Origin of the sequence: Paenibacillus sp. MZ04-78.2 (genome assembly GCF_024213375.1) — a bacterium.
Taxonomy (GTDB): Bacteria; Bacillota; Bacilli; order Paenibacillales; family NBRC-103111; genus Paenibacillus_G.
In genome coordinates, this window is record NZ_JANAVJ010000005.1 from 57,672 (window position 1) to 115,342 (window position 57,671).

At 53.8% G+C, this 57,671-nt stretch carries 58 protein-coding genes (2 of these 58 cut by a window edge); 57 read left to right on the forward strand and 1 reads right to left on the reverse strand.

Annotated elements, in window-relative coordinates:
* From NLX71_RS05815 to NLX71_RS06065, 51 genes are all read left to right on the forward strand, one after another.
* Positions 1–1,281: the end of a PolC-type DNA polymerase III gene (locus tag NLX71_RS05815; protein ID WP_254362551.1), read on the forward strand. 3,033 nt of this gene lie to the left of the window's left edge; the window shows 1,281 of its 4,314 coding nt (coding positions 3,034–4,314); its start codon lies off the left edge, out of view; the stop codon is at positions 1,279–1,281.
* 230 nt (positions 1,282–1,511) lie between these two features.
* Positions 1,512–1,970 carry a ribosome maturation factor RimP gene (gene rimP / locus NLX71_RS05820; RefSeq protein ID WP_254362552.1) on the forward strand — a complete coding sequence of 153 codons (459 nt, stop codon included), beginning with the start codon at positions 1,512–1,514 and terminating at the stop codon, positions 1,968–1,970.
* Between the two features lie 57 nt (positions 1,971–2,027).
* On the forward strand, positions 2,028–3,125 hold the full coding sequence (gene nusA, locus NLX71_RS05825; RefSeq protein WP_254362553.1) for a transcription termination factor NusA: 1,098 nt from the start codon (positions 2,028–2,030) through the stop codon (positions 3,123–3,125).
* Positions 3,126–3,170: 45 nt separating this feature from the next.
* Positions 3,171–3,485, forward strand: a complete 315-nt coding sequence (rnpM, locus tag NLX71_RS05830) for an RNase P modulator RnpM (protein ID WP_010491249.1) — start codon at positions 3,171–3,173, stop codon at positions 3,483–3,485.
* On the forward strand, positions 3,472–3,819 hold the full coding sequence (locus tag NLX71_RS05835) for a YlxQ family RNA-binding protein (RefSeq protein WP_254362693.1): 348 nt from the start codon (positions 3,472–3,474) through the stop codon (positions 3,817–3,819). The genes rnpM and NLX71_RS05835 overlap by 14 nt, the downstream gene beginning before the upstream one ends.
* Positions 3,797–6,583, forward strand: a complete 2,787-nt coding sequence (infB, locus tag NLX71_RS05840) for a translation initiation factor IF-2 (protein WP_254362554.1) — start codon at positions 3,797–3,799, stop codon at positions 6,581–6,583. The genes NLX71_RS05835 and infB overlap by 23 nt, the downstream gene beginning before the upstream one ends.
* A 6-nt stretch (positions 6,584–6,589) precedes the next feature.
* The gene (rbfA, locus tag NLX71_RS05845; RefSeq protein WP_254362555.1) at positions 6,590–6,946 is read left to right on the forward strand and encodes a 30S ribosome-binding factor RbfA; all 357 of its coding nucleotides are present in this window, start codon (positions 6,590–6,592) and stop codon (positions 6,944–6,946) included.
* Complete coding sequence (locus NLX71_RS05850) at positions 6,943–7,929, forward strand: DHH family phosphoesterase (protein ID WP_254362556.1); 987 nt, start codon at positions 6,943–6,945, stop codon at positions 7,927–7,929. Before rbfA ends, NLX71_RS05850 begins: the two co-directional genes overlap by 4 nt.
* Positions 7,926–8,867: a tRNA pseudouridine(55) synthase TruB gene (truB, locus tag NLX71_RS05855; RefSeq protein ID WP_254362557.1), complete on the forward strand. Its 942-nt coding sequence runs from the start codon at positions 7,926–7,928 to the stop codon at positions 8,865–8,867. The genes NLX71_RS05850 and truB overlap by 4 nt, the downstream gene beginning before the upstream one ends.
* Before the next feature lie 48 nt (positions 8,868–8,915).
* Positions 8,916–9,875: a bifunctional riboflavin kinase/FAD synthetase gene (locus tag NLX71_RS05860; RefSeq protein ID WP_254362558.1), complete on the forward strand. Its 960-nt coding sequence runs from the start codon at positions 8,916–8,918 to the stop codon at positions 9,873–9,875.
* A 173-nt stretch (positions 9,876–10,048) separates the two neighbouring features.
* Positions 10,049–10,318, forward strand: a complete 270-nt coding sequence (rpsO, locus tag NLX71_RS05865; protein WP_010491237.1) for a 30S ribosomal protein S15 — start codon at positions 10,049–10,051, stop codon at positions 10,316–10,318.
* Between the two features lie 353 nt (positions 10,319–10,671).
* Positions 10,672–12,774 (forward strand): polyribonucleotide nucleotidyltransferase, encoded by a 2,103-nt coding sequence (gene pnp, locus NLX71_RS05870; RefSeq protein ID WP_254362559.1) that lies wholly within the window; start codon positions 10,672–10,674, stop codon positions 12,772–12,774.
* A 154-nt stretch (positions 12,775–12,928) separates the two neighbouring features.
* On the forward strand, positions 12,929–13,969 hold the full coding sequence (locus NLX71_RS05875) for a polysaccharide deacetylase family protein (protein ID WP_375377890.1): 1,041 nt from the start codon (positions 12,929–12,931) through the stop codon (positions 13,967–13,969).
* Positions 13,970–14,041: 72 nt separating this feature from the next.
* Positions 14,042–15,292, forward strand: coding sequence for a M16 family metallopeptidase (locus NLX71_RS05880; protein WP_254362560.1), 1,251 nt, complete (start codon positions 14,042–14,044; stop codon positions 15,290–15,292).
* Positions 15,255–15,740, forward strand: a complete 486-nt coding sequence (gene dut, locus NLX71_RS05885; RefSeq protein WP_254362695.1) for a dUTP diphosphatase — start codon at positions 15,255–15,257, stop codon at positions 15,738–15,740. The genes NLX71_RS05880 and dut overlap by 38 nt, the downstream gene beginning before the upstream one ends.
* Positions 15,741–15,924: 184 nt before the next feature.
* Positions 15,925–16,824, forward strand: a complete 900-nt coding sequence (gene dpsA / locus NLX71_RS05890; RefSeq protein WP_254362561.1) for a dipicolinate synthase subunit DpsA — start codon at positions 15,925–15,927, stop codon at positions 16,822–16,824.
* Positions 16,821–17,414, forward strand: coding sequence for a dipicolinate synthase subunit B (locus NLX71_RS05895; protein WP_254362562.1), 594 nt, complete (start codon positions 16,821–16,823; stop codon positions 17,412–17,414). The genes dpsA and NLX71_RS05895 overlap by 4 nt, the downstream gene beginning before the upstream one ends.
* A 44-nt stretch (positions 17,415–17,458) precedes the next feature.
* Entirely contained in the window at positions 17,459–18,499 is a 1,041-nt protein-coding gene (locus NLX71_RS05900) for an aspartate-semialdehyde dehydrogenase (protein ID WP_254362563.1), read from the forward strand.
* Positions 18,500–18,583: 84 nt separating this feature from the next.
* Entirely contained in the window at positions 18,584–19,801 is a 1,218-nt protein-coding gene (gene dapG, locus NLX71_RS05905; protein ID WP_254362564.1) for an aspartate kinase, read from the forward strand.
* Positions 19,802–19,829: 28 nt separating this feature from the next.
* Positions 19,830–20,705 carry a 4-hydroxy-tetrahydrodipicolinate synthase gene (gene dapA / locus NLX71_RS05910; protein WP_254362565.1) on the forward strand — a complete coding sequence of 292 codons (876 nt, stop codon included), beginning with the start codon at positions 19,830–19,832 and terminating at the stop codon, positions 20,703–20,705.
* A 209-nt stretch (positions 20,706–20,914) separates the two neighbouring features.
* Positions 20,915–22,591 (forward strand): ribonuclease J, encoded by a 1,677-nt coding sequence (locus NLX71_RS05915; RefSeq protein ID WP_254362566.1) that lies wholly within the window; start codon positions 20,915–20,917, stop codon positions 22,589–22,591.
* Between the two features lie 200 nt (positions 22,592–22,791).
* Complete coding sequence (locus tag NLX71_RS05920) at positions 22,792–23,544, forward strand: ClpP family protease (protein WP_254362567.1); 753 nt, start codon at positions 22,792–22,794, stop codon at positions 23,542–23,544.
* Positions 23,541–23,777 carry a YlzJ-like family protein gene (locus NLX71_RS05925; protein WP_254362568.1) on the forward strand — a complete coding sequence of 79 codons (237 nt, stop codon included), beginning with the start codon at positions 23,541–23,543 and terminating at the stop codon, positions 23,775–23,777. Before NLX71_RS05920 ends, NLX71_RS05925 begins: the two co-directional genes overlap by 4 nt.
* A gap of 125 nt (positions 23,778–23,902) precedes the next feature.
* Positions 23,903–26,473 (forward strand): FtsK/SpoIIIE family DNA translocase, encoded by a 2,571-nt coding sequence (locus NLX71_RS05930; RefSeq protein WP_254362569.1) that lies wholly within the window; start codon positions 23,903–23,905, stop codon positions 26,471–26,473.
* Positions 26,474–26,599: 126 nt separating this feature from the next.
* Positions 26,600–27,406, forward strand: coding sequence for a spore cortex-lytic enzyme (gene sleB, locus NLX71_RS05935; protein ID WP_254362570.1), 807 nt, complete (start codon positions 26,600–26,602; stop codon positions 27,404–27,406).
* Positions 27,407–27,503: 97 nt separating this feature from the next.
* Positions 27,504–28,808, forward strand: coding sequence for an EF-P 5-aminopentanol modification-associated protein YfmF (gene yfmF / locus NLX71_RS05940; protein ID WP_254362696.1), 1,305 nt, complete (start codon positions 27,504–27,506; stop codon positions 28,806–28,808).
* Positions 28,809–30,101, forward strand: coding sequence for an EF-P 5-aminopentanol modification-associated protein YfmH (gene yfmH / locus NLX71_RS05945; protein ID WP_254362571.1), 1,293 nt, complete (start codon positions 28,809–28,811; stop codon positions 30,099–30,101).
* Entirely contained in the window at positions 30,091–30,852 is a 762-nt protein-coding gene (ymfI, locus tag NLX71_RS05950; protein WP_254362572.1) for an elongation factor P 5-aminopentanone reductase, read from the forward strand. The genes yfmH and ymfI overlap by 11 nt, the downstream gene beginning before the upstream one ends.
* Before the next feature lie 76 nt (positions 30,853–30,928).
* Positions 30,929–31,183 carry a DUF3243 domain-containing protein gene (locus tag NLX71_RS05955; protein ID WP_254362573.1) on the forward strand — a complete coding sequence of 85 codons (255 nt, stop codon included), beginning with the start codon at positions 30,929–30,931 and terminating at the stop codon, positions 31,181–31,183.
* Between the two features lie 139 nt (positions 31,184–31,322).
* Entirely contained in the window at positions 31,323–32,159 is an 837-nt protein-coding gene (locus tag NLX71_RS05960; RefSeq protein WP_254362574.1) for a hypothetical protein, read from the forward strand.
* Between the two features lie 87 nt (positions 32,160–32,246).
* Positions 32,247–33,026: a DUF3388 domain-containing protein gene (locus NLX71_RS05965; RefSeq protein WP_254362575.1), complete on the forward strand. Its 780-nt coding sequence runs from the start codon at positions 32,247–32,249 to the stop codon at positions 33,024–33,026.
* A 40-nt stretch (positions 33,027–33,066) separates the two neighbouring features.
* Positions 33,067–33,948, forward strand: a complete 882-nt coding sequence (locus tag NLX71_RS05970; RefSeq protein ID WP_254362576.1) for a helix-turn-helix domain-containing protein — start codon at positions 33,067–33,069, stop codon at positions 33,946–33,948.
* A gap of 222 nt (positions 33,949–34,170) precedes the next feature.
* Positions 34,171–34,662 carry a YajQ family cyclic di-GMP-binding protein gene (locus NLX71_RS05975; protein ID WP_254362577.1) on the forward strand — a complete coding sequence of 164 codons (492 nt, stop codon included), beginning with the start codon at positions 34,171–34,173 and terminating at the stop codon, positions 34,660–34,662.
* A gap of 141 nt (positions 34,663–34,803) precedes the next feature.
* Positions 34,804–36,132, forward strand: coding sequence for a 30S ribosomal protein S12 methylthiotransferase RimO (gene rimO, locus NLX71_RS05980; protein WP_254362578.1), 1,329 nt, complete (start codon positions 34,804–34,806; stop codon positions 36,130–36,132).
* Positions 36,129–36,716 (forward strand): CDP-diacylglycerol--glycerol-3-phosphate 3-phosphatidyltransferase, encoded by a 588-nt coding sequence (gene pgsA / locus NLX71_RS05985; RefSeq protein WP_254362579.1) that lies wholly within the window; start codon positions 36,129–36,131, stop codon positions 36,714–36,716. The genes rimO and pgsA overlap by 4 nt, the downstream gene beginning before the upstream one ends.
* 38 nt (positions 36,717–36,754) lie before the next feature.
* Positions 36,755–38,002 carry a competence/damage-inducible protein A gene (locus NLX71_RS05990; protein WP_254362580.1) on the forward strand — a complete coding sequence of 416 codons (1,248 nt, stop codon included), beginning with the start codon at positions 36,755–36,757 and terminating at the stop codon, positions 38,000–38,002.
* A 185-nt stretch (positions 38,003–38,187) separates the two neighbouring features.
* Positions 38,188–39,243: a recombinase RecA gene (gene recA / locus NLX71_RS05995; protein WP_302058097.1), complete on the forward strand. Its 1,056-nt coding sequence runs from the start codon at positions 38,188–38,190 to the stop codon at positions 39,241–39,243.
* A gap of 66 nt (positions 39,244–39,309) precedes the next feature.
* Positions 39,310–40,017, forward strand: coding sequence for a RecX family transcriptional regulator (locus tag NLX71_RS06000; RefSeq protein ID WP_254362581.1), 708 nt, complete (start codon positions 39,310–39,312; stop codon positions 40,015–40,017).
* Positions 40,018–40,271: 254 nt separating this feature from the next.
* Complete coding sequence (gene rny / locus NLX71_RS06005; RefSeq protein ID WP_254362582.1) at positions 40,272–41,816, forward strand: ribonuclease Y; 1,545 nt, start codon at positions 40,272–40,274, stop codon at positions 41,814–41,816.
* 97 nt (positions 41,817–41,913) lie between these two features.
* Positions 41,914–42,708 carry a TIGR00282 family metallophosphoesterase gene (locus tag NLX71_RS06010; RefSeq protein ID WP_254362583.1) on the forward strand — a complete coding sequence of 265 codons (795 nt, stop codon included), beginning with the start codon at positions 41,914–41,916 and terminating at the stop codon, positions 42,706–42,708.
* A gap of 119 nt (positions 42,709–42,827) precedes the next feature.
* The gene (locus NLX71_RS06015; RefSeq protein WP_006286829.1) at positions 42,828–43,088 is read left to right on the forward strand and encodes a stage V sporulation protein S; all 261 of its coding nucleotides are present in this window, start codon (positions 42,828–42,830) and stop codon (positions 43,086–43,088) included.
* A 116-nt stretch (positions 43,089–43,204) separates the two neighbouring features.
* The gene (locus NLX71_RS06020) at positions 43,205–43,363 is read left to right on the forward strand and encodes a dipeptidase (protein WP_254362584.1); all 159 of its coding nucleotides are present in this window, start codon (positions 43,205–43,207) and stop codon (positions 43,361–43,363) included.
* A 97-nt stretch (positions 43,364–43,460) separates the two neighbouring features.
* The gene (locus NLX71_RS06025) at positions 43,461–43,736 is read left to right on the forward strand and encodes a membrane dipeptidase (protein WP_254362585.1); all 276 of its coding nucleotides are present in this window, start codon (positions 43,461–43,463) and stop codon (positions 43,734–43,736) included.
* Between the two features lie 220 nt (positions 43,737–43,956).
* Positions 43,957–45,708, forward strand: coding sequence for a 2-oxoacid:acceptor oxidoreductase subunit alpha (locus NLX71_RS06030; protein WP_254362586.1), 1,752 nt, complete (start codon positions 43,957–43,959; stop codon positions 45,706–45,708).
* On the forward strand, positions 45,696–46,562 hold the full coding sequence (locus NLX71_RS06035) for a 2-oxoacid:ferredoxin oxidoreductase subunit beta (protein WP_090668492.1): 867 nt from the start codon (positions 45,696–45,698) through the stop codon (positions 46,560–46,562). The genes NLX71_RS06030 and NLX71_RS06035 overlap by 13 nt, the downstream gene beginning before the upstream one ends.
* 115 nt (positions 46,563–46,677) lie before the next feature.
* Positions 46,678–47,247 (forward strand): phosphate propanoyltransferase, encoded by a 570-nt coding sequence (gene pduL, locus NLX71_RS06040; RefSeq protein ID WP_254362587.1) that lies wholly within the window; start codon positions 46,678–46,680, stop codon positions 47,245–47,247.
* A gap of 98 nt (positions 47,248–47,345) precedes the next feature.
* Positions 47,346–48,821, forward strand: coding sequence for a tRNA (N6-isopentenyl adenosine(37)-C2)-methylthiotransferase MiaB (gene miaB / locus NLX71_RS06045; protein WP_254362588.1), 1,476 nt, complete (start codon positions 47,346–47,348; stop codon positions 48,819–48,821).
* A gap of 28 nt (positions 48,822–48,849) precedes the next feature.
* A complete protein-coding gene (locus NLX71_RS06050; RefSeq protein WP_254362589.1) occupies positions 48,850–49,293 on the forward strand; it encodes a YlbF/YmcA family competence regulator in 444 nt (147 codons plus the stop codon).
* Positions 49,294–49,492: 199 nt separating this feature from the next.
* Positions 49,493–49,957: a nickel-responsive transcriptional regulator NikR gene (gene nikR, locus NLX71_RS06055; protein WP_302058098.1), complete on the forward strand. Its 465-nt coding sequence runs from the start codon at positions 49,493–49,495 to the stop codon at positions 49,955–49,957.
* A gap of 143 nt (positions 49,958–50,100) precedes the next feature.
* Complete coding sequence (locus tag NLX71_RS06060) at positions 50,101–52,323, forward strand: heavy metal translocating P-type ATPase (protein WP_254362590.1); 2,223 nt, start codon at positions 50,101–50,103, stop codon at positions 52,321–52,323.
* A 38-nt stretch (positions 52,324–52,361) separates the two neighbouring features.
* Positions 52,362–53,048, forward strand: a complete 687-nt coding sequence (locus NLX71_RS06065) for a sulfite exporter TauE/SafE family protein (RefSeq protein WP_254362591.1) — start codon at positions 52,362–52,364, stop codon at positions 53,046–53,048.
* 119 nt (positions 53,049–53,167) lie between these two features.
* Here NLX71_RS06065 and NLX71_RS06070 read toward each other — a convergent pair whose 3' ends face one another.
* Positions 53,168–53,596 carry a FixH family protein gene (locus NLX71_RS06070; RefSeq protein ID WP_254362592.1) on the reverse strand — a complete coding sequence of 143 codons (429 nt, stop codon included), beginning with the start codon at positions 53,594–53,596 and terminating at the stop codon, positions 53,168–53,170.
* Between the two features lie 91 nt (positions 53,597–53,687).
* On the opposite strand from NLX71_RS06070, the gene NLX71_RS06075 reads away from it, so the two are divergent.
* The 6 genes from NLX71_RS06075 to hrpB form a co-directional block, all read left to right on the forward strand.
* A complete protein-coding gene (locus NLX71_RS06075) occupies positions 53,688–54,035 on the forward strand; it encodes a c-type cytochrome (RefSeq protein WP_254362593.1) in 348 nt (115 codons plus the stop codon).
* Positions 54,036–54,207: 172 nt separating this feature from the next.
* Positions 54,208–54,396, forward strand: a complete 189-nt coding sequence (locus NLX71_RS06080) for a hypothetical protein (protein ID WP_254362594.1) — start codon at positions 54,208–54,210, stop codon at positions 54,394–54,396.
* A complete protein-coding gene (locus NLX71_RS06085; protein WP_254362595.1) occupies positions 54,393–54,617 on the forward strand; it encodes a YwbE family protein in 225 nt (74 codons plus the stop codon). The genes NLX71_RS06080 and NLX71_RS06085 overlap by 4 nt, the downstream gene beginning before the upstream one ends.
* 63 nt (positions 54,618–54,680) lie before the next feature.
* Complete coding sequence (locus tag NLX71_RS06090) at positions 54,681–55,079, forward strand: YmaF family protein (protein WP_254362596.1); 399 nt, start codon at positions 54,681–54,683, stop codon at positions 55,077–55,079.
* 127 nt (positions 55,080–55,206) lie between these two features.
* Positions 55,207–55,503 (forward strand): chromate transporter, encoded by a 297-nt coding sequence (locus tag NLX71_RS06095; RefSeq protein WP_254362597.1) that lies wholly within the window; start codon positions 55,207–55,209, stop codon positions 55,501–55,503.
* A 97-nt stretch (positions 55,504–55,600) separates the two neighbouring features.
* A protein-coding gene (gene hrpB / locus NLX71_RS06100) for an ATP-dependent helicase HrpB (protein WP_254362598.1) crosses the window boundary here: on the forward strand, positions 55,601–57,671 show its 5' portion. The gene runs 416 nt beyond the window's last position; only the first 2,071 of its 2,487 coding nucleotides appear in the window; its start codon is at positions 55,601–55,603; its stop codon lies off the right edge, out of view.

Below are 57,671 nucleotides of genomic sequence, written 5' to 3' on the forward strand. Positions count from 1 at the left end.
TACGAAGAAGATCAGGGCAAAAAGTGGCGCGGAGCGGAGCTCAACCGGTTGGCTTCCGGCTGCACGGGCGTAAAGCGAAGCACCGGCCAGCATCCCGGCGGGATCGTAGTCGTGCCGGATTACATCGAGGTCGACGATATCACTCCGGTGCAATATCCGGCCGACGATACGAGCGCCGAATGGAAAACGACGCATTTTGATTATCACGCCTTCGACGCCAACCTGCTGAAGCTCGATATTCTGGGACACGATGATCCGACGATGATGCGGATGCTGCAGGATTTGACCGGCGTCGATCCGACAACGATTCCGATGAACGATCCGAAAGTCATGAGCATGTTCAACTCCGTGGTCGCGCTCGGCGTGACGCCGGAGAAGATCCGGACACCGGTGGCGACTTACGGGGTGCCGGAGATGGGGACGAAGTTCGTGCGTCAGATGCTGGAGGAAGCGAAGCCGTCCAGCTTTGCGGACTTGCTGCAAATTTCGGGTCTCTCCCACGGAACCGGCGTTTGGCTCGGCAATGCGCAGGAGCTGATCCGAAAAGGCATCTGCACGATTAAGACGGTGATCGGGTGCCGCGACGATATCATGCTGTATTTGATCTACAAAGCGGGTATGGATGCGGGGCTGGCGTTTAAAATCACCGAGAGCGTGCGGAAGGGGAAAGGGCTCACCGACGAGTGGAAAGAAGATATGAAGAAGCATAACGTTCCCCTGTGGTACATCGATTCGTGCGAAAAGATCGAGTACATGTTCCCGAAGGCGCATGCTTCCGCTTATGTTATTTCCGCGGTGCGCACCGCTTACTTTAAGCTTTATTACCCTATCGCTTACTATGCGACTTATTTTTCCGTCCGCGCGCAGGATTTCGAGATCGAGCTGCTGTGCCAAGGCTACGACGCGATTTTGCGCAAACTGATCGAAATTGAGGAAAAAGGGTTCCAGGCGACGCCAAAAGAGAAAAGCATGATCTCCATTCTCGAAATGGCGCTGGAGATGACGGCCCGCGGCTTTTCCTTTAAACCGATCGATTTGTACAAATCGGAGGCGACAAAGTTTCTGATCGAAGACGACTCGCTTATTCCTCCGTTTTCCGCCGTTGCGGGGATCGGGGAGAACGCGGCGAAGAACATCGCGGCCGCCAAAAACGACGGCCCGTTCTTATCGATAGAGGACTTTCAGTCCCGAAGCAAGGCGTCGAAGACGATCATCGAGCTTCTTGGCGGCATGGGCTGCTTCCGGGGTCTTCCGGAAACGAATCAGCTTTCGCTGTTTTAGAACTTGTGGAGAAGTCTTTTTTGCTTGCTCAAGCGCCTTTTTACGCCTTATTGCATGATCACTGTACTTATGGTATAATCTTCTTCGGTAGCAATGTAATATCTCGTGACCAAAGAGTGGGGAAACCCACTCTTTACATTTTGTATAAGGCCCCAAAGCGAGTGAAGACGTTGAGCTTCAATACTCTAACTATCGCTCGCTTTCTCACCCTACTAAGGAGGAACGCACGTTTGAGCACAAACATCAAATCCACTGTGGAAGAGCTGGTTCGCCCTTTTTTGGACGAAAACGGATTTGAGCTGGTCGACATCGAATATGTGAAAGAAGGCGGCAACTGGTTTTTGCGGGTATATGTGGATAAAGAAGGCGGCATCGATATCGATGACTGCGGCCGCATCAGCGAGTACCTCAGCGCCAAGCTGGACGAGAATGACCCTATCGAATTGGCTTACTTTCTGGAAGTGTCTTCGCCCGGGGCGGAGCGTCCGCTCAAGAAGCCTCAGGACTATCGTAAAGCGATTGGCGAGCATGTCTTCGTGACGACGTATGAACCGGTAAACGGTTTGAAGGAATTCGAGGGCACGCTCGTGTCGTACGACGAACAAACGGTTGTCGTCGAGATCGGCAAGAAAAGGCACGAACTCCCGTTTGACAAAGTGGCCGGCGCCAGGCTCGCCATCAAATTCTAGTCGATCTGCCAAAGCGTTGGGCGGCTCGTATTTTATGAGAGGGGGAACTCCATTCAAATGAACATGGATTTTATCGAAGCGCTGAACGAAATCGAAAAGGAGAAAGGCATCGCCAAAGACGTGCTGATCGACGCGATTGAGGCAGCGCTGATTTCGAGCTATAAGCGCAATTTCAATACCGCGCAAAATGTACGCGTCGACATCAACCGCCATACGGGTCTCATTAAAGTATACGCCCGCAAAACGGTCGTCGACGACGTGCTTGATCCGCGGCTGGAAATTTCGCTCTTCGCTGCAAGAGAAATGAACCAAAACTATCAGCTGAACGACATCGTCGAGATTGAGGTTACTCCTCGCGATTTCGGCCGGATTGCGGCGCAGACGGCGAAACAGGTCGTCACGCAGCGGATTCGCGAGGCGGAGCGCGGACTGATCTACAATGCCTATGTCGATAAAGAGGAAGACATCGTCAACGGCATCGTGCAGCGTCAAGATACGCGCAACCTGTATATCGATTTGGGCAAGATCGAAGCGGTCATGCCGCTGAACGAGCTGATGCCCACGGACAAATTCAAGCACGGAGACCGTATAAAAGCGTATATCACCAAGGTCGAAAATACGACCAAGGGGCCGCAGATCATTTTGTCCCGTACCCACCCGGGGCTTTTGAAACGGTTGTTCGAGCTAGAGGTTCCAGAAATTTTCCAAGGGGTTGTCGAAATTCGTTCCGTCGCCCGCGAAGCTGGTTTCCGTTCCAAGATCGCAGTATACTCCCGCAATCCGGAAGTCGATCCGGTCGGTTCTTGCGTCGGGCCGAAGGGCATGCGCGTGCAAACGATCGTCGGCGAGCTGAAGGGCGAGAAAATCGACATCGTCCGTTGGATGGAAAGTGTGGAGGATTATGTCGCCAACGCGCTCAGCCCGTCCAAGGTGCTGGAGGTGCAAGTGTTCGAAGCCGAGAAAATGGCCCGGGTTATCGTGCCGGACTATCAGCTGTCGCTTGCCATCGGCATTAAAGGGCAGAATGCGCGGCTGGCCGCCAAACTGACCGGCTGGAAGATCGACATTAAGAGCGAGACGCAAGCCGAGCAGGAGTACGGCCGACCGAAGACATATGCTGAAGAAATGCACCAGGATTCCGTCAGTATCGATTAATTCGCAGACATCGGTCTGACGGCCATGCGGGAGGGGGATGATCCGATGAAACAAAGAAAAATACCTCTGCGTAAATGCGTAGCCTGCCAGCAGATGATGCCTAAGAAAGAACTAATCCGCGTGGTGAAAACGCCAAATGATGAATTGCTCATCGATTTGACGGGAAAAAAAGCCGGACGCGGCGCCTATTTGTGCGGTAAACTATCCTGCTTCAAGCTGGCCAAGAAATCGCGTGCGCTGGATCGCGCACTGAAATCGTCGGTCAGTCCGGATATATACGATGCTCTCGAGCAGGATTTTATTAAAGTGGAAGACGAATTTATTGCCGGAAAAGATGCGGTGGATGATGAACAAGAATAACGGCAAATTTTTCTCGAATCTGGGGCTCGCCATGCGGGCGGGAAAGCTGGTTACCGGTGAAGACATGGTGATCGAATCGGTCCGAAGCGGCGAAACGAAGCTTGTCATCGTGGCCGAGGACGCTTCCGCAGGCACCTTCAAGAAAGTGAACGATAAGTGCATTTATTATCAAGTTCCTATCCATCAGTACGGCCGTCGGGATCAGCTTGGAGCAAGTATCGGTAAAGAAGCGCGAGTCGTCATTGGGGTAAACGATGCGGGATTTGCGCGGATGTTGTTGAAGCAGTTAGATCGTACGGAGGTGGACGGTATTGACGAAACAAGACAACAATAAAGACAAACTCAGAGTGTACGAATATGCCAAATCTTTGAATATGAGCAGTAAAGAGATCATCACAATATTAAAAAGACTGGATATTCCGGTCAACAATCATATGAGCGTAATGGAGAATGATGCGGTGTCAAGTGTAGAGAAATTTTTCAGAGATGTTAAAGCCAATGCAGCAGCTAAACGGAGCGAGGGCGGAGCCAAAACAGATAAGCCGACCAATCGTCCGGAGTCCAATCAACAAACCGTAGCGGCGCAGCCGAAGCCGGAACAGCGCCCGCAAACGACGCAAGTCCAATCGGCTGCACCTATGCAAAACAACGGTCAGGGACAAAACAGACCGCAAGGTCAAGGCGGCGAAGGCCGTCAAGGTCAAGGCCAGCCCCGTCAAGGGGATCGCCAGGGACAAGATCGCAATCGCGGTGGCCAAGGAGGCCAAGGCGGTGGCAATCGTGGAGGTCAAGGTCAGGGTCAAGGAGGCCAAGGCGGCGGCTATCGCGGCGGTCAAGGTCAAGGTCAAGGCCAAGGAGGTCAAGGCGGCGGCTATCGCGGCGGCCAAGGTCAAGGCCAAGGAGGTCAAGGCGGCGGCTATCGCGGCGGCCAAGGTCAAGGTCAAGGCGGCCAGGGCGGCGGCTATCGCGGCGGTCAAGGCCAGGGTCAAGGAGGCCAAGGCGGCGGCTATCGCGGCGGTCAAGGCCAGGGTCAAGGAGGCCAAGGCGGCGGCTATCGCGGCGGCCAAGGTCAAGGTCAAGGTCAAGGTCAAGGAGGCCAAGGCGGTGGTAATCGTGTAGGCCAAGGCGGAGGTCAGCAGGGCCAGCGGCCGGATCAACGCAAAGGCGGAGGCTTCGAGCAGCGCAATAACGACCGCAACCGCCAGGCGTCCATTCCTCCGAAACCGAATAACAATAAACGCTTTGAAGATAACCGGGGTGGCGGTGGAAGGGGTCAACAAAACCGCGGTAAAGCCCAAGGTCGGGGTGGCAGGAATCAGGAGCCGCCGAAACCGAAGATCGACAATACGCCGAAGAAAATTATCGTGCGCGGAACGATGACCGTAGGCGAGACGGCCAAAGTGCTGCATAAGGACGCTTCCGAAGTCATTAAGAAGCTTCTGTTCCTCGGCGTCATGGCGACCATCAATCAGGAGCTTGAACTGGATGCGATCCAACTGCTTGCGTCCGAATACGGCGTGGAAGTTGAATTGAAAATTCCGGTCGAGGAAGACAAATTCGAACAATTCGAAGAACAGGACGAAGAAGCGGATCTGATGGAGCGTCCTCCGGTGGTGACCATCATGGGTCACGTCGACCACGGTAAAACGACGCTGCTTGATGCGATCCGCAAGACAAGCGTTACCGAAGGCGAAGCGGGCGGTATCACGCAGCATATCGGCGCTTACCAAGTAGAAACGCACAACAAAAAGATTACGTTCCTCGATACGCCGGGTCACGAAGCGTTTACGTCCATGCGTGCCCGCGGCGCACAGGTAACGGATATCACCATTATTGTGGTTGCTGCCGATGACGGCGTCATGCCGCAAACGGTCGAGGCGATCAGTCACGCCAAAGCGGCGAAAGTGCCGATTGTCGTTGCGGTGAACAAAATCGATAAGCCGGATGCGAACCCGGACCGGGTCAAGCAAGAGTTGACCGAGTACGAGCTTGTTCCCGAAGAGTGGGGCGGCGATACGATTTTCTGCAACATTTCCGCGAAGCAAGGGATCGGGCTGGAAAATCTGCTCGATATGATTTTGCTTGTATCCGAAGTGCAGGAGCTAAAAGCCAATCCGAACAAGCGTGCCAGAGGAACGGTCATCGAGGCCGAGCTGGATAAAGGCAAAGGGCCGGTGGCGCGCGTCTTGATCCAACACGGTACGCTTAAAGTGGGCGACAGCTTCGTCGCAGGCGTCTGCTTCGGACGTGTGCGGGCCATGATAAACGATAAAGGACGCAAGCTGAAAGAAGCCGGGCCTTCGACGCCGGTGGAAATTACCGGTTTGACAGAAGTGCCTCAAGCTGGCGATCCGTTCCTGGTCTTCGAGGACGAGCGCAAAGCGAGAGATATCGCCGAGAAGCGTGCAATCACGCTGCGTCAATCCGAGATGGGAGCAAACGCCCGCGTTACGCTGGACGATTTGTACAAACAGATTAAAGAAGGCGAAGTCAAGGATCTTAACGTCATCATTAAAGCGGACGTTCAAGGTTCTGCCGAGGCGCTTAAAGGCTCCTTGGAGAAAATCGATGTCGAAGGCGCGCGCGTTAAAATTTTGCATAGCGGCGTAGGGGCGATCACCGAGTCCGACGTTATTTTGGCATCGGCCTCCAATGCGATCGTCATCGGCTTTAACGTCCGTCCTGAACCGCAAGCGAAAAATACCGCGGAGCAAGAAAAAGTCGATATTCGTCTGCACAGCATCATTTACAAAGTGATGGAAGAAATCGAGCAAGCGATGAAGGGGCTTCTCGATCCGGAATATAAAGAAGTCGTTATCGGGCATGCTGAAGTCCGCAATATCTTTAAAGTGTCCAAGGTCGGCACGATTGCGGGCTGCATGGTGACGGACGGCAAAATCGTCCGCTCCGCCGAAGTACGGATTGTCCGCAGCGGAATCGTCGTATTCGAAGGCAAGATCGACTCGCTGAAACGATTCAAGGATGATGCGAAAGAAGTGGCGCAAGGCTACGAATGCGGTATATCTTTGGAGCGTTTTAATGATCTTAAAGAGGGAGACACGATTGAAGCCTTCGTTATGGAAACTGTAGAGAGGTGATCCGCTATGGCAAAAATTCGCGTGGGCAGAGTCGGGGAACAAATCAAGAAGGAATTAAGCCAGATCATTCAATCTGAACTGAAAGACCCGCGCATCGGTTTCATTACCGTGACCGGCGTCGATGTGACGAATGATTTTTCCCAGGCCAAAGTATACTTGAGCGTGCTCGGCAGCGACGAACAGAAGGAAGAAACGCTGAAGGCACTCGCCCGCGGCACCGGGTTTATCCGCTCCGAGCTCGGCAAACGAATTCGGATGCGCAAAATTCCGGATCTGCTGTTTAAGTTCGACGCCTCGATCGATTACGGCAGCAAGATCGAAACGCTCATTCACCAAATTAACGACGGGAATTCGGAAGCATGACTGCAGCGGGATATGCCGTTCAGCTTCAAGCGGCGGCCGGGTTTATCCGCGAGCAGGATGATTTTCTGGTCGTAGCCCACGTGCAGCCCGATGGCGATGCCGCCGGGTCCACGTTTGCGGTCGCTTGGATGCTGCAGTCGCTAAACAAACGGTTCACGCTGATCAACGAAGGCCCAATCCCGGACAAGTTCATGTACATGGCCGGGCCTCATGCGGTCATCGAATACGAGAAAGCACCGCCCGAACGCAAGTTCGCGGCGGTGATCTCGGTTGATTGCGCGGATTTCGGACGAATCGGCTCGGTGAGCGAATGCTTCGAGCCGGAGCGGAAGCTGCTGAACATCGATCATCATGCCACCAATGACGGATTCGGAACCGTGAATCTGGTGCGCTCCGATGCCGCGGCTACCGTGGAAGTGCTGTACGATCTCGCGCTGGAGCTGAATCTGGAGTTCACGCCGGAGCTGAACGATTGTATTTACACCGGTTTGCTGACCGATACGGGAGGCTTCCGTTATTCCAATACGACGCCGAAAGTGATGCAGATTGCGGCAGATATGCTGGCGCGCGGTGTGAAGGGGCACGAGCTTGCCGAAAGGCTGCTCGAAACGATGACGCTCGGTCAGGTATGCTTGCTGAAGCGAAGCCTCAATACGTTGTCCTTTGCCCTTGACAACAAGGTTGCCTGGCTGTCCGTCACTTTGGACGATTTGTCCGCTACCGGTGCATCCGGCGAAGATATGGACGGACTCGTCAACTATGCCCGCAATGTCGAAGGGGTTGAAGTCGGCATGCTGTTTAAGGAAAAAGAGCCAGGAATCGTTAAAGTCAGCTTCCGTTCCGGTGGCTTGGCCGATGTCGCGGCAATTGCCCAAAAATTCGGCGGCGGCGGGCATGTCAAAGCAGCCGGTTGTACGATTCGCGGTTCGCTGTCCGAAGCGGTTGAGCGAGTCGTTCGGGAAGTAGGGATGGCGCTCGCATGACAACGGAATTGGAAGGTATTTTGCCCGTGTGGAAGCCGAAAGGCTTTACCTCCCACGATGTGGTGGCCAAAGTGCGCCGCATCGTTAGAATCAAGCGGATCGGCCATACGGGAACGCTTGATCCCCAAGTGACAGGCGTCCTGCCGCTTTGCATCGGCAGGGCGACCCGGCTTGTCGAGTACATCCAGGAGCTGCCGAAGGCGTACGAAGCGACGCTGCTTTTGGGACTTGCCACCGATACGGAGGACTTGTCGGGGGAAGTACTGGAGCGGGCGGAGCGGCTTGGAGAACGGTTGACGCCGGAACAAGTGACTGCGGCGGTTTTACGCTTTGTCGGCGACATCGAACAGGTGCCGCCGATGTATTCTGCCGTCAAGGTGGACGGCAAACGGTTGTATGAGTTGGCGCGGCAGGGCGTTCAAGTGGAGCGGAAGTCCCGGACGGTCACCATTTACGGCATCGAAGTGCTGGAGACGGACTGGTCTGGAGATTATCCGCAAGTCAAGTTTCGCGTCGATTGCTCCAAGGGAACGTATATTCGCACGCTGTGTGCGGATATCGGACAAGCTCTCGGCGTACCTGCCGTTATGGCGGAGCTGGTGCGAATCTCGACCGGACATATCGGGCCGGAACGATGCTTGACGCTTGAACAGATCGAAACTCTCCACAAAAATGGAGAGCTTGCCGGGCGGTTGATTCCGATGGAGCAAGCGGTTGCCCATTTGCCGTCCGTCCGGCTTTCTTCCGTTCAAGCACAGAAGGCGCTGCAGGGCCAGAAGATTCGCGTCAGCGAAGGGCAGAAGGCTGCATTAAACGGCTTTTCGTCCACCGGCGAGCGGGCGGTCGCCTGCTTCGCGGAAGAAACGGGCGCGTTAATCGGGCTTTTTGAATGGGATTCGGAACCGGAATTGCTGCTGCCGGTCAAAATATTTTCTTGAGCTTGAGCGGTCAAACGCACCAAAGAAATGTAGGTGAAAGACACATCCATGGAAACGGTACAGCTATCGTATCCGCTGCCGCAGGACGGTCGTCCGGACGATTCCGCCAAGGTGCTGGCGATCGGGGATTTCGACGGCGTTCACCTCGGTCACCGGGAAGTGATCCGGAGGGCGGTCGAACGCGGGGCTGAGCTTCAACTGCCGGCTGCCATCATGACGTTTCATCCGCATCCCAGACAAGTGCTCGGGATGGACAAATACACCAAGCTGCTTACGCCGCTCGCGGCCAAGCAGGAATTGCTGCGGCAGCTTCAGGTCGATGCGACTTATGTCGTGGATTTCAGCGAATCGTTTATGCGCGTCACGCCCGAACAGTTTGTCGAGCACATGCTTGTGCCGATGAAGGTCAGTACGGTTTTCGTCGGATTTGACTTCACCTTCGGCTACAAGGGTGCAGGGACGCCGGATACGCTGTGTGATTTGGCCAAGGGGAGATTTTCGATCGAGGTGGTTCGTCCGTTTCACCGAAACGGCGAGAAAGTCAGCAGTACGTTGATTCGCGAATGCTTGCTGCGTGGTGATATTGCCGAAGCGAATGCGCTGCTTGCCCGGCCTTACCGGCTGGAAGGGACGGTCGTGCACGGAGACGGGCGCGGCCGTACCATCGGTTTCCCGACCGCGAATCTTGAGGTGAGCCAGCCTTACGTTATTCCGGCCAATGGTGTCTATGCCGTACAGGTCACTGTCGGGGGGCGCAAAGTAGGCGGGGTCATGAATATCGGGGTGAAGCCTACCTTCGCCACCGGTCTGACGCAGCCCGCGTTGGAGGCGCATTTGTTCGATTTTCACGAAACGATCTACGGAGAGAACGTACAGGTGGAACTGCTCGCGTTTATTCGCGAAGAACGGAGATTCGCTTCGGTTCAAGAACTGATTTCCCAGATCGGTCAAGATGCGGATCAAGCGCGTTCGATCCTTGCGGCTCGGAAAATGATTCAAAACTCGTAATTTTATTTTACTTTTATAAACAAACTATGGTATACTATGAAACGTTGTCGATTCAACATGCTGTCGCATGAGGAATTCAGGACATCGCATGAACCTTGGCATGGAGAATCGAGCACTCCATCGGTCTCTGGGCTACAGGGGATATACTTATTATTTTCGGAGGTGACTCAATCATGGCATTGACACAAGAACGCAAGCAGGAACTGATCCAAACGCATAAGACGCATGAAAGCGACACAGGATCTCCTGAAGTGCAAGTTGCAATTCTTACGGAAAACATCGTGAACCTGACCAGCCACTTGAAGACGCACAAGAAAGATCATCATTCTCGTCGCGGTCTGCTCAAAATGGTCGGCCAACGCCGTAAGCTTCTGACGTACTTGAAAAACAAGGACGTCAAACGCTACAGCGCTTTGATCGAAAAACTCGGTCTGCGCCGTTAATTTAGCCTTACAACTAAAGCAACCACGTTTGTCCTTTGTGCACGCTGGAACGCCTGGCGTACGGATGCACGGGCTGCGGGGTTGCTTTTTTAAAATATCGGGATACTGTCGTTGCCGCTCACTGCACAAGCTGTACTTTTGAGTTACTATTTTCATAAAAAGCAGGAAATACTGACTAATATGCAGAATGGTTAAGGAAGACCGGCGCTTTGGCGATCTGGAGGCAAGTCTGCCCTGATTGGTTGCCAGGCAATGGCGGTAGTGCGGGACCCGGCTTCGATTGAATAATTGTACATAACGAAATCCGGGTATGAAATTTCAAAAGCTTTGAACGAAAATTGAGGAGGTTGAATATGGAGAAACAAGTGCAGATGGATCTCGGCGGACGTCCGTTGATTCTAGAAACCGGACGTCTGGCGAAGCAGGCAAACGGCGCTGTCGTTGCTCGTTACGGCGAAACCGTCGTGCTTTGTACGGTAACGGCTTCCGCCGAGCCGAAAGATTTGGATTTTTTCCCTCTAACCGTGAACTATGAGGAGCGTCTTTATTCGGTAGGCAAAATCCCCGGAGGCTTTATTAAAAGGGAAGGACGTCCCAGTGAAAAAGCGATTTTGTCCAGCCGTTTGACGGACCGTCCGATTCGTCCGTTGTTTCCGGAAGGCTTCCGCAATGACGTGCAGATCGTTTCGATCGTCATGAGTGTGGATCAGGAATGCGCGCCGGAAATTGCGGCCATGATCGGAACCTCCGCAGCGCTCAGCATTTCCGACGTGCCGTTTAACGGACCGGTGGGCGGAGTCATTGTCGGACGGGTGGACGGGCAGTTCGTCATTAACCCGACCGTCGAGCAGTCGGAGAAAAGCGATATCCACCTCGTCGTGGCAGGTACGAAGGATGCTATCATGATGGTCGAAGCCGGTGCGGAAGAAGTGCCGGAGGAAGTGATGCTGGAAGCGATCATGTTCGGTCATGACGAAATCCGCAAAATCGTTGCCGTGCAGGAACAACTCGTACAGGAAGTCGGCAAGCCGAAAATGAAAGTCAAGCTTCACAGCGTCGAGAGCGACGTGAATCAAGCGGTTCGCGAATTCGCTCAAGCCCGTTTGGTGGAAGCGGTCAAAATTCCGGAGAAGCATGCAAGACAAGATGCGATCGACGCGATTAACAGCGAAGCGAAGGAGCATTTTGCCGCGGTCTACGCCGAAACGCCGGAGAAAATGGCCGACGTCAAAGAAACGCTGTACGATATCGTGAAAGAAGAAGTGCGCCGCTTGATTACGCACGATAAAGTTCGTCCGGATGGACGCGGGCTCGACGAAATCAGACCGATCGAATGCGACATCAACCTGCTGCCGCGTACGCACGGCTCCGGTTTGTTTACCCGCGGCCAAACGCAGGCACTCAGCGTATGTACGCTCGGAGCGCTCGGCGACGTGCAAATTCTCGACGGTCTCGGCCTGGAAGAATCGAAGCGGTTTATGCATCATTACAATTTCCCGCCGTTCAGCGTAGGCGAAGCCCGACCGCTGCGTGCGCCGGGACGGCGCGAAATCGGACACGGGGCGCTCGGCGAACGCGCGCTGGAGCCGGTTATTCCTTCTGAAGTCGATTTCCCTTATACGATCCGTCTGGTTTCCGAGGTGCTGGAATCGAACGGCTCGACTTCGCAGGCGAGCATTTGCGCGAGCACGCTGGCGATGATGGATGCAGGCGTTCCGATCAAAGCTCCGGTAGCGGGCGTAGCTATGGGTCTGATCAAAGACGGGGAGCATTACTCGATCTTGGCCGACATTCAGGGGATGGAAGACCACCTCGGAGATATGGACTTTAAAGTGGCCGGTACCGCCAAAGGGGTTACTGCGCTGCAGATGGATATCAAAATCGACGGCATCGACCGGGCCATTTTGACGGATGCGCTGGAGCAGGCGAAAAAAGGCCGCATGCACATTTTGAACAAAATGCTGGATCGCATTTCGCAGCCGAAATCGGACCTGTCGCCTTATGCGCCGAAAATCGTCACGATGCAAATCAACCCGGACAAGATCCGCGATGTTATCGGAGCAGGCGGCAAAATCATCAACAAGATCATCGAAGAAACCGGTGTAAAAATCGACATCGAGCAGGATGGCCGCGTCTTCATTGCTTCGTCCAACAGTGAGATGAACGAAAAAGCGCGTCAAATCATCGAAGGTATCGTCCGTGAGGTCATCGTCGGGGAGACGTATCTCGGCACCGTGAAGCGGATCGAAAAGTTCGGCGCCTTCGTCGAAATTTTGCCGGGCAAAGAAGGCTTGGTGCACATTTCCCAATTGTCGACCGAGCGCGTAGGCAAGGTGGAAGATGTCGTCAAGATCGGCGATACGATTACCGTGAAAGTAACGGAGATCGACAACCAAGGCCGTGTCAATTTGTCGCGTAAAGCGTTGTTGACGGCGCAAGTTCCAGCCCAAACCTAATTTAACACTTGTTGCAGAAAGAGCCAGAGCAGTCTGTCTCTTTTTTGTTTGCCCAAAAATCCGGATTTCAGCTGCGGTGCTCTCTCTACGATGGTCTAAACCTGTCCTGCATGGCATAAGATGGGGACAAACAGGTGTGGACAGGAGAATGGGCATGAATCGCAACCGATGGTTAGCTGCGTCATTATGCTTTGGAGCGCTGCTGCTCGGCTTACAGTTCTCTCCGGCGGTCGACCGATTCGTACAGCATGCCAGAGAGAGGAACGGTCATGAACGGGCTGCAGACGATACACGGACGCTGTCTTCTCTGCTGTCGCTTAGGGCATGGAGCGACGAAGGGGGAGAGCGGCGGGCCAGAGTGCTTGAGAAAATCAGGGCCGAGGCGGCGAAGCGCAATATACCGCCGGTGAACGCCAAGATCGACCGCGTCTGGAAAGCGATACCGGGGTACAACGGGCTGGAGGTCGATGTCGAGAAGTCGCTGGAGCTGGCGGAGCGGCAGTCGTTTCCGGAAACGCCGCAGCTCGTGTTCCGCGAAGTGCCGCCTCAAGTCGATCTGGATCAACTCGGACCGAATCCGATCTATAAGGGCAACCCGGCGAAGCCGATGGCAGCGCTCATGATCAACGTGGCGTGGGGCGACGAGTATTTGCCGCAAATGCTGGACGTTCTCCGTAAGGAGCAGGTGCATGCGACCTTTTTTTTCGACGGGATGTGGCTGAAAAAAAATATTCCGACCGCCCGCAAAATTATGGAGGAAGGGCATGAAGTCTCCAACCATGCCTACTCTCACCGGGACATGAGCAAGCTCAGCCGGACGCAAACCGCTGCCGAAATCAGCAAGACCGAGACGATGCTGAAGCAGGAATTGGGCGCGCAGAATCGTCTATTTGCCCCGCCCTCGGGCGATTACAATCAAATGACCGTAGACGTCGCGCACGAGATGAACCTGCGCACCATTTTGTGGACGATCGATACGCTTGATTGGAAAAAGCCGGAGCCTTCTTCCATCGTGCATAAAGTAGCTACACGGATCGAGCCCGGCTCGCTGATCCTGACGCATCCTACGTCTTCGAGCAGCGCCGCGCTGCAGGGCATGATTCGCGCCATCCGGGCCAAAGGGCTGTCTTTGGGCACCGTCAGCGAGGTTATCTCGCCCGCGCGGGTTCCGAAGGTTGAGTCCGCCGGACAATAATGGTAATATCAGAATGTTATACCTAAATGCAGAGGAATCAAGACTTCGCCGTACTGAGGAGGCTTAAAGCGTTTGGACAAATACACACTAACTAACGGACTGCGGCTCGTCATCGAGAAAATTCCGACGTGCCGCTCCGTTGCTTTCGGCATCTGGGTCAAAACCGGATCGCGCAGTGAAAACGAGACGAACAACGGCATTTCGCATTTTATCGAGCATATGCTCTTTAAGGGCACGGAAAAATACTCCGCCAAAGATATCGCCGAAATTTTCGACGGCATCGGAGGCAACGTGAACGCCTTCACTTCCAAGGAGTACACATGCTATTACTGCAAGGTGCTGGACGAGCATCTGCCGCTCGCGGTGGAAGTGCTCTCCGATATGTTTTTCGGTTCGGTATTCGATGAGGCGGAATTAGAAAAAGAAAAAAATGTCATCTATGAAGAAATCGCGATGTATGAAGATACCCCGGACGATATGGTGCATGATCTGATTGCCCGGGCCGCTTTCGGCGGGCATTCGCTCGGACGTACCATCATCGGCACGCAAAGCAATCTGGCGGCGATGTCCTCCGATACGCTCGTGGCGTACATGAAGTCGCACTATACGATTGCGAATACGGTTATCAGCATCGCCGGCAACATTAACGACGATGTCGTCGGCTTGATCGAGAAGCATTTCGGCAGCTTCGCGAATGCGGGCTCGCAGGCCCCGCTTGAGCCTTTGGCGTTCCGGAGCGATCCCGAGTATCACCAGAAGAAAACCGAGCAAAATCATATTTGTTTATCGCTGCCCGGGCTGGCTGCGAAGGACGACCGGCTGTATGCGATGATCCTGCTGAACAATGCGATCGGAGGCGGCATGAGCTCCCGGTTATTCCAGGAAATTCGCGAGAAACGCGGGCTGGCCTACTCGGTATATTCCTATCATTCTTCCTACCAGGACGGCGGCCTGTTTACCGTCTATACCGGTACGGCGCCTAAGCAGACCGAAGAAGTGCTTAAGGTGACGCTGGAGCTGCTGGCCGACATCAAGGAGAAGGGATTGACCCCGACCGAGCTGAAGAAGGGCAAGGAACAGATGAAGGGCAGCTTGATTTTAAGCTTGGAGAGCACCAGCAGCCGGATGAACCGGATCGGGAAAAATGAACTGATGCTCGGCCGACATTACAATCTGGATGAAATGATACAACGTATCGAGAGTGTGGAGATGGAGCATATTCAAGCGCTGACGGCGGAAATGCTGTCCGTGCCGTTCGCACTGGCTATGGTCGGGCAGACGAATGATGCCATCGCTGGATTTAGGAGGGATCAGCTTGTCTGAACGAATCGAAGTGTTCATTAAACGGCTGCCGGGGAACGAGGATATCGCGCTGCCGCAAAAAATGTCCGAGCTTGCTAGCGGTTTCGATCTGTATGCGGCTGTAAGCGAGCCGGTCGATCTCGGACCGGGCGAACGGACGCTCATTCCGACCGGATTTTCGCTTGCCATGCCGGGAGGGCTGGAAGCCCAGATTCGTCCACGAAGCGGGCTTGCTTTTAAACACGGGATCACATCCTTGAACACGCCGGGCACGATCGATGCCGATTACCGCGGCGAAGTCAAGGTACTGCTGATCAATCATGGCAAAGAAACGTTCACCATCAACCGTAACGAGCGCATCGCGCAAATGGTGTTCCAAACGGTGCCGCTCATTACGCTGACCGAGGTAAGCGAGCTGGACGAGACGGAACGCGGAGCGGGCGGCTTCGGGCACACGGGAACAAAATAAGGAAGACGGACAAGCAAAGCGCTTTTCCGCAGGCCGGCAATTCGGCCTGACGGAAGAGCGTTTTTTTGTTGGCCATCGAACGATGTGTACTGCCAGCGTTTGGGGGCTTGATCTGCTGGAACCCATCTTTGGGCTGTCGCATAAGATGATTTATCGAGAGCGACATGGAAAGAGGTGAGAATGAATGCTGACCGGGATTCAAATAGCGTTGATCGGCGGCGATGCCAGGCAGCTCGAGGTGATTCAAAAATGCTCCGAACTCGACGCATCCGTCGTTTTGTTCGGCTTTGATAATTTGCAGAACGGTTCAAGCGGGATTACCAAGGCAGAATTGACGCCCGAAGCGCTTGTTGCTTTGGATGCCGTCATTTTGCCTGCTGTTGGGACGGACGATCAAGGAAATGTGGACAGTCTGTTTTCATCCAAGGAATTGCGACTTACCCATGAACATATAGCTGCTCTGCCGAAACATGCCATCGTCTTTACGGGCATGGCCAAACCGTACTTACGCGAATTATGCTCGAACGAAGGCATCGGGCTGATCGAATTGTTCGACCGTGACGATGTGGCCATTTACAACTCCATTCCGACAGCCGAAGGCGCGGTGATGATGGCAATTCAGAACACGGATATCACCATTCACGGCTCGGAATCCATGGTGCTTGGCTTCGGAAGAACCGGAGCAACGCTTGCCCGCACGCTGCAAGGCATGGGCGCGAAAGTCAAGGTAGGCGTCAACAAACCTGAATATTACGCCCGCGCGATCGAGATGGGAATGAACCCCTTTTTCACCCAAGAGCTGATCTCCCACGTATCTCAAGTGGATTTGCTGTTCAACACCATCCCGGCCATGGTGGTCACCGCTCAAGTCATCGCCAATATCCCGCATCGCGCCATTATTATCGATCTAGCCTCCAAGCCGGGCGGAACCGATTTCCGCTATGCCGAAAAACGCGGGGTGAAGGCGATGCTTGCGCCGGGGCTGCCCGGCATTGTCGCTCCGAAAACCGCCGGGCGTATCATTGCCGATACGCTGACCCGCATCATCATGGAGGACGCAAGACGAAGGAGGAACGGGGAATGAATTGGGATCAACTGACAGTGGGCTTCGCGTTGACCGGGTCTCACTGCACGTTTGCCGAAACGATGCCGCAAATCCGGCGCTTTGTCGATGCCGGGGCCAAAGTCGTGCCCATCGTATCCAATACGATCATGACCACGGACACGCGCTTCGGCACATCGGCAAATTGGCGAAAAGAGTTGAAAGAGATCACAGGAAATGATATTATTTCTTCAATTGTAGATGCAGAACCGCTCGGTCCTTCGAAACTCCTCGACATAATGGTGATTGCTCCCTGTACCGGGAATACGACCAGCAAGCTTGCGAACGCGATGACGGATAGTCCCGTGCTGATGGCGGCTAAAGCGCAGATGCGCAACGGGAGACCGCTTGTGCTGGCGATTTCGACAAATGACGGATTGGGACTGAACGCCACGAATATCGGCAAGCTGCTGATTACCAAAAACATTTATTTCGTCCCGTTTGGACAGGATGCGCCGAATGTCAAGCCGAATTCGCTTGTAGCGCGCATGGATTTGATCATGGAAGCTTGCGAGGCAGCCCTTCAGGGCAAGCAGCTGCAGCCGATGCTGATTGAACGGTTTCATTACTGATCCTGCATTTTTTATCATTTATTCTTTAGGGGAGAGGACAATACATGTCGAATCAAAAGTTGTTTAACGTCGCAGTAGTAGGCGCGACAGGTGCCGTAGGAGAACAGATCCTCCGTTTGCTGGCTGAACGGAATTTCCCCATCCAAGAGCTGAAGCTCTTGTCCTCGGCCCGGTCCGCAGGCAAGAAACTTCAGTTCAAAGGCCGTGAAGTGACGATTGAAGAAGCAACGCCTGACAGCTTCAAAGGCGTGGACATTGCCTTGTTCAGCGCAGGAGGCGACGTCAGCCGGGCATTGATTCCGGAAGCGATCAAGCACGGAACTGTGTGCATCGACAATACCAGCGCGTTCCGGATGGACCCAGAAACGCCGCTTGTCGTGCCTGAGGTAAATATCGACAAAGTCAGCGACCACAAAGGCGTCATTGCCAACCCGAACTGCTCCACGATTCAACTGGTGCAGACGTTGAAGCCGCTTTACGACCGTTTCGGCATTTCCCGCATCATCGTTTCCACATACCAAGCGGTATCTGGCGCGGGCGCCAGCGCGATTAACGAAATGCTTCGCCAGTCTCGCGAAGTGCTGGAAGGAAACGCTGTGGAGCCGCAAATTTTGCCGGTAGGCTCTTTGCCGGTCAAGCATCAAATCGCATTCAACGCTATTCCGCAAATCGACAAATTTGTGGACAATGGCTTTACTTACGAAGAAATGAAAATGATCAACGAAACGAAAAAAATCATGGGTGACGACACGCTGGAAGTTACCACGACTTGCGTGCGGATTCCGGTCGTTTACGGCCATTCCGAATCGGTTTATGTCGAGCTTAAGCAAGATTTCGACATCGAAGAGGTGAAACGCCTGCTGGCCGACGCACCAGGGATCATCGTACAGGATAACACTGCCGAACAACTGTATCCGCTGGCTACGGAAGCGGCAGGTAAGCTGGAAACGTTCGTCGGCCGTATTCGCCGCGATCTTAGCAACCCGCGAGCCCTCAATCTGTGGATCGTATCCGACAACCTGCTCAAGGGAGCGGCTTGGAACGCCGTTCAAATTGCCGAATACATCGCGATCGAGCAGCAATAAATGAAACTAGACTGGCTTTCTGAGACACTCAGGAAGCCAGAATTTTGCTATTCACTATGGCACATGGATAAGGGGAGAGATCACTTGAGGATCTTGGTGCAAAAATTCGGAGGCACATCTCTTTCCACAGCCGAGGCTAGAACACACGTTATTGAACACATCCAAGACGCTTTGAATCAAGAATACAAAACGGTTGTTGTTGTTTCGGCTATGGGTCGCAGAGGAGAGCCTTACGCAACGGACACGCTACTGGATTGGATTGGTCAAAATGGAAATACGCTGCCTGCGCGCGAAAGAGATATGCTGCTATGCTGCGGCGAATTCATCTCGGCCGCTACGCTGTGCAGCTTACTGAACGCCGAGGGGATTCCTGCTGTTGCTTTAACCGGCGCGCAGGCAGGAATTTTAACGAACGACGAATTCGGCAATGCCCAAATCGTCTCGATTCGGCCGGGTCGGATGCTGGAACTGCTGGAGCAGGGGAACGTCGTCATCGTCGCCGGCTTTCAAGGCGAGACGGCGACACGCGACTTCACAACGCTCGGGAGGGGCGGAAGCGATACGTCGGCTACCGCGCTTGGAGCGGCTTTAAATGCGGAGCTCGTCGAAATTTTCACGGATGTGAGCGGTATTTTGACGGCAGATCCGCGGATCGTGGAGGAAGCAAGACCGCTTTCGGTCGTCTCTTATATGGAAATCTGCAACATGGCGCATTTAGGCGCGAAGGTCATACATCCCAGAGCGGTAGAAGTCGCTATGAATGCCGGAATTCCGGTAAGAGTGCGCTCCACGTTTTCCAAGGATAAAGGAACGCTTGTTACGCATGCCGACGCGCTTCGGAACGAATCAGGCGCCGTACAGGACCGGTTTGTTACAGGCATCGCTCACGTACCGAATATCTCGCAAATTCGGGTAGCGCCTCAGGAAGGCAGCTACGATCTTCAGCTTAACGTGTTTAAAGCGATGGCACGGCAGCGGATCAGCGTCGATTTTATTAACGTCAACCCATCCGGCGTCGTGTACACGGTCTTTGACCATGAGGCGGAGCGGGCAGCCGAAACGCTTCAGGGACTCGGCTATACGCCGCACATCACGCCGAACTGCGCGAAAGTATCGATCATTGGGGCAGGAATGAACGGTGTACCCGGCATCATGGCCCACATTGTCGAAGCGCTTACGGAAGAGGACATCCAAATTCTGCAATCTGCCGATTCGAATACGACTATCTGGGTATTGGTGCAAGGTGACGACATGGTCAAAGCCGTCCGTGCGCTGCACCGCAAATTCGAGCTCCATAGATAACGCATAATGTTTTAGGAGGAGACAACACGTGGATTTTGGCACAATGATAACCGCTATGGTTACGCCGTTCGATGATAAGCTTAACATCGACTGGACGCAATTTGAGAACGTGATGGACTACTTGATTGAGGAGCAGCAAAGCGACAGTCTCGTCATCTGTGGCACAACCGGCGAATCTCCTACGCTAACGGAAGAAGAGAAGCTCGAAAGTTTTCAACGGGCTGTAAAGCACGCGCGCGGCCGCTGCAAAATTATTGCAGGGACCGGCAGCTACGATACCGCTCATTCTATTCATTTGTCGCAAGCGGCTGAAAAGTTGGGTGTCGATGCGCTGCTTCTGGTGGCGCCGTACTATAATCGGCCTTCGCAAGAAGGACTGTATCAGCATTACAAAGCCATTGCCGAGTCGGTTAACATCCCGATCATCCTTTATAACGTGCCCGGGCGGACCGGTGTCAATATCGATCCGGAAACGACGATTCGTTTGTCGCACATTCCGAACATCGTAGCGACGAAGGACTGCGCGGATACGGACCAGTTGACGCAGATCATTACCGGCGCCGCTCCGGGCTTTCTGGTCTACAGCGGCGACGATAGCGCCACGCTCCCCGCTTTGGCGGTCGGAGCGCGGGGAATCGTCAGCGTTGCGAGCCATGTGATCGGCAAAGAAATGAAAACGATGATCGATTGCTACTTGCAGGGCGAAGTAAAAGAGGCCGCGAGGCTTCATGGTCAACTGCTTCCGGTGTTCCGCGGGCTGTTCTTATGCCCTCATCGCGTACCGAGCCCGGCTCCGGTCAAGCATGCGCTTAACTTGAAGGGACTGCGCGTAGGCGGGGTTCGCCTGCCGCTTGTGGACGCTACGGAACAAGAAAAACAATTTATCGCTTCGCTTTTTGCATAAGCTTCACGTGACAACCGGTGCCCTGCGGCATCGGTTTTCTTGTTTTGGGAATAATACGCTTTACGCAGGGGATAGCCGAGTTGACCGGCTCACTTGTAAAGAGTCATTTTTTTCATGTATAATGATGTCAAGTGACTGGTGCGGTTAAAATTTGGTTTTGAATAATCATATGGAAATCGTCGTCAATTACATTGAGGAGGTTTAGTTACTTGTCCAAAAAAAATATAGACAAATTAACGATTTTTGCCCTGGGCGGCGTGGGTGAAATCGGGAAGAACATGTATGTCGTTCAATATGCGAACGATATTGTAGTTGTAGACTGCGGCTTGAAATTTCCGGAGGAAGATATGCTCGGGATCGATATTGTCATTCCCGATATTTCTTACTTGACGGAAAATCGCGATAAAGTGCGCGGAATCGTTATTACACACGGCCACGAGGACCATATTGGCGGTTTGCCTTACGTTCTTAAGCACCTGAACGTTCCGGTGTACGGGACGAGGCTGACGATGGGTCTGATCGAGATGAAGCTGAAGGAAGCGAATCTGCTCGGGGAAACGAAACGGATCGTTATTACGGCTGATTCCGAATTGAAGCTCGGCTGCATGACCGCCACGTTCTTTAAGACGAACCATAGTATTCCCGACTCGGTAGGGGTATGCTTGGAAACGCCGGAAGGCAACGTGGTGCATACCGGCGACTTCAAGTTCGATCAGACGCCGGTCAACGAACAGTACGCGGATCTTCACCAGATGGCAGCGATCGGCCGCAGAGGCGTCATTGCATTGCTATCGGATAGTACGAATGCGGAGCGTCCGGGCTATACCGGTTCGGAGCGCAGCGTAGGCACGGAAATCGAAGACGTATTCCGCAAAGCGAAGCAGCGTGTCGTTATCGCAACCTTCGCTTCCAACATTCACCGGATTCAGCAGGTCATTGACGCGTGCGAATCGACCCGCCGCAAGCTGACCGTAATCGGGCGGAGCATGGTAAATGTTGTGGGTATCGCCAGCGAATTGGGCTACTTGCATGTTCCGGATGGCATGCTGATCGAACCGGAGGAAGTGAACAAACTCGCGGCCGACCGCGTAGCCATTCTATCTACAGGGTCTCAGGGCGAGCCGATGTCGGCACTGACACGGATGGCCCGCTCCACGCATCGCAAGATGGACATTTTACCCGGCGACACCGTTATCATCGCCGCTACGCCGATTCCCGGAAATGAGCGGTATGTAGGGCGGACGGTGGACGAACTGATGCGCATTGGCGCGCATGTCATTTACGGGCCTGGCTCGATCACCGGGGTACACGTATCCGGACACGGCAGCCAGGAAGAATTAAAGCTGATGCTGAATATTATGCGTCCGAAATATTTTATCCCGATTCACGGAGAGTACCGGATGCTTCGTCAGCACGGGATGCTTGCCGAGTCGGTCGGCATCGCGCGCGAAGATATTTTTATCGTGGATAACGGCGATACGGTGGAAATTCAGGACGGCGTCGCCCGCAAAGGCTCCAAAGTGCCGGCAGGCAACGTGCTCATCGACGGACTCGGTGTCGGCGATGTCGGCAATATTGTGCTGCGCGACCGCAAGCTGTTGTCCCAAGACGGCATTCTGGTCGTCGTCGTAACGCTCAGCAAGCAGGATGGGACGATTCTGTCCGGTCCGGACATCATCTCCCGCGGCTTCGTATACGTGCGGGAGTCGGAAGGATTGCTGGAAGAAGCGAACCGGATCGTGACAAGCACGCTCCATCGCTTAATGAGTGAAAATGTCAATGAATGGGCTTCGCTCAAAACCCATGTCAAAGACGCGCTCGGCCGATTTTTATATGAACAAACCCGAAGAAGACCGATGATTTTGCCAATCATCATGGAAGTGTAAAACTTCCCACCAGTCATACGAACTCACTTGAGGATAAAGTGGAATAAGAAGCGTTTTGTAAAGACCACGTAAGCGGGGGGATATATTCCCAGCGCTTTACGCGGTCTTTTTCCGTATATCCGTACTCGGCGCCCCGCATAGTTTTGGCCGACTGCACCATACTAACAAGGACATTTCAGCTAATGGAGGGATGTTCTTTCATGCAATCCAACGATAAGCAAGAGCAGCAGCCGGTGCAGCCGCCCCAAGCGCCGACGACGGAAGAAGGACGCAAAAGCGCAACGGTCGACGCGATTCAGCAGCTGGGGCAGACAGCCGCGCCTACCACCGAATCCAATATTTTTTGTATGACCATTATCGGGCAGGTCGAGGGTCATATCGTTCTGCCGCCGCAAAACAAAACGACTAAATACGAGCATTTGATACCGCAGCTTGTAGCCGCGGAGCAGAACGCGAAAATCGAAGGCGTGCTTATTATTTTGAATACGGTAGGCGGAGATGTGGAAGCCGGGCTGGCAATCGCCGAAATGATTGCTACGTTGTCCAAGCCGACGGTAACGCTTGTGCTTGGCGGCGGGCACAGCATCGGAGTTCCGATTGCCGTCTCGGCCAATTATTCGGTTATTGCCGAAACCGCAACGATGACGATTCATCCGATCCGTCTGAACGGTCTGGTGATCGGCGTACCGCAGACCTTTGAATATTTGGACAAAATGCAGGAACGGGTCATCCGGTTCGTCACACGGCATTCCCGGGTAGACGAGAACAAATTCAAAGAACTGATGTTCAAAACGGGCGAGCTAACGCGCGACATCGGCACGACGGTCATCGGTGCGGATGCGGTCCGATACGGACTCATCGACTCGCTGGGCGGTATTGGGGAAGCCCTCCGTAAGCTCAACGCCTTGATCGACGAGCGGCGCGCCAACAATGGGGGAGGTATGATCCAATGATTCATTATTCGATACTGCCGCTGGAAACCGTCTATGAAGGAATCGAAGCGATGAAATCGTCTACCGTCGATATTGTGATGAATGGGGTCAGGATGCAGGTTGAACCGGTTAACGGGCAGCAAGCTAAGATCGTCCGGCTGATCAGCTGCAATCCGCAGGATTTTTTGAACCCCCAATACGCTCCAGGGCGAATGATTGAGTTTCAGCCGATGATCCGGGAATCCGGCGAATAAAGGGAGCTGCGCAGCGATTCGTTGCTTTTCCCGGCTCTTTATTTGCTGGAGGGGAATATATTTTCGCATTTTTCGTTTAGCTTCACCCCAGTTTATGGTATAATGAAGGCTCGGGGGTGAGCGTCTTGGCCAGGAAAAGGAAAAAGGGCAAGGGAATCAAATCAAATCTCAAATTTGAACTGTACGGTATCGTTATTTTGATTTTTTCGATCATCGCTTTATCCCGCGAAGGTTCGGTAGCCCGTTCGTTAACCTATTTGTTTCGGTTTGTGATCGGAACTTGGGATTTTATTATTCCGCTCGTGTTTATATACGCCGGATTGTACGCGATGATGAAGAGGGAATGGCCGATTTGGCGGACGCACCGCAAGCTCGGGGTGCTTCTGATCATCCTGTCGCTGCTGCTGATGAGCCATATCAGTCTGTTCTCGCAGCTTTACCCGAATAGGAATTTCACGGAAGGCCAAGTGCTGTCCCAAACTTGGGCAAGCATGGTGGATGGATTGAATCCGACGAACAAAGGAGTGGCGATCCTGACCGACGGCGTCGGCGGGGGAATGATCGGGGCGGTGCTCTACGCGGTGCTGCGCTTTTTGTTCAGCAACCTGGGCGCCAGTCTGATTCAATACACGCTGTTCGTCGTAGGATTCATTCTCATTACGGGATTGTCGGTCGGCGATATTATGAACAAAATTAGCAGCCGCAAGCCGTTTGCCGAGACACTGCTTGGTCAATACATAAAGCGCAAGCTGCTGGAAAGAAGCCGTGCGAAGGCGGCCGCGAGCGCGCAGCGCAAGAAGAAGCCGTCCGTTGCAACCGTCCACGTGCCGCCTCCGGAGGACGAGTTCGACGAGGAGACGTTGAAGCCGGAGCGCAAGGGACGGAAGCCGGGAAAAATGCGCAGCCTGTTCCTCGAGCTGCTTAATCCGTCTGAACCGCAGGAGAAGAGCAAGACGGAAGGCAAGCCGAAAAAGGGGCGCGTTCAACCGGAAGCGGAAGATGAGGCGGTCACGGTCTATTCGGCGGTTCCCGATTCGTTCGACAACGATCCCGGCTTCCCGGAGCAGAAAATTCCTAACGAGAAAGAGCACGACCCGGCCATCCCGGTGATCCGCGACTTTCAAGAGCAGGTTCATCAGGAGACGGCGCGAACATCCGACAGTTCCGCTTCTGCCGAAAATGTCACAGACCGAAAACCTGACTCGGCGGCCAATAAGCAAGAAGGAGCGGAAGGATCAAACAATTTTGATATCAAAAACAAACCGCTTGCTATCCCGTACGAGTTGCCTTCCTTGCAGCTGCTGGCCAAGCCCGCTTCGGGCAAAGGAAACGACTCGCTGGATTACAAGGCGGTTGCCCGCAAGCTGGAGGCGACACTTGAAAGCTTTGGCGTGCGCGCCAAGGTGCTGGAAGTCGTCCGCGGCCCCGCGGTTACCCGGTATGAAATTCAGCCGGACGTCGGCGTAAAGGTGAGCCGCATCGTCAGCTTGACGGATGATATTGCCCTTGCCTTGGCTGCGAAGGATATCCGTATGGAAGCGCCGATTCCGGGCAAGTCGGCCATCGGGATCGAGGTGCCGAATTCCGAGGTATCCGTGGTCACGATGCGCGAAGTTATGGAAAGCCCGGCCTTTCAGGACGCGGCGTCCAAATTGTCGATCACGCTGGGGCGCGATATTTCCGGGCAGCCGATCGTCGGCAATCTCGCACGGATGCCGCACTTACTCGTTGCGGGCGCGACCGGCTCGGGAAAATCGGTTTGTATTAACGGGATCATCACAAGCGTTCTTTATAAAGCAAAGCCAGATGAAGTCAAATTTCTGATGATCGACCCGAAGATGGTCGAACTGAACGTGTACAACGGCATTCCGCACCTGCTGGCTCCGGTTGTGACCGATCCGAAGCGGGCCTCGCTTGCGCTCAAAAAAGTCGTCGTCGAGATGGAAAAGCGGTACGAGCTTTTCTCCAAGAGCGGTACGCGCAATATCGAAGGCTACAACTCGATGCTGGTGGAAATGCAGACGGGAGCGCCGCTGCCTTATATCGTCGTCATCGTGGACGAGTTGGCCGACCTGATGATGGTTGCGGCCAACGACGTGGAGGATGCGATCTGCCGCCTCGCCCAGATGGCGCGCGCCGCAGGCATCCACCTCATCATTGCTACGCAGCGGCCGTCGGTCGATGTCATTACCGGCGTCATCAAAGCGAACATTCCTTCGCGGATCGCCTTCGGCGTCTCCTCGCAGGTAGATTCGCGGACAATTCTTGATTCTGCGGGCGCGGAGAAGCTGCTTGGCCGTGGGGATATGCTTTACTTGCCGATGGGCGCTTCGAAGCCTGTCCGGGTCCAGGGAGCCTTCCTCTCCGACCAGGAGGTCGAATCGGTCGTCGGCTTCGTCCGGACGCAGGGGCAGGCGGAATACGTGGAAGACATGGTTCCGCATGTCGAGGATAAGCAGGAAGAGATGGAAACGTTTGAGGACGAATTGTACGATCAGGCGGTCCAAATTATTCTGGAAGCGAAGCAAGCGTCCGTATCTCTGCTGCAGCGCCGTATGCGCGTCGGTTATACGCGTGCCGCCCGGTTGATCGATACGATGGAAGCGCGTGGTATTGTAGGTCCGTACGAGGGCAGCAAGCCGCGTGAAGTCTTGATGTCGCTTGAGCAGTATCAAATGAACCGAATGAGCTCCTGAGCGGCTGCAGATACGTTAGTCAGGCCCAACGATTCCCAGTTTAGGCTGAATAGAAGCTGACTCCCTTTCTCATAATAACCTTAAAAAGGTTGCCGCAACGAAGGCGGGAAAGGTGAGGTTGCCAGAATGAATAAACGATTGATCTTCATTACGCTTGGCCTGGTATTTATTCTGTTCGCCGGACTTCAGATCAAGCAGCATCTGAAGGTGCAGCAGACATTCAGCAAGAACGAAATCCGCTACGGAGCGTCCGGCACAGCCGACGTCTACGAGCTCCAAGGTCGTTTGAAGCATCTCGGGTTTTATTACGGCAAGGTGGATGGCGATTTCGGCTATCAGACCTTAAAGTCGCTCAAGTGGTTCCAATCCGAATTCGGGTTGAATGTCGACGGCATCGCCGGGGACAAAACGAAGCTGAAGCTGTGGGAAGCCACGAAAGGGTGGAAGGCCAAAGCCGAAGAGCTGCCTCCTTGGGTAGCCGGCGCCGGTAAAGGGCAACCCGCCGAAGGCGGAGTCGCGCCCGAAAGCGCTGCGCCGCCGGCGAACGCAGGTATACCGCGCTCCAACCGTCTCGGACTATCCGAAGAGGACCTGAAATTGATGGCGAATGCGGTACACGGCGAGGCGCGCGGGGAGCCGTACATCGGTCAAGTCGCCGTTGCCGCCGTTATTCTCAATCGCGTCAAATCGCCAAGCTTTCCGAATACGGTCTCGGGCGTTATTTTCCAGCCAGGAGCCTTTACGGCTGTAGCGGACGGACAAATATGGCTGACGCCGAACGAAACGTCCCGAAAAGCGGTTCAGGACGCGCTGAACGGGTCGGACCCATCCGGTGGATGCATATATTATTTCAATCCGGTAACGGCCACGTCCAAGTGGATTTGGTCCCGTCCGCAAGTTAAGCAAATCGGCAAACATATTTTTTGCAAATAGCGCATGTAGTAGAAGTAACCATCTTCACGGTTGCTTCTTCTGTTTATAGAGGAATATAATGGAATATACCCGGGAAGGCGGAAGTGAAGCCATGATGATGAGAGGAGTTGTTTCGTCTTTGAAGCAAATACAATTCGAACGGGGAACAGTGCAGGGCGTGCGTGTGCATGTACTGCCGACGGAGCAGTTCAAAACTTTTGCATTATCCGTCTATGTGGGAAGTCCGCTTCAAGAGGATACGGTTACGCCTAACGCGCTTATTCCTTTTGTGCTGCGGCGCGGCAGTAAGGCCTATCCGGAAACGAAGCAGTTTCGCGAGAAGCTGGACGATTTGTACGGGGCCGGATTCGGGTTCGACGTGTACAAGCGCGCGGATTACCAGATGCTTCAATTAAACATGGATGTTATTCAGGATGATTTTGTTTCCAGTCCGAAGCCGCTGCTTGATCAAGCCATTCAATTTTTGGGCGAAGCGATTACGCAGCCTGCGATGGAAGGCGGAACCTTGGTCCGCAAATATATCGATTCCGAGAAAACGACGCTGCGGAAGCGATTGGAATCCATCGTTAACGACAAAATCCGCTACGCTGCGGAACGGTGCATCGCCGAAATGTGCAGCAACGAGCCTTACCGTCTCCATCCGCTCGGCGCGATCGACCGTATCTCTTCGATCGAAGCAGAAGCTTTGACCGAACGGTATGAAGCCTGGCTGCGGCAGTCTCCAATTGATATTTATGTGGTAGGCCATGCGAATCTGGAACAGGTGCTGCCCTTGATCGAGCGCTATTTTGCTGTCAGGGGCGAGCGTACTTCGGACTATTCGCTCAGAGCCGAGCACCGCAGCGTCGGTCAAGTGAAGGAAGTCGTCGAGCGTCTCGATGTCAATCAAGGAAAGCTGAATATGGGGCTTCGCGTGCGAACCTCGTATGCGGACGATTCGTACCCTTCAGCGCTGCTATATAACGGTATTTTGGGCGGATATCCGCATTCCAAGCTGTTCACCAACGTCCGTGAGAAGGCGAGCTTGGCCTATTACGCCTCTTCCCGCTTGGACGGACACAAAGGCATTCTGACGATCCAATCGGGCATCGAAATTGCAAATTATGAGAAAGCCGTCTCGATTATTAAGGAACAGCTGAAAGCGATGGAAGAGGGGCAAATCAGCGACACGGAGCTGCAGCAGACGAAAGCGATGATTACCGGACATTTGCGCCAGCTGCAGGACTCGGCCTTCGAGCTGATCGCTTTCGATTTCAACAATCGCCTGTCCGGCGCCGACCGTACGGTTCCGGCGCTGATCGAAGCGGTGGAGCAAACGGATAAAGAGCAGATCCGCCGGATGGCTCGCCAAGTGCAGCTGGATACGATATATTTTTTACGCGACAACAAAGGGGGGCAATAAATGCGCACGATCCCTTATCCGCATGTGAAGGAAACGCTGTACGCCGAAGAGCTTCCGAACGGACTGAGCGTCTTTATTTTACCAAAGGAAGGCTTCCAAAAAACGTATGCCACCTTTACGACAAAATACGGTTCCATCGATAACGATTTTCAGGTCGAAGGCGAAGCGCGGCGCAAAGTGCCTGACGGCATCGCGCATTTTTTGGAGCACAAAATGTTCGAGGAGCCGACAGGGGACATTTTTTCCGTATTCGCTGCCCAAGGGGCTTCCGCCAATGCATTCACAAGCTTCGATCGTACAGCTTATTTATTTTCCGCGACCGAACACATCGAGGACAACCTGTTGACGCTGCTTAACTTTGTGCAAAATCCGTATTTTACGGATGCAAACGTCGAGAAGGAGAAAGGCATTATCGGTCAGGAGATCAACATGTACCGGGATAATGCGGACTGGCGGGCGTATTTCGGACTAATCGAAACGATGTACCACAAGCATCCGGTACATATCGACATCGCCGGAACGATCGAATCCATCGGTAAAATTACGAAAGAAATGCTGTTTGAGTGCTACCATACATTTTATCATCCGAGCAATATGAGCTTGTTTGTCGTAGGCGGGGTTAACCCGCAGGAAATTATGGAGCTCGTTAAACGGAACCAAGCGGGGAAAACGTTCAAGACGCAGGGGACGATCAACCGTTATTTTGAAGACGAGCCGCACCATGTGCAGGCCGCGCGCAAAGTAACCGTGCTGCCGGTCTCGCTGCCCAAGTGCTTATTCGGCTGCAAGGAGCCGGGCCAGCCTTTGTGGGGGCGGGAGCTGCTGAAGCGGGAGCTGACTATGAAAGTGCTGCTTGACGTGCTGGTAAGCCCCAGCTCGGCCATTTATCAGAAGCTGTACGACGAGCAGCTGATTTCTGACAGCTTCGGCTCCGAGTACAATATTGCCGAAAATTATGCGTTTACCGTGATCGGCGGAGATACGAAAGACCCCGAACGCTTGATCGGCCGCGTACAGGAAGAAATTGACCGGGTCAAAGCGGACGGCGTTGCCTCCACCGATTTCGAGCGCAGCAAGAAGAAAAAAATCGGTGCTTTCCTGCGCCAGCTCAACTCACCTGAAGCGATCGCCAATGAATTTACGAAGTACCGGTTTAAGGGCATCGATTTATTCGATATTTTGCCGGTGTATGAAGAGCTGACCCTGGCGGATGTCAACGAGCGGCTGCGCGCGCATTTCGATTGGAGCCGTCTAGCGGCTTCGATTGTGACAAGTGAAGCGAATGGAACCTAGTCATTGCAAGCCGTTTCCGGAGCAAACGGTGCTCGTCACGGGGGCGAGCCGCGGGATTGGCGCCGCGATCGCCAGCCGTTTCGCTTCGGTGGGTATGAACGTGGTCATCCATTACCTGAATTCGCATGAAGGGGCCAATGAAACAGCCCGCAGCTGCATGAAGATGGGGAGCCGCGTGTTAACGGTAACGGCAGATCTGCGGTCGAGGGAGCAGATCGAGCGAATGCAGGAGAAGCTGGCGCAGCACGACCTCGTTCCGGATATTTTGGTCAACAATGCAGGCATTTCGCATTACGGCCTGTTCTCCGATTTGGAGGAGGCCGAATGGGACGAAATCATGGACATAAACTTGAAGGGCGCGTTTCTGATGACGCGTCAATTTATGCCGGCGATGATCCGTCAGAAGTACGGCAGAATCATCAACGTATCCTCGATTTGGGGCATCTCCGGCGCTTCCTGCGAGGTCGCCTATTCGACCGCCAAGGGGGGGGTCAATGCTTTTACAAAGGCGTTGGCGAAGGAGCTTGCCCCGTCCGGGGTCACCGTGAACGCCGTCGCTCCCGGCGCGGTCGATACGTTGATGATGGCAGGCTTTGACGAGCGGGAGAAAGCGATGATCGAGAACGATATTCCCGTCGGCCGCTTCGGCAAGCCCGATGAGATCGCGTCGCTCGTCTATTTCCTTGCGCTTCCCGAATCCGGCTACATCACAGGTCAAATCATCAGTCCCAACGGGGGCTGGCTGACCTGACGGCCCGTATAAATCCTTACCGAAATGCAAACATTAACGTCGTAACGACATTCATTTCGATAAGGAGGATGCATACATGGCTACGGTGCTTAAAGTGTTCGATCGTTGGAAAGAGTTTTTGGGAGAGCGTGTGGAGCAAGCGGAACGGGCAGGGATGACGGAAGAGTCGATCTCGCAGCTCGCTTTTCAAATCGGTGAATTTTTGTCTGACAAAGTCGATCCGGAAAATAAAGAAGAACGCGTGCTGAAAGACCTGTGGGACGTATGCGACGAAGAGGAACGCAAGGTCATGGCCCGGGCCATGGTCAAATTGGCTAAAGCACAACATTGATTATCCGGCATTGTACACGAGCCTCCTGTTCAGGGAGGCTTTTCTTTTGTTTCCCGGAGCGACCGTTCGCTGAATTGGCTTCCCGGCCGGTTTTCTTATATACTGGTATAGACGAACGGGAGAAAGAGGTTGACCGCAAGTGAAGAAGCTGAAACGTTTGTTTGTAGGAATAGGCATTCTAGGTTTGCTTGGCGGCTGCGGCAGAAACATCCCGGCGATCGATCCTGTCTTGCTTGAAGCAAAATCGTCGATTCTTGTCGTAACGGGACAGGAAATGCCGGACAATGTAAAAACCGCCCTGCAAACGACACTAGTCAATTGGCGCGATAAAAAGCAGACGACCTTCGAGTGGATGGACAACACGACCACGCTGACCGAAGATCAGCTGACCAAAATTAAAACCAGATCTTATGACTATATCCTTGTTGCCGGACATAATTTAGTACAAAATACGCTTCCCGCCGCAGCGAACATCCCGGAACGCAAATGGGTGATGCTGGACGACCAGCTGGCGCGGCAATCCCCTGTTGTCAGCGGCAGCAACATCATGGTGAAGCTGGTCCCAGAAGACCGGTTCCGGCAGGAATGGAACGAATGGGTAGGGCAGCAGCTTGACAATGGCCGGGCAATCGAATGGGTGACAACATCCGCTTATCCGATTCCGTCTGAATGGGCGCCTTCCGAAGAAGCGGAGTATATCAATCTGGCCGACGCCGAAGGCTGGTATACGCAGTTTCAATTCCAGGTACGCAGTCACGGGCCGGCGTGGATCGCGGTATTCGCCCCGCTGGAAGCGGCGCAATTACAAAGGCTGAAGGCTAATCAGGTTCCGGTGATCAATATGGCCTCCACAGGTATCGAGCTGCAGTGGGGAGGCATATTTGCATCTATCGAAGACATGATGGCTAAAAAAGCATGGACGCCGGGGATTCAGCCGTATTCGAACGCCGAAGCGAAAATCAATAAAAATTTGTGACTTTATGCCCTGAAACGGGGAGGATTTTATCGAATATTGTAGAATTCTTTTGTAACCCATCACAAACCTAGGATCGGAGAACGACGGATGATAGCGGAAACAAATGACATCAAGCAGTGGTACATGGAATACCGGATCCACAAAAACCGTCCGGGGCTTCTCGGGGACATCGCCTCCCTGATGGGGATGCTCGATATCAATATCGTCACCATCAACGGGGTAGATAACCGTACCCGCGGGATGCTTTTGCAGACGAACGATGAAGAAAAAGTTGAATTAATGGGTAAAATGTTGAGAAAAGTGGATAATATAACTATTACGGCATTACGTCCGCCCAAGCTGGTCGATATTCTTGCCGTCCGTCACGGCCGCTATATCGAGCGGGACTCCGACGACCGGAAAACGTTCCGCTTCACCAGGGACGAACTGGGACTTCTGGTCGATTTTCTGGGCGAGCTGTTCAAACGTGACGGCAACCATGTCGTCGGGCTGCGCGGGATGCCGCGCGTCGGCAAGACCGAGTCCATTATCGCCGGGAGCGTCTGCTCCAACAAGCGGTGGACATTTGTCTCCTCGACCTTGCTCCGCCAGACCGTGCGCAGCCAGCTTTCCGAGGATGAAATGAACCCGAATAACGTTTTTATTATCGACGGGATCGTCTCGACGCTCCGCTCCAACGAGAAGCATCATATGCTGCTGCAGGAAATTATGGCGATGCCTTCCACCAAAGTAATCGAGCATCCGGATATTTTCATCCGGGAATCGCAGTATACCTACGATCATTTTGACTGCATCGTGGAGCTTAGAAATACACCGGACGAAGAAATTACATACGAGACGTTCACGGCCGGATTTGACGAATATTAATGCCCTATCCAGGTTCTGAGCGTCGGAAAGGGGTGACCACATGTCCGATTTGGGTCAATTGCTAAAAAAAGCCAGAATTGAAAAGAAAATATCTCTCGATGACCTGCAGGAAACAACCAAGATTCGCAAACGGTATCTGGAAGCGATTGAGGATGGCAACTACAAAGTGCTGCCCGGGAACTTTTATGTCCGGGCTTTTATAAAGAGCTATGCCGAAGCGGTCGGGATGGAGCCGAACGAAGTGTTGAACATGTATCAGAATGTCATCCCGCAACCGGAGCCGGAGCAAATCGAACCGATCCGCACCAAACGGACGACCCGCAATACGGAACGGCTCGGAAAATGGGCGTCCAATGTGATGGTTATTTCCTTCGTTGTGCTTATTCTTGGGGTCATCTACTACTACGTAAGCCAAAACTATAGCGGCAGCACGAATGATGCGACCAAAGATTTGCCGAAGAAAATTACCGAAAAGGTCGAGCCAGCCGCTAAAACGCCCGATCCCGGAAATGCCGGAGCGAATGGAGCTAACGGAACGAATGGAGCGCTTGCGGATACTAAGCCGGTTCAGGTGCCTACGCCGCCCCCGGCGTCGACTCCGACAACGGAGGTCAAGCTGGTCAAAAGCGAACGGGGGACCGATTATTACACGGTTACGGGGACGGATAAGCTGAAAATCGAAATGAAAGTGACCGGGGATTCCTGCTGGGTCGAAGTCGATTCGCCGCCTGCCCCGAAAAAAACGGTGATCGATTCCACGACGTTCAAAAACGGGGAAACGAAAACGTGGGATTTGACCGATACGGCTTTCATGATTTTCGGAAAAGCCAATGCGGTCGAGTTGAGCGTTAACGGCTCGCCGGTTGTCGTAGGCGATCAGCCGAACGTGAAAAAAATTCAAGTCGATATCCAAAAGTCATAGCATAGCCGCCGGAAAAACGGAAATACTGGACAACGTATGCCTCTCGTTCATTTTCGCTTGAAGGACTGACATGTTTCGCCGATCGGCCGACAGCGATAACGCTTAAAATTCCGGCGCATTTGAACAATACGGCTTCAAGACACGCGAAAGCTTTGTGCTGAGGGTGTCTTTTTTGTTACAATAGAGGGCGTGGAATTTAGATAAGAAAGGGGAGCGGATTTTGTGAGCAGTGAAAACTCGTTTGATATCGTATCGAAGCTGGATCTTCAGGAGATGAACAACGCCATTAACCAGGCGGAAAAGGAGATCGCGACACGCTTTGATTTTAAAGGAAGCAAGAGCAGCATCTCGTTGGAGAAAGAAGAGCTGGTGGTCATCTCGGACGACGATTTCAAGCTTCAAAACGTATTGGACATTTTGCAGTCCAAGATGGCGAAGCGCGGCATATCGCTTAAAAATTTGGAGTATGGGAAAGTCGAGCCTGCTGCCGGCAGTACGGTGCGTCAACGCATTAAAGTTAAGCAGGGGGTCGACCAAGACAACGCCAAAAAAATCAATGTGCTGATCCGCGATTCCAAGCTGAAGGTAAAAAGCCAGATCCAGGGGGACCAAATTCGCGTAACCGGAAAAAGCAAAGACGACCTGCAGCAGGTTATGGCGCTGCTTCGGAAGGCGGATATTTCGCTCGATCTTCAGTTTATCAATTTCAGGTAAGGCCAAAGAACGGTTCGGCTGCCTTACGGAAACGGACCCGTAAGGTATTTTTGCTGCTTTTGACACCTTTTCATACGGTATATTATACTTGAACCAACCGTTTAGTAGTAAAAGGTACTAATCATGGTGGAGGATTTTGACATGACAGAGAAAGTGAAAGTGGTTACCTTAGGATGTGAGAAAAACCTGGTCGATTCGGAGATCATGTCCGGGCTCGTGTATGAGCGCGGGTATTCCTTGGTTAACGATAAAGAAGAAGCGACCATCATTATTGTAAATACATGCGGATTTATCGATGCGGCCAAAGAGGAATCGGTCAATACGATTCTCGATTTGGCAGAGTTGAAGCAGACGGCCAATCTCAAGGCGCTGATCGTATCAGGGTGCCTGACCCAGCGGTATAAGGAAGAATTGATGAAGGAGATGCCGGAGATCGACGGAATCGTCGGAACCGGGGATTTCCACAACATTAACGACATTATCGACCAGGCGTTGATCGGCCGCAAGCCTGTGATGGTCGGCAATCCAGTGTTTAACTACGAGCAGAAGCTGCCGAGACGAATGGCGACTCCGCGCTATACGGCGTATGTGAAAATTGCGGAGGGCTGCGACAATGCCTGTACATTCTGCAGCATTCCGATCATGCGGGGCAAGTTCCGCAGCCGTTCCATTGAATCGATTCTGGACGAAGTGGCCCAACTGGCTTCGCAGGGCGTCCGGGAGATCAGCCTCATCGCGCAGGATTCGACCAACTACGGGACGGATCTGTACGATACGTTCATGCTGCCGGAGCTGATGAACCGGGTAAGCGCCGTGCCGGGCATCGAATGGGTGCGGCTGCATTACGCGTATCCCGGCTTCTTTACGGACGAGCTGATCGATGTCATCGCGAACAACCCTAAAGTGTGCAAATACGTCGATATGCCTTTGCAGCACAGCGAGGACAGCATCTTGAAGCGGATGCGGCGTCCGGGGCGTCAGCGGGACGCACGGGAGCTGATCCGCAAAATCCGTGATCGCATTCCGGGCGTATCGCTTCGCACGTCGCTTATTGTCGGATTCCCGGGGGAAACGGAAGAAGATTTCGAGAATCTGAAATCGTTTATCCGAGAAGTGAAATTCGACCGTCTGGGCGTGTTCACTTATTCCAAGGAAGAAGATACGCCGGCTTTCCGTCTGCCGGATCAAGTGCCGGACGAAGTCAAAGAATACCGCTCGAACGTGCTTATGGAGCTGCAGCGTGAGATTGCAAACGAGCGCAACGGCGAGCGCATCGGTCAAGTGATCGACGTATTGATCGAAAAATACGACGGGCGCAACGATGTCTATGTCGGCCGTTCGCAATACGATGCTCCCGAGATCGACGGCGAAGTGTTTGTCGGCGGCGGGCAGCTCAAAATCGGCGAAATTGCCAAGGTTCGCATCACCCACTCCTTCGAGTTTGACTTGTCCGGGGAGGTCGTGGCATGAATCTGGCCAACCGGATCACTCTGGCGAGGATATTTCTGGTTCCGATCATCATGTTATTTCTGCTCGTCAACGTTAAGTTTCCGCATATTCGCATCGAGCAGTTCAGCATTACGTACAACCAGATCATTGCGGCGCTGATCTTTATCATAGCCGCCAGCACCGACAGTTTGGACGGATATATCGCCAGAAAACGGAAGCTTGTGACCAATCTGGGCAAGCTTCTCGATCCGCTGGCCGACAAGCTTTTGGTGTCTGCCGTATTGATCTCGCTCGTTGAAATGAACAAGGTTGACGCTTGGATCGTCATCGTGATCATCAGCCGCGAGTTCGCTGTCACCGGCTTGCGGCAGATCGCTTTGCTCGAAGGGTCCGTCATAGAGGCCAGCAAATGGGGGAAATGGAAGACGGCGGCGCAGATTACGGCCATTATCGCACTGCTTATCAACAATTTTCCGTTTGCGTTCATCAACTTCCGCTTCGACATCGTAGCCAGTTGGATTGCTGCTATCATTACGATTTATTCGGGCTTCGATTATTTTATCAAAAACAAGCATGTCATTAATTTTAGCGATCAAAAACAGTAGGGACAGCCTATTGTTTTTGTGCTATTTGGAGGCGTACCGTGAGAGCTGAGATCATAGCCGTCGGCACTGAGCTGCTGATGGGACAAATCGTAAATACGAATGCGCAGTACCTGGCTAAAGGCCTTGCGGATATCGGCGTTGGCGTTTATTTCCAGACGGTCGTCGGCGACAACGTCTCGCGGATTAAAGAATCGCTGCATATCGCCAAGGGCCGCGCGGATCTCATTATTTGCACGGGCGGACTCGGACCGACGCAGGACGATTTGACGAAGGACGTACTGGGCGAGGTGCTCGGGCAAAAGCTTGTCATTCATGAGCCTTCGATGAATAAAATGACCGAGATGTTCCAGCGGAGGGGCATTCCGATGGTGGAAAGCAATACGCGGCAGGCGCTGATGCCCGAGCAAAGCGATCCGCTGCCGAACGATACGGGGCTGGCGGTTGGCGTAGCGGTAACGCACGAGGGTACGCATTACATTTTACTTCCCGGCCCACCCAAAGAGATGAAGCCGATGTTCGACCGGTATGCCAAGCCTTGGATTGAATCCAAGATGGATGACGTGCAGCCGCTTTACTCGGTCATGCTGAAGTTCGCAGGGATCGGAGAGTCGGCGCTGGAGCATGCCATAATCGATTTAATCGAAGCCCAGACGGACCCGACGATTGCCCCTTATGCCAAGGAGGGCGAGGTGGCGATCCGGCTTACGACGCGCGCCTCTTCGCCTGACGAGGCGATGGCCAGACTGCGTCCGCTGGAAGCGGAAATCCGTAGCCGGTTGGACGAGCACATTTACGCGGCGGAGGACCTCACTCTGGAGCAGCAGGTGCTGCGTATACTTGCGGAGAGCGGGCAAAAGCTTGCCGTAGCCGAGAGCTGCACAGGGGGCCTGCTCAGCGATCTGCTGACAGCCGTTCCGGGAAGCTCGCAATCGTTTTTGGGCGGCGTCATTTGCTACTCCTCGGCGTTAAAGCATAAGCTGCTCGACGTGCCGATGGAGTTGATGGAAGGACCGGACGCGCCCGGCGCTGTCAGCGAGGAGACCGCTGCGGAGCTGGCCCGCAATACGCTTCGTCTGCTGGAAGCGGACGTTGCCATATCGATTACCGGCGTCGCCGGGCCGGGCGAGACGGAAGGCAAGCCGGTCGGCTTGGTCTACGTAGGTCTCGCGCGCCGGAACGGTCAAGTCTTCGCCGTCAAGCTCCAGCTGTCCGGCAACCGCGAAACGATCAAGCTTCGGGCAGCGAAAAGCGCACTCTATCATTTGTGGAAATCGATAAAATCATAGTTGTCAGAAAACCCAAAATAAAGTATAATAGATGTTAGCGGAAGAACCGTAACATTTTTGAACCAAACGTGTTACGGTTTTTCTTTTGCCAAGCAAGCGAATGTATGTTCGGAAAAATGCTTGCCAGCCGATTCAAAACACGGTAATATGGTATCAGCAGATAAATCAAAAAGGACGTGATTCTTTTGTCAGATCGGCGCGCAGCCTTAGAAAATGCCCTTCGTCAAATTGAAAAGCAATTCGGGAAAGGTTCGATCATGAAATTGGGCGAATCGACCCATATGCAGGTAGAGACGAGCCCAAGCGGATCGCTGGCTTTGGATATCGCCCTAGGCATCGGCGGATTTCCGCGAGGTAGAATTATAGAGGTATACGGACCGGAATCGTCCGGTAAAACGACGGTAGCGCTTCACGCCATCGCCGAAGTTCAGAAAGGCGGCGGCACTGCGGCGTTCATTGATGCGGAGCACGCGCTGGACCCGCTGTATGCGAGCAAGCTCGGCATCAACATCGACGAGTTGCTGCTTTCCCAGCCCGATACGGGTGAGCAGGCACTGGAAATTGCGGAAGCGCTGGTGCGCAGCGGCGCGGTCGACATCATCGTCATCGACTCGGTTGCGGCTCTCGTACCGAAGGCCGAAATCGAAGGCGAGATGGGCGATGCCCACGTCGGCTTGCAAGCCCGCCTTATGTCGCAGGCGCTGCGGAAGCTGTCCGGAGCGATCAACAAGTCGAAAACGATCGCTATCTTTATCAACCAGTTGCGTGAGAAGGTCGGCATCATGTTCGGTAACCCGGAAACGACCCCAGGAGGCCGCGCGCTCAAGTTTTATTCGTCCGTCCGGCTTGACGTACGCCGCGTAGAGACGATCAAGCAAGGCAATGATATGGTTGGTAACCGGACCCGGATCAAAGTCGTCAAGAACAAAGTAGCGCCTCCGTTCAAGCAAGCGGATATCGATATTATGTACGGCGAAGGCATTTCCAAAGAAGGCAGTATCATCGATATTGGCGCCGAGATGGATATCATCCAGAAGAGCGGCGCATGGTATTCTTACAATAACGACCGCCTCGGCCAAGGACGTGAAAATTCGAAGCAGTTCCTGAAGGAAAACCCGCACATTGCCGACGTTATTGAGAAGAAAATTCGTGAGAACAGCAACCTGGTGCCGGTGATCGGGCCGAATACGGACGACGAGGACGAAGAGGAAGAATTGGCGCTGCTTGAAGAGAAAGAATAAACGTTCCGGCACCTTTAATCCAGATTAAAGGTGCCTTTGCCATTTTCAAGGGAGGTACTTGGATTCATGACCGAGCAGGAAAGGCCGCAGCTTCAATCGGGGCTGATTACGAAGGTGGAACGGCAGCGCAGGGGGCCGCACCGTTATAATATTTATATCGACGAGACCTTTGCGTTCTCGGTCCATGAGGATTTGATGATCAAGCAAAGGCTGCTCAAAGGCGAAGCCGTCGAAGCGGCGCAGCTTGAGCAGATTTTGGCCGAAGATGAAGCGCATAAAGCTTATTTGGACGCAATCCGTCTGCTGTCCAGCCGGCTCCGGTCTGAACACGAAATGAAGGCCCGGCTGAAGCAAAAAGGGTATACGCCGGAAATCACGGCATCGACGGTCGAGCGTTTAGCGAAGGAAGGCTACTTGAACGACGAGCAATTTGCCGAACAGCTCGCCAAACAGCGTCTCGAATCGCAAAAAAAAGGGCGGCATTGGATCAAGCAGGAGCTGCAGCAAAAAGGGATTCGCAAGGATCATATTCAAGCGGCGATGGAGCAGGTGGACGAAGAAACGGAATTTTCGATGGCGTACAGTCTTGTCTCAAAACGGTATCGTTCAGAGCTGGAGAAGGATCCAGTGAAGGCCAGGCGGAAAATTGCCGGCTTCCTTCAGCGCCGGGGTTATCCGGGGAAGGTCGTTAGCAAAGTGCTGGCGCGTTTGCCTCGAAAAGGACCGGAAGGGGATTGGGACGAAGAGATGTTCCCGGAAGAAGAGCAATTCTAGCAAATATGGAAAACGTAATCATACGACGGACGGAATATCGACTCATTCGGAGCCAACACCTTGACAAGCTTCTTTATCAAAAGATAAAATAATCATGTGAATGCGATACACAGAATCTTCCTTGAGTAGCCTGAGGAAGATTCGAACAAAGTAAAATCGCCAATTTTTACTTTTTACTAGCGTTTGTAGAATGGATCAAACAACCTGATTATCCCAAGCTTACCCCTTGGAGAAACAACGAGGAGGTGAACTGGATGCCTACGACAGTCATCTGGATCATAGTCGTTCTCGTTGTTGGTGCTCTATGCTTCGGGATCGGTTATTTTATCCGCAAGTCCCTTGCAGAGGCGAAGATTTCCAGTGCAGAACATGCTGCCGAGCAGATCAAGGAAAATGCCCATAAAGAGGCAGAGGCACTGAAGAAAGAAGCGGTTCTGGAGGCGAAAGACGAGATTCACAAGCTCAGAACCGAAGCTGAAAAAGACATTCGTGACCGTCGAAATGAAACTCAACGACAAGAGAGACGATTGTTGCAAAAAGAGGAATCGCTGGATAAAAAATTAGAATCTCTTGAGAAAAAAGAGGAGCAGGTCGCCAACAAGGAGAAACGAATCGAAGAAACCCAAGCGCAAATTGATCAGATTTATAAAGATCAAGTTGCCGAGCTGGAGCGAATTTCTGCGTTGACGATGGACGAAGCCAAACAAATCATCTTGACCAACGTAGAACAGGAAGTTCGCCACGAAACCGCTCAATTGATCAAGGAAATCGAACAGCAAGCTAAAGAAGAAGGCGACAAAAAGGCTAGAGAAGTCATCACGCTCGCCATTCAACGCTGCGCGGCCGATCATGTGGCCGAAACGACCGTATCGGTCGTAGCGCTTCCGAATGAAGAGATGAAAGGCCGGATTATCGGCCGTGAAGGCCGCAATATCCGGGCCTTGGAGACGCTCACCGGCATCGATTTGATCATCGACGACACGCCGGAAGCCGTCATTTTGTCCGGGTTTGACCCGATTCGTCGGGAAATCGCCCGAACTTCGCTTGAGAAGCTTGTAGCGGACGGACGAATCCATCCGGCTCGCATTGAAGAAATGGTCGAGAAGTCCCGCAAGGAAGTCGACGAGCGGATCCGCGAATACGGGGAGCAAGCAACGTTCGAAACCGGCGTACACGGTCTTCACCCCGACTTGATCAAAATTTTGGGCCGACTCAAATTCCGTACAAGCTACGGTCAAAACGTGCTCAAGCATTCCATGGAAGTGGCTTACCTCGCCGGACTGATGGCAGGAGAACTCGGAGTAGACGTGACATTGGCGAAACGTGCCGGTCTCCTTCATGACATCGGGAAAGCACTGGATCACGAAGTGGAGGGCTCTCACGTCGAGATCGGCGTTGAGATCGCCAAGAAGTACAAGGAGCATCCGGTGGTCATTAACAGTATCGCTTCGCATCACGGCGACTGTGAAGCGACTTCGGTCATCGCTATGCTGGTCGGTGCGGCTGATGCGCTGTCTGCAGCAAGACCAGGCGCGCGCCGGGAAACGCTCGAAACGTACATCAAAAGGCTCGAGAAGCTCGAGGAGATCTCCGAATCGTTCGAAGGCGTCGAGAAATCGTATGCGATCCAAGCCGGACGCGAAGTGCGCGTAATGGTTCAACCTGAGAAGGTGGACGATACCGAGGCATTCCGACTGGCAAGAGACATTACGAAGAAAATCGAAAGCGAGCTCGATTATCCGGGTCACATCAAGGTCACGGTCATTCGGGAAACGCGCGCTGTAGAATACGCCAAATAATTGCATACACTACAGAGGGAAGTGGCGATTTTGCCACTTCCCTCTCTAATTCAGCGGAAAGCTGCAGAAAATTTAAAGTGAGGCAGGGGAGAGCCCGATGAAAATACTGTTCATTGGAGATATTGTCGGTTCGGTCGGCCGTAAAGCGTTGAAAACGTGCTTACCGACCCTCAAAAATAAATATAACCCGCATTGGATTATCGTGAACGGAGAGAACGCGGCAGCAGGGCGGGGCATTACGGCTGCGATCGCCAAAGACTTCTTCGAGCTTGGCGTGCACGGGATCACGATGGGCAATCATACGTGGGACCAAAAAGAAATCTTCGATTTTATCGACAAGGAAGACCGGCTGGTCCGGCCGGCCAATTTTCCGAAGGGAACGCCCGGAAAAGGGATGACGTTTATTAAAGTAAAGAACATCGAGCTAGCCCTCATCAATTTGCAGGGACGCACCTTTTTGCCTCCGCTCGATTGTCCGTTTGAGAAAGCGAATGAGCTGGTAGAGCAAGCTAAAAAGAGAACGAAGTATGTCTTTGTGGATTTTCATGCCGAGGCGACTTCGGAGAAGCTGGCGATGGGCTGGCATTTGGACGGCAAAGTATCCGCCGTCGTCGGGACACATACGCACGTACAGACGAACGACGAACGGCTGCTGCCCCAAGGCACGGCTTATGTGACGGATGTAGGCATGGTCGGCCCGCGGGACGGTATTCTCGGGATGGAGCGGAACGCCGTGCTGCAAAAATTTAAAACCCAGCTTCCCGTCCGCTTTGTCGTAGACGAAGGCAAATGGCATTTTCATGCCGTCAGCATGGAATTGGACCCGGCTACAGGGCTCGGAAAAAAGATTCAATTGATTCGCATGGACGAAGAGACGATTTTGTTTGATTGAATTGACGAACAATTTAAATATTTTCGAAAATACCATCTTCGGGTAGAAGGAATTAACCGCAAATTCCTAGAATATGATTAGTACTGGAAGCAATCATCATTCCCGAGGAGGTACTTTTCATGGAAGTATTAAAAGTGTCAGCAAAATCCAACCCAAATTCCGTCGCAGGCGCGTTGGCTGGAGTATTGCGTGAACGCGGGGCTGCTGAGCTTCAGGCCATCGGGGCAGGGGCCCTCAACCAAGCGATCAAAGCCGTAGCCATCGCGCGAGGATTTGTAGCTCCCAGCGGGGTTGATTTGATCTGCATACCAGCATTTACCGATATTGTCATCGACGGCGAAGACCGGACAGCCATTAAGTTGATTGTAGAACCGAGATAATGGCTTTGCAGCTTATAACCGAACGACCAAAGCGCCTGTCTACTTTTGTAGACAGGTTTTTTTGGTTTTGTTTCATTATGACACAGTCAAGCTTGCTCCTGAGGAGGGGATAGCCGATGTATGTTATCGATGGGCATTGTGATGCTTTGCTCAAGATGGTTGAGAACCCGGCCATTGATTTCTTCGATCCTCATGCAGACGTATTGGACGAATCTTATGTGAAAATGGCGCAAGGAGGCGTAAAACTGCAATTTTTTTGCGATTTACTTGCCTGAACGTATAACTCTGCCGCATTTTGACCATTACTTGGAATATATAAATATTTTTTATCAGAAAGTGATGCAGGACCCGCGCAGGGAGGATTTACACGGCGTGGGCGAATCGTTTATTAAAGACTGCAACGATTTGGGTATGCTATTGGATGCGTCCCATTTTGTCCGAGGCGGCGTTCTGGGATTTGGCGGCGGCCAGGCTGGGTTCGGATCGGATTTTGACGGCATCGATCAATGGATCCCGGGACTGGAGCATGCGGGGAAGATCCCGTACCTGACGGAAGCTTTGCTTAGACGGTTTCCGGAGGAACTGGTGAGAGAGTTCATGTATCGTAACTGGTTTACGTTCCTGCATCGTCATTGGCCGATTCATTAAAAGTTAACATCTGATTTGTAGATACAAGACAACTAAATTATTCTCTAATCGATATGGATTTGATCTAAAAAAGCTATCTATGCATTTTGTCGAAAACCCTTGCTTTTTATGTGTATAAGTCATAGAATTTGATGAGACAGCTGAAAGATTTTTTTTATATGAAATCTTTACAGTTCATGGTTTAGCTGCATGTCAGCGAATTTAAAAGGAGTGGACAACGTTGATTAGCCAATTATCTTGGAAGGTCGGAGGACAACAGGGGGAAGGCGTGGAAAGTACCGACAAAATCTTTTCCACGGCATTGACCAGACTGGGGTACTACTTGTACGGGTACCGTCATTTTTCCTCGCGGATCAAAGGCGGCCACACAAACAATAAAATCAGAATCAGTACGATGCCGATTCGCTCCATTTCCGACGATTTGGACATTCTCGTGGCCTTTGACCAAGAAACGATTGATGTGAATGCGCACGAGCTGCGCGAGAACGGCGTAATCATCGCCGACGCAAAGGTTAATCCGGTCATTCCGGAAGGCGTGAAAGCAAGACTGTTCCCGGTGCCGATTACGGCGATTGCGGAAGAGCTTGGCACTTCCTTGTTTAAGAATATGGCTGCTTCCGGCGCATCCTGGGCTTTGCTTGGTTTGCCGCTTGAAGTGTTTAATAAAGCAGTAGAAGAAGAGTTCGGCCGCAAGGGCGCTGCCGTGGTAGAGAAAAACGTGGAAGCGGTTCGCAAAGCTGCCGAGTTCGTTCTCGAATTGACTGGCGGTCCGCTGCCTGAATTCCAACTGGAGCCTGCCGACGGCAAGCAAAAGCTATTCATGATTGGCAACGACGCTATCGGTCTCGGCGCAGTCGCCGCAGGCTGCCGCTTCATGCCTGCCTACCCGATCACGCCGGCTTCCGAAATTATGGAATACCTGATCAAGACGCTGCCGAAATTCGGCGGAACGGTTATCCAAACCGAAGACGAGATCGCAGCATGTACGATGGCCATTGGGGCCAACTACGGCGGCGTTCGCGCCCTGACAGCTTCCGCAGGCCCTGGTCTTTCCTTGATGATGGAAGCAATTGGCTTGGCTGGTATGACGGAAACGCCTGTCGTTATCGTCGATACGCAGCGCGGCGGTCCAAGTACGGGACTTCCGACGAAGCAGGAGCAATCCGACGTGCTTGCCATGATTCACGGAACGCACGGCGAAATTCCGAAAATCGTTCTGTCGCCTTCGACCATCGAAGAGTGCTTCTACGACACGATCGAAGCGTTCAACTTAGCGGAAGAATATCAGGTTCCGGTTATTTTGCTGACGGACCTGCAGCTTTCCTTGGGTAAACAATCAAGCGAATTGCTCGATTACAATAAAATCCAGATTAAACGCGGCGAACTGCAAACCGGCGAACTGCCTGCTCCGGGCGAGAACCAAATGTTTAAACGCTACGAATTCACTGAGAACGGGATTTCCAAGCGTTCGCTGCCGGGTCAAAAATACGGCATCCACCATGTAACCGGGGTTGAGCACTCTGAAGACGGACGTCCGTCGGAAAGCCCGATTAACCGCAAGAAAATGATGGACAAACGTTTGGGTAAAATGAAGCACTTGAAAGTCACCAATCCGATTCTGGTCGACGCTCCTCATGAAGAGCCGGACCTGCTCATTATCGGTATGGGCTCCACGGGCGGCACCATTGACGAAGCAAGACGCCGTCTGGCTGACAAAGGCATGAAAACGAATCACATCACCGTTCGTTTGCTGCATCCGTTCCCGGTGGAAGAAATTAAGCCTTACCTGGAAAAAGCGAAAACGGTTGTTGTTCTTGAAAACAATGCTACGGGTCAGCTGGCTTCCTTGATTAAGCTGAACGTTGGCTACGCCGATAAAATTAAGAGCATGTTGAAATATGACGGTAATCCGTTCTTGCCTGCCGAAATCACTAAATACTGTCAGGAGTTGAACCTTGTATGGCAACGTTAAAAGATTTCCGTAACAATATCAAACCGAACTGGTGCCCAGGTTGCGGCGACTTCTCCGTGCAAGCGGCTATCCAAAGAGCGGCTGCCAATGTCGGTCTGGAACCGGAACAACTTGCGGTTGTCTCGGGGATCGGCTGCTCCGGCCGGATTTCCGGTTACATCAACGCTTACGGATTCCACGGCGTTCACGGACGTTCGTTGCCAATCGCGCAAGGTCTCAAAATGGCTAACCGCGAACTGACGGTCATCGCTGCAGGCGGCGACGGCGACGGCTTCGCGATCGGGATGGGTCATACGGTTCATGCGATTCGCCGGAACATCAACATCACCTATATCGTTATGGATAACCAAATCTACGGCTTGACCAAAGGGCAAACGTCGCCCCGCAGCGCCGAGGGCTTCAAGACGAAATCGACGCCGTCCGGCTCCATCGAGTCCGCATTGTCGCCGCTTGAAGTAGCGCTGGCTGCAGGAGCTACGTTTATCGGTCAATCGTTCTCCAGCAACTTGAAACAGCTGACTTCCTTGATCGAAGAAGGTATGAAGCATGAAGGCTTCTCTTTCATCAACGTATTCAGCCCGTGTGTCACGTTCAACAAAGTGAATACGTACGAGTGGTTTAAAGAGCATATCGTTGATTTGGAAGAAACGCCGGATTACGATGCTTCCAACCGTGTGGCAGCCATGACGAAAATCATGGAAACCAACAGCCTCGTGACAGGACTTATCTATCAAGACAAGAGCAGAAAAAGCTACGAGGATATGGTTGCAGGCTTCAAGCCGGAAGGTCTCGCGAAGCAAAATCTTAACATCACCGAGCAAGAGTTTGAAAAATTGGTGGCGGAATTCAAATAATTTTCCGAATTTTCTTAAGCATATGGCCCTGGGCCGTATGCTTTTTTTATGCCGTGCGGGTATAATAGATTTGAGCTTCATGGAATCTTTTGCATAAGAGAGGGGCATAATGGACATGAAACAAGTACCGATCGGCGTTTCCGCCAGACATATTCATTTGTCGAAAGAACATATCGCTTTGCTGTTTGGCGCAGGGTATGAATTAAAGGAGATGAAGGCATTATCGCAGCCGGGGCAGTATGCTGCTGAAGAAACGGTCGCGGTCGTCGGACCGAAAGGCCGTTTCGATAAGGTTCGCATTTTGGGGCCGGCCCGCAGCAAGTCCCAGCTTGAAATATCCCGTACCGATGCGTTCGCTCTCGGGGTGAACCCGCCCGTACGCGAGTCCGGCCATATCGACGGTACGCCGGGGATTAAGGTCATCGGACCGGCCGGCGAAGTGGAGTTGGAAGCGGGCGTGATCGTAGCGGCGCGTCATATTCATTTTCATACGGACGATGCGGCCAAGTGGGGCATTGCGGATAAGCAGGAGCTTACCGTGCGTGTCGAAGGAGAACGCGGCGTAACGTTTGAGCATGTGATTGCCCGGGTTTCCGATCAGTTCGCGCTGGACATGCATATCGATACCGACGAAGCGAACGCGGCCGGAATTAAAACCGGGGATATCGGCGTGATTTTAGTGTAATCCACCCATGAATTTCTTTGAAATGCAGGCTGCAAGCATGATATAATAAAAGGTATGATCTTTGCAGCATACTGCAAGCTTCAGGAGGAATTCATTTCATGACGACAAAAAATAAATCCGAAAAAGATTACTCGATATATTTCCAGCCGCCGTCTCTCAGCGATGCGAAGAAGCGGGGGAAAGAAGACATTCAAGTGCATTATGATTTCGACATCCCGGAAGAGATGCGTGAGATCGGCAAGGACAAGTATTACTTGATTCAAACGTACGGCTGTCAAATGAACGAGCACGACACCGAGACGATCAAAGGCCTGCTGGAGCAGATGGGCTATCGATCCACCGATGACCGCAAGCAGGCGGACATCATTCTGCTCAACACCTGTGCCGTACGGGAAAATGCGGAAGATAAAGTATTCGGCGAGCTTGGTCATCTCAAGCATCTGAAGATCGAGAAGCCATCGCTGATCTTGGGTGTGTGCGGTTGTATGTCGCAGGAAGAATCGGTCGTGAACCGGATTTTGAAGAAGCATCCGTTCGTCGATCTGATCTTCGGCACGCATAACATCCACCGTCTGCCATTCCTGTTAAAGGAAGCGATGTTCAGCAAGGAAATGGTGATCGAGGTATGGTCCAAGGAAGGCGACATCATCGAAAACCTGCCGAAGAAGCGAGAAGGCATCAAAGCGTGGGTCAACATCATGTACGGCTGCGATAAGTTCTGTACGTACTGTATCGTGCCGTATACGCGGGGCAAGGAGCGCAGCCGCCTTCCGCAGGACGTGATCGCCGAAGTACGAGACTTGGCGCGTCAGGGCTTCAAGGAAATTATGCTGCTCGGCCAGAACGTAAACGCCTACGGCAAAGATTTTGACGATATGAAATATGGGCTTGGCGATTTGATGGATGAAGTTCGCAAGATCGACATTCCGCGTGTCCGCTTCACGACGTCGCATCCGCGCGATTTTGACGACCGTTTGATCGAGGTGCTGACTAAGAAAGGCAACCTGATGGAGCATATCCATCTGCCTGTGCAGTCGGGCAGCAACGAGATTTTGAAGCGGATGAGCCGCAAATATACGCGAGAGCATTATTTGGAGCTGGTCGCCAAAATCAAAAAGGCGATACCGGATGTCGTGCTGACGACGGATATCATCGTAGGTTTTCCGGGCGAAACCGACGAGCAGTTCGAGGAAACGGTCTCGCTTGTGCAGGAAGTCGGCTACGACAGCGCCTATACATTCATCTACTCCCCGCGGGAAGGTACGCCGGCAGCGGGCATGGAGGATAACGTGCCTTATGAGGTGAAGCGGGACCGTCTCATTCGTTTGAACGACGTGCTTAACGTCTACGCCAAACGGAGCAATGAGCGGTTGAAAGGACAGACGCTGGAAGTGCTGGTGGAGGGCGAAAGCAAGAACAATGCCGCCGTATTGGCCGGCCGGACTCGCACGAACAAGCTCGTTCATTTCGAAGGGCCGAAGGAACTGGTAGGCCGGTTTGTCCAAGTGAAAATTACGGAAACCCCGACGTTCTACATCAAAGGCGAATTGGTCGGAGAAGCCGTGGCTCAATAAATCGAATGCAGGGGCGTGACGAAGCCTAATGGCAGAGCAGAAATTTACGAATTGCGGCATGGAGCTGTATACGAATACGGAAATGATCCTGCGCGAAGACATTTTGGATAAAGCTAAGGAACTGGCAGGGCTGCTGGCTACCTCGAACGAGGTGCAGTTTTTCCAGCAGGCGGAGCAGCAAATTGCCGGAAACGATCAAATCCAGACGTTGATTAGCGCGATCAAAAAGAAGCAGAAGGAAATCGTCGCTTTCGAGTCGTTCGACAATAAGAAGATGGTTGAAAAAATCGAGAAGGAAATCGACCAGCTGCAGGATCAGCTTGACTCGATCCCGATTGTCAGCCAATTCAAACAGTCACAGGAAGATATCAATTACTTGCTTCAGCTCGTTATGAGCGTCATTCGCGATACCATCTCCGATACGATTACGGTGGAGCAAGGAACCGTGGCCCGTTCGGGATGCAGCGAGTAAACAAAATTATACCGATACGCAGTTAGTTTGAGGACCGGCGTGCAGCCCCGGATGGGGGAGGCAGGCCGGTTTTTTTGTTGGTTTCGGCTGGTAAATGTGCCGACTGGCGGAAGGGCTATTTCGTTTGTGTCCGAATTCAGTTTGGGCGGCGGGTGTGCTACAATAATCGGGAGAGTGTGCGGATTGAGGTGAACGATCGTTGGAGAAAGACGTATTGACCCGGTTTGGCGTGTCCATGCCGGAGGAACTGATCAAGCAGTTTGATCAATATATCGCAGAGCAGGGCTACACGAACCGATCGGAAGCGATCCGGGATCTGGTACGTAAAGTGCTGTTGGAGCCGGGCGGCTTGAAGGCCGATCAACTCGTAGCGGGGACGATCGTCATGGTGTACGATCATCATGCGGCGGATCTTCCTTTGCAGCTTATCGAGCTGCAGCATAATTACCATCATGACATTATTTCGACGATGCATGTCCATCTGAATCACGATCAATGTCTTGAAATCATTGTCGTTCGCGGCTTGCTGACCAGGCTTCGGGAGCTGCAGCACAAGATTCAAGTACAGAAGGGCGTGCTTTACGCCGAGCTTTCCGTTACGTATTTGGACGAGCGGGGGACCGAACAGGAGCACGCCGATGCCGCGGAGCATCATCATAGCTAGCCACATTTAAACCGGCGGTCGTTTCTTTGTACGCAATTCGCAAAGAAGCGGCCGCGTTTCTTTGTCATGAAAATCGCCGCTCGTCCATATAGTTTAACGATGACCGGCTGCTGGGGCCTCAATCGGAATGGAGTGAGACGCGAATGAGCGGACAAGCGGATTTGAGCCGGATTACGCTGCATGTTACAGGTATGACGTGCACAGCTTGCGCTGCACGCATCGAGAAGGCGGTAGGCAAAATGGAAGGCGTGACCGAGGTCAGCGCCAATATTGCTTTGGAGCGGGCGGTCGTCTTGCTGGACGCGAAGCGGGTCCGGGCAGAGCAAATTGAAGACCGGATCGCGCAGCTTGGATATGGCGTCCGTCTGCTGCATCCGGCTGATGGGAAAATAAACGGCAATAGCAGCGAGGAAATTCGTCGCAGCCGGGCTATGTTCCTGCTTTCGCTTGCTTTTACGCTGCCTTTCTTCTGGGCGATGGTCCCGCATCATTTGACTTCCTCCTCACCCTGGGTACCCGACTTGCTGGCGAACCCGTGGTTCCAGCTTGCGCTTGCCGTTCCGGTGCAGTTCGGTTTCGGTCTCCCTTTTTATATCCGGGCCTATGAAGCTTTGAAAAACGGCAGCGCGAATATGGATGTGCTGATTGTTCTGGGTACGTCAACGGCCTTTTTGTATAGTCATTATTTGTTGTTTCATCCTTCGCATGCCATGATGGGGAGCGGGCACCACAGCCCGTACTATTTTGATACGAGCACCATGATCATTACGATCGTATGGCTTGGCCGATGGATCGAAGCGTCCGCCCGGAAGCGCACGGCGGATAGTCTATCGCAGCTTCATGCGATCCAGACGGACACGGCCAGCATGCTGACCCCGGACGGCGAACGCCGGGTCCCGGTAAGCATGTTGAAAGAGGGCGACCTGCTCCGCGTCCGTCCTGGCGAGCGTGTACCTCTCGACGGTATCGTCGCGCAAGGGATATCCGCGGTGGACGAATCGCTGATCACCGGGGAAAGCGTGCCGGCTAAGAAGCGAAAAGGAGACCGCGTCATCGGCGGAACCTTGAACGGTTCCGGCGTGCTGGAAATCCGTGTCCTGCGTACGACCAGTCAAAGCACGGTAGCCCGGATGGTTCGGATGGTGGAAGAAGCACAGAATGCGAAAGCGCCGATTCAGCGCGTCGCCGACAAAATTGCCGCGGTGTTTGTTCCGGTCATTGCCGTTACAGCCGTGTGCACCTTTTTGTACTGGTACGGAATGGGCGAGCCGGGGGCTGCGGGCGGAGCTTTGGAGAAGGCGATTGCCGTGCTGCTGATTGCTTGTCCATGCGCCTTGGGACTGGCGACGCCGGTATCCATTCTGGTCGCATCGGGCCGTGCCGCTCAGAAGGGGATCGTTTACAAGGAAGGGGCTGCACTAGAGCGGCTTCATCAAACGGACATTCTTCTGTTCGATAAAACGGGGACGGTGACGTTCGGGACGCCCAAGGTGACGGATGTGATTGCCGCAGAAGGCGAAACGCAGGCCACGCTGCTCAGCAAGCTCGCGGGTGCGGAACAGCTCTCTGAGCATCCGCTCTCGCGGGCGGTTGTCGAAGAGGCCGAGAGGCGGGGAGTGCGAGTGCCTGACTGCGGCAGTTTCTTGGCTGTTCCCGGCTGCGGGGTCCGGGCGGAGGTGCATGGACGCGGGATTGTCGCAGGGACTCGGCGTTGGCTGGAGGAGCAGGGCGTCCCTTTTGCGGAAACGGAAAAGGTTGCAGGTCCGCTGCGAAGCCAAGGGAAGCAGCTAATCTATGTGGCGGTGGACGGTCGTCCGGCCGGGGTCGTCGCTCTCGCCGATACGCTTCGACCGACGGCGGCTTCGGCGCTGCGGCAGCTCAAAAAGCAGGGAATGGACGTCCGGCTGGTGACCGGAGATCATGCTGCGGCGGCTAAAACAGTTGCGGAACGGCTTGGAAATGTGCCGTATTATGCGGATATGCTTCCGGACCAGAAGCTCGGGCTCGTCCGGCGGCTGCAAAGCCAAGGGAAGCGGGTGACCATGGTCGGCGACGGCGTAAACGACGCGCCGGCGCTCGCGGCAGCGGATATCGGCGTAGCCGTCGGTAACGGGACGGATGTGGCCAAGGCGGCCGCTGATGTGCATTTGCTAAAAAGCGATTTGAAAGCTATGGCCGATGCCGTGAGGATCAGTCGAAAGACGATGACAAATATTTATCAGAATATGGCGTTATCTTTTTGCTACAATGCTTTGGCGATCCCTGCTGCCTTAAGCGGCCATTTGGCGCCGTGGATGGCGTGTACGGCTATGGCTTTAAGCTCGTTGACGGTCATTATTAACGCACTTCGGCTGAAACGTGTGTAATTCCCTTCATTCCAAGCGAAGAAGGCAGGGAAGAGAAGATGGCGATCGGCGTTCATGATCTGACGCTGGCTTGGCTTGCCGGATTGCTTGGTGCGCCGCACTGCATTGGGATGTGCGGCGCGACCGTCTCCGGCTTCGCGCTGCAAGCGAAGACGAGTCCGCTTCGCTCCATTCTGGCTTACAATGCCGGACGGATTGCAACCTACGCCGCGCTCGGGGCGTTTATGGGCGCGGTCGGCTCGTTCGTCGATGGTGCGGGGAAGCTGGCGAATGTGCAGGGGACAGCGAGCTTATTGGGCGGCTGTCTTATTTTGCTGTGGGCTTTGCGGCGTACCACCCTCCCGCTGCATAGGCTAGACCCTCATCGGCTGCCGCTTGTCCGGCGGCTTACGGAGCGGTACCGGACAGCTGAGGAGGCAGGGACCGCGGTCGCCAGCGGTCTGCTGCTCGGATTCCTTCCCTGCGGATTGACCTATGCGATGGAAATGAATGCGGCGGCGAGCGCAAGTCCGCTGCATGGCTTGCTGCTTATGCTGTTGTTCGGTCTGGGCACCGTGCCTGCGCTGGTTTCCGTTGGGCTGTTTGCGGGCAAATGGAACAAGCGGCTGCGGAGCAAGGCCGCGATAGCCGGCCAATTCGTAGCCGTTTGGATCGGAGTGCTATCCGTACTTCGAGGCTTGGCTGCGGCCGGATGGATTCCGAGTGTTCATCCCTGGCTTTGGTGATAAATTGTAAGGGATTGTCCGCAAAACCGCCATAAATAAAGTGAAAAATAGCCCGGGGGAGTCATAGGCAGGCCCCGGACGATTCGTTACAGTGGAAGCAGGCTAGGGAATACCGGATATTATCGGACGGCGGCAAAAGGAAATCGGACCCGGAGCAATGTGTCTCCGGTTGTCATCGACACGTCGGCAACGGACGAGCCCGCCATGAGCGGAATACCTTCGCCGACATACAGGCCGGCCTCCGTTTCCGTCAGGGTAAAGGGGCTCGCGCCGCATAGCATTTGCGGCATCGAGATGGTGGCGGTCCCAGTCGCGCCGCTGACCGGCCGACCAGCCGTGTCGTGTAGCGTGACGGTAAACGTGCCGGGCTTCAGCGCCCTGGCCGGGCTCGTGTGAAGCGACACTTGAATGCGGTAGCCTTCTACCATAAAATCCGAGACCGGCGGGAACTGCGGGGAGGTGCCGGCGAATTGCCGGAAGCCGAACCAAGTCCCCAGGACGATCATGGCGCCGAGGGCGAAGAGGCGAAGCCAAACGGTGTTGGGCATAGCGGCCGTATCCCTGCCTTTCCGGGTAATATCGTTTCATATGTATCCCGGGTCAAGCTCCAATATTCCTCAAAACAAGGTGGTCATAGTCATGAAGCAAGCCTGGGTCCCATTGGCAATCGGATTGCTATTGTTAGCCGGAATTACAACGGCTTGCGGCGGGCACAAAAGCGGTGCGCCTGCGAACGCCCCCTCCAAAACGGTAGCCGGCGAAGCGTCTAATGCGGCGGCGATTTACAAGGCGAACTGCGTCTCCTGTCACGGGACCGATCTCTCCGGTAAAGTTGGGCCCAATCTTCAGAAGACGGGGGCCAAGCTGAGCCAAGAACAAATCACAGCCAAGATTCAGAACGGAGGCGGAGGAATGCCTTCTTACAAAAACACGTTGAAGGAACCCGAAATTCAGGCGTTGACGGAATGGTTGTCCGCCAAAAAGTAAACGATGGGAGTGCGTCCTGCCAAGCGGTGGACGCCTCTCTTTTTTTTGACCGTTTCATGAAATTGTCAAGGTTATCGCAGCAACGTAGTATTTTTTCGTTGGAAATTGTGGTATTTTGGTAAGCAAACGGTTAAAATATACTGTTGATTCGAAAGGGGTTTGAACGGAAGCGATGGCAACTATCATTTTGATCGTTTGCTTAATTGTTATGGGCACGTTCTTCAGCTTGGCTTTCGTGTGGCTGTTTCAGAAAAAAAAGGGACTTGCCATCAGCTTTACGATTTTGGGCCTCGCAAGCGCATTCGTGTTCTATTACGCCATTTTTGAGGGCTGGCTTCAGCTGCCGGAGCGGTACAAATGAGCGACGGACGCAAGCGCGCAAACGTTCTTCCGGGCGCCGAGGTGCTCATCGTCCTGAAGCAGGATCAGCGGAACGGAAAGCTAACGCGTGGCATCGTGAAGGATCTGCTGACGAATTCGGCGACACATCCGCACGGCATCAAGGTGCGTTTGACGGACGGACAAGTCGGCCGGGTCAAGGAAATCGTCAATCCGGAAGCCAAGAAGCCGGAACAGAAATAATCGTGCCTCTCCCTGCGTATTCTGTAGCATCTGCGATAAAAAAGCGAAGGGGAGAGCGCTTTTATGTCGGTTTGTCCGCTTCCGCCGGTGCCATATGTTCCACAGCCGCCGGCTCATGCCCACGCGTTCGTTGGCTGGACCTCCGTGGCGCTTGGGCATTTCCATGGAGTCGAGATGTTCGTCTATGCCGTGAACGGAGACGGAACGGACGGGCACGTGCACAGGTATCAAGGGCATACGAAAATGGCTATGGGCCACTTTCACCGTTTCATCGGGATGACGGGACCGCCGATTACGCTGCCGGATGGCTCTCATTATCATGAGATCGATGCGCTGACGGACGACGAGCCGTTTGAGTTTAAGCAAAATTATTACACGAGCGTGCTATCCGTCAAAAGGCACGCGCACAAATTTACCGGACGAACGGGACCGGGGATTGGCTACGAGCCTCCGGGCTGGTGAGTGCCATAGGCTATCTTTTTCTGACGCGGATTTGGACGATCCGGGTCTTTTTTTGTTGGTCTTGTTTGCGCTTAAAATTCAGTGTATTCGGATAGATATTGTAAACATAACTCCAACGTGATTCGGCATGGTGCTGCCGTCGCTGGCGATTATCGTGCTCATCGCCGCGTTCTTTTTCCGAATGCAGCAGCGGCCGGGGGTCAAAGCGACGTTCTACGGGCTGAAGCCGGTAGTGACCGAGATGATCGTCTACGCAGCGATTCATTTCAGTTTGCCGGGAAGCGGAAACGATTGGATGAGCTGGCATACGGTCGGGATGTTGATTATTTTGGAGATATGTCTCGGCGCTCTGATCAAATACCGCCTGCATCCGCTTGCAGTGATCGTCCTTTCGGGCGTTCTGGGAATTGCTTTCTTTCAATGAATCGAGAATTGTACAGGCTTAGCCCCGTTATGGGGCTTTCTTTGTGCGGTTGTGGTACAATAAAAACCGAATTTGCCGTACGTTGGAGTGAACGAATATGGGAGAACTGCCGATCAATCTCGTTTTAACGCAGTTGAAGGAGAAGCTGGGCGAGCATACGAATGCGGTGCTGGTAGCGCCGCCCGGCGCAGGCAAGACGACTCGCGTGCCGCTTGCGCTGCTAGAAGAGCCATGGGTGGCCGGACGCAAAATTATGATGCTGGAGCCGCGCCGCCTGGCTGCGAGAGCCGCCGCCCGGTACATGGCGTCCCGGCTTGGAGAGCAGGTCGGTGAAACGGTGGGCTACCGGGTCCGGCTGGATACGAAGGTCGGACCGAAAACACGCATCGAAGTCATCACAGAAGGCGTGCTTACGCGCCTGCTGCAGGCCGATCCCGCGCTTGAGGACGTGGCCGTCGTTATTTTTGACGAATTCCATGAACGAAGTTTGCATGCGGATCTGGGCTTGGCGTTTGCTCTGGAGTCGCAGGCGGTGCTGCGGGACGACCTGCGCATCCTGGTCATGTCGGCTACACTGGACGCGGCTCCGGTTGCCGCACTGATGCGCGATGCGCCGGTTGTGGTCAGCGAGGGCCGCAGTTATCCTGTGGAGACGCGGTATTTAAGCAAGCCTGTGGCAGGAAAACTGGAGCCGGTGGTAGCAGCGTGCATCCGTCAGGTGCTGGCTGCCGAAGAAGGGGATCTGTTAGCGTTTTTGCCCGGAGCGGGGGAAATTCGGCGCGTGGAACGGCTGCTGCTTGAAGCGGGACTCGATCCGCAGGTGAGAATCGCTCCCCTGTACGGGCAGCTTGCTCAAGGGGAGCAGGACGCGGCCATTGCGCCGAGCGTGCCGGGTATGCGCAAGGTCGTGCTCGCTACTTCTATCGCCGAATCGAGCTTAACCGTAGAAGGAGTACGCATCGTCGTCGACGGCGGCCGGATGCGCGTGCCGCGGTTCTCGCCCCGGACGGGCATGACGCGGCTGGAGACGGTCACCGTCTCGCGGGATTCGGCGGACCAGCGCCGCGGGCGCGCCGGACGTACGGCTCCCGGCGTGTGCTACCGGCTCTGGACGGAGCAGGAGGACCGCCGGCTGGCGCCTCACCGGGCGCCCGAGATCATGGAAGCGGATCTGGCCGCTCTAGCGCTTGAGCTTGCCGCTTGGGGCGTTGCCGATCCGGCGCAGCTTGCTTGGCTGACGTCGCCGCCTGCAGCCGCCTATGGTCAGGCGGTTGCGCTTCTGAAGCAGCTTGGCGCACTGGGGGACGATGGAGCGATGACCCCGCACGGCCGCCGCATGGCTGAGCTCGGTGGGTCGCCCAGGCTCGCGCACATGATGCTGCGAGCGGTGTCGCTCGGGCTTGGCGGGCTGGCTTGCGAGCTGGCCGCGCTGCTAAGCGACCGCGACCTGCTGCGTTTCCGGCCGGACTCGCCCAATGCGGACCTGCGGCTGCGCGTGGAGGCGCTTCGCGGAGCGGGTTCCGCGCCACAGGCGGTAGCCCCGGCAGCCCGCCGCAGGATCGCGGCAGAGGCTGAACAGGGGAAGCGCGCACTGGGCTTGCCGCTTGAGCAACGAGACGAAGTGAACGCCTGCGGAATGCTGCTTGCGTTCGCCTATCCCGACCGGATTGCGCAAAATAAAGGAAGCGGGCGCTTCCTGCTGAGCGGAGGCAGAGGCGGTTCGTTTTCAGGTCCTCAGCCGCTCTACGGCGAGAACTATTTGGTTGTCGCGGAGCTGGATGATCAGGGGGCGGACGGCCGCATCGATCTGGCGGCTCCGATCTCGGAGGAGCAGCTGCACCGGGCGTTCGCGGGCGCTATTGAAACGGAGACCGCAGTCGCGTGGGACCGGGCGGCTCAAGCGGTCCGTGCCCGCAAACGGGAGAAGCTCGGCGCGCTTACCTTGCGGAAAACGTCGGTGGAAGCCCCGGACCCGGAGCAGGTGCTGAATGCGCTGCTCGAGGGTATCGCGGCCGAAGGCTTGTCCATGCTGCCGTGGACCAAGGCGGCGAAGCAGCTGCGCGAGCGCATCGGGTTTATGCACCGGGTGGACCCGGCTTGGCCCGATGTTTCCGACGAGGCGCTGCTCGCGGGGCTGAAGGAGTGGCTCGGCCCGCATCTGTACGGGC

Bases quoted from the DNA above. Each gene is read 5' to 3' on its own strand.
- nusA (WP_254362553.1), top strand. From the start codon at position 2,028: ATGAACATGGATTTTATCGAAGCGCTGAACGAAATCGAAAAGGAGAAA.
- rnpM (WP_010491249.1), top strand. From the start codon at position 3,171: ATGAAACAAAGAAAAATACCTCTGCGTAAATGCGTAGCCTGCCAGCAG.
- NLX71_RS05835 (WP_254362693.1), top strand. From the start codon at position 3,472: ATGAACAAGAATAACGGCAAATTTTTCTCGAATCTGGGGCTCGCCATG.
- rbfA (WP_254362555.1), top strand. From the start codon at position 6,590: ATGGCAAAAATTCGCGTGGGCAGAGTCGGGGAACAAATCAAGAAGGAA.
- NLX71_RS05850 (WP_254362556.1), top strand. From the start codon at position 6,943: ATGACTGCAGCGGGATATGCCGTTCAGCTTCAAGCGGCGGCCGGGTTT.
- truB (WP_254362557.1), top strand. From the start codon at position 7,926: ATGACAACGGAATTGGAAGGTATTTTGCCCGTGTGGAAGCCGAAAGGC.
- NLX71_RS05860 (WP_254362558.1), top strand. From the start codon at position 8,916: ATGGAAACGGTACAGCTATCGTATCCGCTGCCGCAGGACGGTCGTCCG.
- rpsO (WP_010491237.1), top strand. From the start codon at position 10,049: ATGGCATTGACACAAGAACGCAAGCAGGAACTGATCCAAACGCATAAG.
- pnp (WP_254362559.1), top strand. From the start codon at position 10,672: ATGGAGAAACAAGTGCAGATGGATCTCGGCGGACGTCCGTTGATTCTA.
- NLX71_RS05875 (WP_375377890.1), top strand. From the start codon at position 12,929: ATGAATCGCAACCGATGGTTAGCTGCGTCATTATGCTTTGGAGCGCTG.
- dut (WP_254362695.1), top strand. From the start codon at position 15,255: ATGCCATCGCTGGATTTAGGAGGGATCAGCTTGTCTGAACGAATCGAA.
- dpsA (WP_254362561.1), top strand. From the start codon at position 15,925: ATGCTGACCGGGATTCAAATAGCGTTGATCGGCGGCGATGCCAGGCAG.
- NLX71_RS05895 (WP_254362562.1), top strand. From the start codon at position 16,821: ATGAATTGGGATCAACTGACAGTGGGCTTCGCGTTGACCGGGTCTCAC.
- NLX71_RS05900 (WP_254362563.1), top strand. From the start codon at position 17,459: ATGTCGAATCAAAAGTTGTTTAACGTCGCAGTAGTAGGCGCGACAGGT.
- NLX71_RS05920 (WP_254362567.1), top strand. From the start codon at position 22,792: ATGCAATCCAACGATAAGCAAGAGCAGCAGCCGGTGCAGCCGCCCCAA.
- NLX71_RS05925 (WP_254362568.1), top strand. From the start codon at position 23,541: ATGATTCATTATTCGATACTGCCGCTGGAAACCGTCTATGAAGGAATC.
- sleB (WP_254362570.1), top strand. From the start codon at position 26,600: ATGAATAAACGATTGATCTTCATTACGCTTGGCCTGGTATTTATTCTG.
- yfmF (WP_254362696.1), top strand. From the start codon at position 27,504: ATGAGAGGAGTTGTTTCGTCTTTGAAGCAAATACAATTCGAACGGGGA.
- yfmH (WP_254362571.1), top strand. From the start codon at position 28,809: ATGCGCACGATCCCTTATCCGCATGTGAAGGAAACGCTGTACGCCGAA.
- ymfI (WP_254362572.1), top strand. From the start codon at position 30,091: ATGGAACCTAGTCATTGCAAGCCGTTTCCGGAGCAAACGGTGCTCGTC.
- NLX71_RS05955 (WP_254362573.1), top strand. From the start codon at position 30,929: ATGGCTACGGTGCTTAAAGTGTTCGATCGTTGGAAAGAGTTTTTGGGA.
- NLX71_RS05965 (WP_254362575.1), top strand. From the start codon at position 32,247: ATGATAGCGGAAACAAATGACATCAAGCAGTGGTACATGGAATACCGG.
- NLX71_RS05970 (WP_254362576.1), top strand. From the start codon at position 33,067: ATGTCCGATTTGGGTCAATTGCTAAAAAAAGCCAGAATTGAAAAGAAA.
- rimO (WP_254362578.1), top strand. From the start codon at position 34,804: ATGACAGAGAAAGTGAAAGTGGTTACCTTAGGATGTGAGAAAAACCTG.
- pgsA (WP_254362579.1), top strand. From the start codon at position 36,129: ATGAATCTGGCCAACCGGATCACTCTGGCGAGGATATTTCTGGTTCCG.
- NLX71_RS06000 (WP_254362581.1), top strand. From the start codon at position 39,310: ATGACCGAGCAGGAAAGGCCGCAGCTTCAATCGGGGCTGATTACGAAG.
- rny (WP_254362582.1), top strand. From the start codon at position 40,272: ATGCCTACGACAGTCATCTGGATCATAGTCGTTCTCGTTGTTGGTGCT.
- NLX71_RS06010 (WP_254362583.1), top strand. From the start codon at position 41,914: ATGAAAATACTGTTCATTGGAGATATTGTCGGTTCGGTCGGCCGTAAA.
- NLX71_RS06015 (WP_006286829.1), top strand. From the start codon at position 42,828: ATGGAAGTATTAAAAGTGTCAGCAAAATCCAACCCAAATTCCGTCGCA.
- NLX71_RS06020 (WP_254362584.1), top strand. From the start codon at position 43,205: ATGTATGTTATCGATGGGCATTGTGATGCTTTGCTCAAGATGGTTGAG.
- NLX71_RS06035 (WP_090668492.1), top strand. From the start codon at position 45,696: ATGGCAACGTTAAAAGATTTCCGTAACAATATCAAACCGAACTGGTGC.
- pduL (WP_254362587.1), top strand. From the start codon at position 46,678: ATGAAACAAGTACCGATCGGCGTTTCCGCCAGACATATTCATTTGTCG.
- miaB (WP_254362588.1), top strand. From the start codon at position 47,346: ATGACGACAAAAAATAAATCCGAAAAAGATTACTCGATATATTTCCAG.
- NLX71_RS06050 (WP_254362589.1), top strand. From the start codon at position 48,850: ATGGCAGAGCAGAAATTTACGAATTGCGGCATGGAGCTGTATACGAAT.
- NLX71_RS06060 (WP_254362590.1), top strand. From the start codon at position 50,101: ATGAGCGGACAAGCGGATTTGAGCCGGATTACGCTGCATGTTACAGGT.
- NLX71_RS06065 (WP_254362591.1), top strand. From the start codon at position 52,362: ATGGCGATCGGCGTTCATGATCTGACGCTGGCTTGGCTTGCCGGATTG.
- NLX71_RS06070 (WP_254362592.1), bottom strand. From the start codon at position 53,596: ATGCCCAACACCGTTTGGCTTCGCCTCTTCGCCCTCGGCGCCATGATC.
- NLX71_RS06075 (WP_254362593.1), top strand. From the start codon at position 53,688: ATGAAGCAAGCCTGGGTCCCATTGGCAATCGGATTGCTATTGTTAGCC.
- NLX71_RS06080 (WP_254362594.1), top strand. From the start codon at position 54,208: ATGGCAACTATCATTTTGATCGTTTGCTTAATTGTTATGGGCACGTTC.
- NLX71_RS06085 (WP_254362595.1), top strand. From the start codon at position 54,393: ATGAGCGACGGACGCAAGCGCGCAAACGTTCTTCCGGGCGCCGAGGTG.
- NLX71_RS06090 (WP_254362596.1), top strand. From the start codon at position 54,681: ATGTCGGTTTGTCCGCTTCCGCCGGTGCCATATGTTCCACAGCCGCCG.
- NLX71_RS06095 (WP_254362597.1), top strand. From the start codon at position 55,207: ATGGTGCTGCCGTCGCTGGCGATTATCGTGCTCATCGCCGCGTTCTTT.